The organism is Cupriavidus malaysiensis (assembly GCF_001854325.1).
Taxonomy (GTDB): domain Bacteria; phylum Pseudomonadota; class Gammaproteobacteria; order Burkholderiales; family Burkholderiaceae; genus Cupriavidus; species Cupriavidus malaysiensis.
In genome coordinates, this window is sequence record NZ_CP017755.1 from 2,944,577 (window position 1) to 2,999,319 (window position 54,743).

A 54,743-nucleotide genomic window follows, 5' to 3' on the forward strand; every position below is an offset into this window, starting at 1 on the left:
CCTGCTGGCGCGCGACGCTGGCGGAGACTTCATGGCCGGTCCGCTCAGCCTCGAACTGGGCCTGATCGCGCTGCAGCGTCTGTCGCCGGCACGCGAGGCCGAGCCCGAGGTGATCGAGCTGGCCGGCGCCACCGGCCTGAGCGTGGCGATGGCCGTGCTCGGGCCGCTGGGCCCGACCGTGGTGCGGCTGGAGGAGGCCGCGCGGCCGCAGCACGTCAGCCTGCGCGTGGGCACTGTGATGTCGCTGGTCAATACCGCGATCGGCCGTGTCTGGGCGGCCTGGCTGCCGCCCGAGGCGCTGGCCGCGCGGCTCGGCCAGGACAGCCTGCGCATGGCCGGCGGCACGCCGCCGGCCGACTACCCGCAGCGCCTCGCGCGTATCCGGGCCGGCCACATCGACAACGCCCAGGGCCGGCCCGTGCCCGGCATCGATACGCTGGCCGCGCCGGTGTTCGACCATACCGGCAGCCTGGCGCTGGTGATCGCCGTGATGGGCAGCACCGGCAGCTTCGACAGCGATACCGGCAGCGCTACCGCGGACCTGCTGCGGCAGGCCGCGCGGCGGCTCTCCTGGCGCTTCGGTGCGCCGGCCGAGGCGAGCGGGACCGCCGGCGGCACCTGAAGCTCACCGTCCCCGTCCCGTCACCGGCCATCCGCGCGAGCGGCGCTACGCTCCGTGCGCCGTCCGGCCAGGCTCAAGCCGTGCCCTGCGCATCCGACGCGGACCGCTCGTACAGGGGCCCATCCCAGCCATCGAGGTACTTCGGCAGGGCGTCTTCCACCTCGATGACGCGCTCGCGATAGAACAGGTGCATGGCCGGCTGCAGCGCCGGCGGCAGCCCGCCGCCGGCGGCGCGTGCCAGCAGCGCGTTGGGCAGCACGCGCATGCCCAGGCGGTTGGTGCCGTACAGCGTCTCGCCGCAGGCCGCGCAGAAGGCCCGCGACAGCCGCTTGTGCGGATGCGCGAAGTGCGCCAGCGCGCCGCGCACCAGGCTGACATCGTCGGCCTGCCAGGCCGTGGCCGCCAGCATCGGCGTCCCGTAGAAGTCGCGGCAGGTGCCGCAATGGCAGTTCGCGCGCGCGGCCGGCTGGCCGTCCAGGCGCAGTTCGACGGCACCGCACAGGCAGGCAAGCGATCGGGGAATCGGCATGGACAAGCGTCTCCTTCTTGGGAAATCCGGATGAGTGGGCCGGTCCGCGCATGGACCCGCCGCGGCCCCGGTCCTGACACAAAGTGTCGAGATGCTACACGCTGTCGCCCGGTCGCGCCGGGGCGTGAGTCCGGCATCGCTGGAGCGGCGTCCGCGCGCCGAGCGGGTCACGACCGGGGCGGCCGATCATCCTGGCTTCCGCTCCGTCTTGTCCTCCCTATCCGCGCGCATCTGGCGCGGCAGGCCATGCCAGGCGCATCGGTGAGCCTGGCCGCCGAGTTCCGATGCGAGCGCCGGGAGTGCCATGGCAAGCAGGACCAGCAATCTGTTCAGCGCCTGCCTCCCGGATGCCTCAGTGCCCGTCGACATCGAGCACCGCCTGCGCAAACGCCGCGGGGGCTTCCTGCGGAAGGTTGTGGCCGATCCCGCCGCGCAGGTCCCGATGTTCGTACCATCCGGCGAACTTGCTGGCGTAGGCACTGGGCACGGGGTGCGGCGCGCCATTGGCGTCGCCTTCCATGGTGATGGTGGGCACACCGATGACGGGCGCGCTGGCGAGCCGCTTTTCGATCTCGTCGAACCTGGCTTCCCCGCTGACCAGCCCCTGCCGCCAGCGGTAGTTGTGCACGGTGATGTCCACGTGGTCGGGATTGTCGAAGGCGGCCGCGCTGCGCTCGAACGTGGCATCGTCGAACTTCCATGCCGGCGACGCCAGTTGCCAGATCAGCCTGGCGAACTGGTGCGTGTACTTCTGGTAGCCGGCGCGGCCGCGCTCCGTGGCGAAGTAGAACTGGTACCACCACTGGAGCTCGGCTTCGGGCGGCAGCGGCTGCTTGCCGGCGGCCTGGCTGCCGATCAGGTAGCCGCTCACGGAGACCAGCCCCCTGCAGCGCTCCGGCCACAAGGCGGCCATGATGTCGGCGGTGCGCGCGCCCCAGTCGAAGCCGGCCACCACGGCATCCTGGATATGGAGCGCGTCCATCAGCGCAATCATGTCCGCGGCGATGGCCGATGGCTGGCCGTTGCGCATGGTGTCGGCGGACAGGAAGGTCGTCGATCCATAGCCGCGCAGGTAGGGAACGATCACTCGATAGCCGCGCGCCGCCAAGCGGGGCGCGACCTCGGCAAAGCTGTGGATGTCATAGGGCCAGCCGTGCAGCAGCAGCGCCACGGGCCCGTCGGCCGGGCCGGCCTCGGCATAGCCGACGTTGAGCACCCCGGCGTGGATATGCTTGATCGGTGCGAAGGCCGCCTGGGCGGCCGGCGCGACCGAGGGCAGGGCCCTTGCTTGCGCCGGACCGCCCTGGGCCCGGGCAGCCTGCGACAGGCCAAGCTGTGCCGCGGCCAGCGCCGCCGCCGCTGCGCCCAGAAAGCCCCGGCGAGGCATATTGACGTTCTCGGACATATTTCGCTCCTGTGTGTGTGATCAACCTGGGCACGAGTCTAGGAGGCCATCGCAAGCGCCATGTGTCGGGCCCCGGGGGGATTTGTATCGCCCGATGGATACGCGCGGCTGCCATACACGCAGATACAAAGCGGCGCGGCCAGGCCGGGCCGTGCGGCAATCATCGCCAAGCGTGACGAAGGCGGCGCAAGGCATCCGCGTTGCCGGAATGCCGGTGTCCTGCGTATCCATCAACGGGAAGCTAGCGCGCCGTCCCGGCCTTGCCCGCCGCCAGCAGCTTCTGGATCGCGGCTTCCGTTTCCTGGTACCGTCCCTCGCCATCGTGCCGATAGACGATGCGGCCGCTGGCATCGATCAGGTAGGTGGCGGGCCAGTACTGGTTGCGGTATGCCGACCAGGTCCCGTACCGATTGTCCTGCGCCACCGGATAGCGGATATCGAAGCGCTTGAGCGCGGCCTGCACATTGGCCGTCGATTTCTCGAACGGGAACTCGGGCGTGTGCACGCCCACCACCACCAGGCCCTGGTCCTTGTACTTCTCGTACCACTGCTTCACGTGCGGCAAGGTGTTGACGCAGTTGACGCACGCGTACGTCCAGAACTCGACCAGCACCACCTTGCCGCGCAGCTGCTGCATCGTCAGCGGCGCGGAGTTCAGCCAGTGCTCGATGTTCGCGAATTCCGGTGCCTGGGCCTGCTCGGCCAGCGTGGGGCTCTCAGCGGCGGCACCTGTGCCGAAGGTATAGATGGCGGCAATGCCGGAAGCCGCCAGAAGAGCGCGGATGAGAAGGCGCATGGTTCAGGACTCAGCAGAAAATGCAGAAAATGGCGTCGGAGGGAATGCCCCTGGTCCGGCATGCCGGACCAGGGGACAGGGATCAGACCAGCACGGTCTCGATGTGGATGTTGCCGTGCAGCGCCTTCGAGTACGGACAGGTGCGGTGCGCGGAGTCCACCAGCGCCCGGGCCACTTCGCGCTCGATGCCGGGGAGGTGTACGCGCAGCCGTGCCTGCAGGAGGTACTCGATACCTGCCGTGCCCAGGTCCACTTCCGCATCCACCGACAGGTCTTCCGGCAGCTTGATCTTCTGCTTGCCTGCAGCCAGTCCGATGGCACCGATGAAGCAGGCGGACCAGCCGGCGGCCAGCAGCTGTTCCGGGTTGGTGCCGTGCCCCTTGCTGCCAGGCGAAGACAGCGCGATGTCGAGCCTGCCGTCGTCGCTGCGCGCCGAGCCGTCGCGGCCGCCGGAAGTGATGTGGACCTTGCCGGTATAGAGGACTTTTTCAATGCGGGTCATGGTGTTTTCCTTCTTGCGTTCAACAGGTATTCAGCGTCGGATTGCCGAGAGTTGAGAGACGTCCCGTGCTCAGGCGTAGGCGCCATCGAGATAGGGGTCGGCCGCGCGGGCCGGTTCGGCCGATACCCCGGTGCGGTCCATGCCCGCCACGGTGCGCGCGCCGTCGCCGTAGGCATTCACGTTGCGCGCGCCGTCGACGTACGGGCTGCGCTGGTCCTGCACGGCACGGGCACCCTCGCTGAACACGTCGCGGGAATCCTGGGCGGCGCGGGCGCCATCCGCGTACGGGTTGCGGGCACCGAGGACGGATGCCTGTGCGCCGGCGGCGGCAGTGGCGGCGGCGGTGGCGGCGACGACGAGGGAGGCAGCGAGAACGAGGCGCTTGGCGAAGTTGTTGGACATGATGGTTTTCCTTTGCATTGAATGCGGTTGCGTGGTTCGTGGCCTGGATTGCCGGCAGGTAAGCCGAAGCAGCGTTTTCGCTTTGTCCCTTGTGCGTTGCGCTGCCACGGAACGTATTTAAGGCGCCCCACGTATCGCGCCCGTAGCAGGATCGGGGCCCTTGTGTCTGGCCACGTATCGGTGCGACGCCTCGATACAAAGGCATACAAAAAGGCGGGGAGAAGCGGCGCGGCGTCAGGAGAACCGGGGAAGACGGCGGAGCGCCGTGTGCGCGGGAGGAGCGCTGAAACGACATGGCCGCGCCAGAAATCGGCGCGGCCATGGGAGGCGCGGCGAGGACGGGACCGCGCCGGCCGGAGGGGGAGGGGCGGGCGGTCAGCCGATGCGGATCTCGGCCACCAGGCCACCGCCCTCGCGATTGCGCAGCTTCAGCGAGCCGCCCATGGCCAAGGCCAGCTGGTGAGCGATGGCCAGGCCCAGCCCTGTGCCGCCGGTTTCGCGATTGCGCGACGCCTCCAGCCTGACAAAGGGCTGCAGTACGGCCTCCAGCTTGTCTTCGGGGATGCCGCCGCCACGGTCCATCACCGCGATGATCACGACGTCCCGATCGCGGCGCACGCTCAGCTCGGCGGCTCCGCCGCCGTACTTGATGGCGTTGTCGACCAGGTTGGTCAGCACGCGCCGCAGCGTATTGGGCCGCGTCACGAGCGCTCCGCCGGCGTTCTCCACGAGTGACACGGCCTTGCCGGTGTCCTGGTAGTCGTAGACCAGGCTCTCGACCAGGGAGCCGAGGTCGATCCGCGACGCCTTCTCGCCCTCGCCGCCCGCGGTGCGCGCGTACGCCAGCCCTTCCTGAACCAGTGTCTGGATCTCGCCCAGGTCGCTCATCATCTTGCGCCGCTCCTCGGAATCCTCGGCCATCTCGGCGCGCAGCTTCATCCGCGTGATGGGTGTCTGCAAATCGTGGGAGATGGCCGCCAGGATCTGCACGCGCTCGGCGACGAATTGCGCGATACGGTCGCTCAGGGCATTGAAGGCCCGCGCCGCGCGCGCCAGCTCGATCGGTCCGTTTTCGTCGAGCGGCGGCGATTTCGCATTCGGGTTGAGCGTGTCGGCGGCATCGGCCAGGGCCACCAGCGGGCGGATGGCCAGCCGCACGGCGAACCAGCAGCACACGATCAGCAGCAGTAACTGCAGTACCAGCACATAGGGCAGCCACTGTGCGATCGGCGTCATGCGCGGATGCACGTCGATGGTCAGCGGGCTGCCATCGCTCAGGGTCAGGTGGGCCTGCACGCGCTTGCCGTCGCCGGGAATCGATTGCACGGTCACGGGAAACCGGCCGCCGCTGGCATCCATGATGCGCTGTGCGATGTCCTTGCCGCGCTGGGTCATTTCGGGTACGCCCGGCAAGCCCGGCCCCAGGATGTACTGGTAGTTGCCGCGATTCACGCGCGGCAGCCATTGCGGCCGCTCCGCCGCGGGCAAGCGGTCGAGGATGGCCACCGATGTGGCCACGTCTGTTTCCAGCGTGCCCAGCATCACCTGTCGCGCCGAAATATAGCGTTCCGCGAACAGTACCGCGAACGACAGCAGATGGGCGACGATGATGCCCGCCAGCAGGACCAGGAACAGCCGTGCTCCCAGCGTGCGTGGCCAGCGCCAGCGGCGCGTGTTCACTGGCGCGCCTCCTTGATCTCCACCGGCATCGAGAATACGTAACCCTCGCTGCGCACGGTCTTGATATAGGCCGGCTCGCGCGCATCGTCGTTCAGGCGTTGGCGCAGGCGGCTGACCAGCAGGTCGACCGAGCGCTCGAAGATGTCCGCTTCGCGGCCTTGTGTCAGGTTGAGCAACTGGTCGCGGTTGAGTACGCGTTGCGGATGATCGACGAACACGCGCAGCAGCCGGTATTCCGCTCCGCTCAGCGAGGCGATGGTGCCTTCGCGGTCGATCAGGTGGCGCGCGGTGGTGTCCAGCTGCCAGTCGCCGAAGGCCAGGAGCTGGCCCGCCTCGGTGATCTGCAGGTTGGGCGGCAGCATGCGCGTGCGGCGCAGCACGGCCTTGATGCGCGCCAGCAGCTCGCGCGCGGCGAAAGGCTTGGTCAGGTAGTCGTCGGCGCCCATTTCCAGGCCGACGATACGATCGGTCTCGTCATCGCGCGCGGTCAGCATCAGGATGGGCGTGGCCTTGTGCTTGCCGGCGCGCAGTTCGCGGCACAGTACCAGGCCGTCGTCGCCGGGCATCATGATGTCCAGCACGATCAGGTCCACGGTGCTGGCCTCCAGGAACTGGCGCATATGGCGTCCGTCGGGCGCCATGGTCACACGCAGGCCATTCTTGGTCAGGTAGGTCGAGACAAGCTCGCGGATCTCCCGGTCGTCATCGACGATCAGGACGTGGTCTACATGCGTATCCATCGGTTTCACCCCTGGAGAATGATCTGGAATGGTCTCGGCCGGGAAAGTGGACGATCCGTCTGTTGGCGAGTCTGTTGGCGAGTCTGTTGGCGAGATTGTATGGGCGTCGGAGTGCTGCCGTGTATCGCAATGTATCTGGCCGCACCAGGCCCACAAAGCGGTACAACTTCCCGGGCTTGACGACACATTGATGGTAGATGCGGGGCGCCCAATCGGAGGCATGCCAGAACCCTGGCCAGCCTGTTGACGAAAGGAACCCGATCATGATCCTGCCGATCCTCGCCTACCTGGGCGGCGCACTCACTATCCTGAGTCCCTGCATTCTGCCCGTGCTTCCCTTCGTGCTCAGCCGCAGCGGCCAGCCATTCCTGCGCGGCCCGCTGCCGATGCTGGCCGGCATGGCGCTCACCTTTGCCGCCGTGGCCACGCTGGCATCGGTTGGCGGCGCGTGGGCCGTGCGCGCCAATGCGTATGGCCGCTACGGCGCGCTGGCGCTGCTGGCGCTGCTCGGCCTGTCGCTGCTGGTGCCGAGACTGGCCGATGTGCTGACGCGCCCGGTGGTGGCGCTGGGCAACCGCCTGGCCGGCGACGGCAGCCGCGCGGCGTCCTCGCCCTGGGCGTCGCTGCTGCTGGGTGCGGCCACGGGCATGCTGTGGGCGCCGTGCGCAGGCCCGATCCTCGGCATCGTGCTGACCACCGCCGCGCTGCAAGGCGCCAGCGTGCAGAGCTCCCTGCTGCTGGTCGCTTATGCGGCGGGCGCGGCGACATCGCTGGCAGCGGCGCTGGGCATCGGCGCCTATGTGTTCACGGCGATGAAGCGCTCGATCGGCGCCGGCGCATGGCTGCGCCGCGGGCTGGGCGTGAGCGTGCTGGGCGGCGTGGCAGCCATCGCCGCCGGCGCGGACGCTGGACTGCTGGCCCGCGTGTCCACGGGCAGCCCGGCGCGGCTGGAACAGGCGCTGGTCGATCGGCTGCACGAACCGAAGCCCGCCATGCGCGCCGCCGGCGCTGCCCGGTCCGCCACCGCGCCGATGATGCCGGCGGCCGCCAGGCAGCGCACGGCGGCCGCATCGCCCCCTTGACTTTCATTTAACCAATAAGTTAAATGAGAACATGCCTTCTCCCGATGACACCCTCTCGATCGTCTTCGCCGCCCTGGCCGATCCCACGCGGCGCGCCATCCTGGCGCGCCTGGCCGAAGGCGGGGCGCCCGTGACCGAGCTGGCGCGGCCGTTCGCAATGTCCGCGCCGGCCGTCTCCAAGCACCTGCGCGTGCTGGCCGAGGCCGGCCTGATCGAGCGGGAAGTGAACGCGCGCTGGCGCATCTGCCACCTGCGCGCGGAGGCGCTGCGCGGCGTGCATGACTGGCTCGACAGCTACCGCCGCCACTGGGAAGGCAATCTCGACCGGCTCGTCGAGTATGTCGAAGGAACCAGCGCGGCGGGCTCCGCCACAGGCGGCCGCGCGACCGCCAACAAGACGCGAGGAAACAAGCCATGACCCAAGCCGCCACGTTTTCCCTGGAAATGGAGCGCTTCATCCGCGCCCCCCGCGAGAGAGTCTTCGATGCCTTCACCGACCAGGACGCCCTGGCCGCCTGGCACTGCCCGCGCGGCCTGCGCGTGCTGGAGGCGAGCGCCGACGCGCGCGTGGGCGGGCGCTACCGCATCGTGATGGGCGAGCGCGACGGCGCGCGGCACACGGTCGCCGGCGAGTACCAGGCGGTCGACCGTGCCGACTTCCTGGCCTACACCTGGACCTGGGAGGACGGACCGCTGCCGGCCGGCGTGAAGACGCTGATCGAGGTGACGCTGACCAGCGCCGAGGGCGGCACGCACCTGCGTATGCGGCACAGCGGCTTCCCCGAGCAGGGCGAGCGCGATTCGCATGCGAGCGGCTGGCGCTCCGTGTTCAACCGGCTCAGCGACTACCTGGACCCCGCCGGCAGCGCCGGCACGGTCACCGTGCTGGGCGACCCGCGCAGCAGCTTCTGCCGCACGGTACGCATGGCACTGGCCGAAAAAGGCGTCGCCTACACCCTGCAGCCGGTGCCACCGCAAACGCCCGAGATCCTGGCGCACAACCCCTTCGGCCGCATCCCGGTGTTCCTTGACGGCCCCATCTCGCTCTACGAGACGCGCGCCATCCTGGGCTACATCGAGGAAGCGTTCGAGGGCCCGAGCCTGCAGGCCCACGGCGTCACCGCGCGGGCACGGGACGAGCAATGGGTCAGCGTGATCGCCTGCCACGCCTACGACGCCATGGTGCGCCGCTACGTGCTGCAGTACGTCTTCCCCAAGGGCGCCGGCGGACAGCCGGACCGCGGTGTGATCGAAGCCGCGCTGCCCGACATCGACCGGCACCTGGCCGCGCTGGAGCAGGCCTATGGCGCAGGCCTCTACCTGGGCGGCAGCCGCGCGGCGATGGCCGACCTGTACCTGGCGCCCATCGTGGCCTGCCTGGGCATGTTCGCGGAAGGCGCGGCGCTGCTGGAGAAGTACCCGGCGGTGCGGCGCGGGCACGGCGCGATGCGCGAGCGACCCAGTTTCGCCGCCACCGAACCGAAGCTTGCATAAGGTTGCATAAGGCATCCGCCGGCGCCACGGGGCGGCGCCTCGGCGATCCGAAGCCGCGCGACTTGCGCGGCGTGAAACGCAGTGACTAGCGCGGCGTGAAACCGCTGTCGTCCAGCAGCACGCCGCCCAGGTCGACCCCGGCGAGGTTGCGCGCGGTCTTGCGCACGCCCTCGCGCAGCTCCGCCAGCGCCACCGGGTTGCCGGCCTGCGCCAGTTCGCGCTGCGCGGCCACCGCCACCATGGCCAGGTAGCCCAGGGTCTCGGCCACGGTCTGCTTGTCGGCATCCGGCAGCGCGCGCATGCGGGCGTTGGCGGCGAAGGCCTGCCGCACCGCATCGCGCACGGCCTGCACGCCGTCCGCTGCCTGCATGGCGTCCGCGGCGTTGACCACCTCCCAGGACAACACGAGGTAGGCCGTGAAGACGTCGGCCAGATTGCGGCTGTCGTAGCCCTGCTGGCGCAGCAGCGCGTCGAACTGGCCGAGCGGATCCGCCTGGTCCAGCCGGTGCGCGATCAGCGGCCGCCGGGCGGCGTCGCCCTGGGTGAAGAAGCCGGTCAGGCGCGCCACCACACGCTCGTGCACGCCGGTGTCCGGCCGGTAGCTGAGCTGGGCCACGGCGGCGGCCGGAGCCGGGGCGGCAGCGGCACGCGCCGGCTTCGCGCTGCCGGCCACGGCGTCGGCGGCGGCCCGGATACCGCTTACCGGTACGCCGAGGTAGGTGTCATCGCCGCCCGCGCCATCGCCCATCGACGGATGGGCCACGGCGCATGCGGCCACGCCGAGCCACGCGGCGATGGTTGCCGCCATCCTGCACCTGCTCATTTTCCCTCCCTGGGAACGGATGCCCGTATGAGTGCCCGTATGGGTGCCCGTAGGCTGCCCGCATGGGTACCTGTATCGATCCCTGGAGCCCTGCCATGCCGGCCGGGCAGCCCGGCGGCGTCAGCCGCCCGACGGCGGGCCGGCGAACACGCCATCCTCGAGATCGCGGCGCCAGCGTGCCAGCCAGCCGGGATCGAAGCCGATCGGGTATTCGCGCCGGAACCCGGTGGAGCGGCGCATGACCACGGCGAAGCCGCGCTGGCCTTCGATCTCGTCTCCCTTGGGATCGGTGGTATCGGCGCACTCCAGCACAAAATCCGATTCAGGCAGGCCATGGCGCCGCAGCAACTCGATGAAGATCCGGCGCTCGGCCGTCTCGATCAGTTCCATGTTCGCCTCCTGCGCAGCGCCGCGCGGACCTGCGCCACGCGGGCAGGCGCCGGCGCGCGCGGCCGCCGCCTGCCCATCCATAGTAGGCGGCAAACAAGACGGCGCCAGCTTCATTGCATATGGCGGAACACCAAGGTCCGCCGCGCCGGCCGCCTGCGGCATGGCGTCAGTCCATCGCCGCGTGCGCGGTGGAGGCGTCCTGCGCCGCATGGCGCGTCGGCCGGATCAGCAGGATCAGCGGCGCCACCAGCAGCGTGGCCACCAGCATCACCTTGAAGTCGTCGAGGTAGGCGATCATCGCGGCCTGCTGGTTCACCACCTGGTTGAGCACGGCCAGCTCGCGCGCGCCGCCACCGCCAGCCAGCATCGATTGCGCGGCGGGGTTGAAGACGCTGACGTGCGCGGCCAGGTCGGCGTGGGCCACCTGGGTATTGCGCGTCAGCAGGGTCTGGATCAGCGAGATGCCGATACTGCTGCCGATGTTGCGCATCAGGCTGTAGGTGGCGGTACCGTCGGCGCGCAGGGCCGGGGCCAGCGTGGAGAAGGTCAGCGCGCTCAGCGGCACGAACACCAGCCCCAGGCCGAAGCCCTGGACGATGCCGGGCCAGACGATGTCGGCCGGCGACAGCACGATGGTGTACTGCATCATCTGCCACAGCGCGAAAGCCGAGATGGCGAAACCCGCGGCCAGCAGCGCGCGCGCGTCGATCCAGCGCAGCAGGCGCCCGGCCAGCAGCATGGCGACCATGGTGCCGGCGCCGCTCGGCGCGGTGACCAGCCCGGTGGTGGCCACGGGATAGCCCATCAGGTTCTGCAGCATCGGCGGCAGCAGCGCGCGCGTCGCGTACATCACCGCGCCGATGACGAAGATGAAGCAGGCGCCGGTGGTGAAGTTGCGGTCCTTCAGCAGTTCGTAGCGGAAGAAGGAACGCGGGCCGGCGGTGGCCGTGTGCACCAGGAAGTAGGCGAAGCTGAGCGCGGCGATCAGCGCCTCGACGCGGATCTCCAGCGAGCCGAACCAGTCGAGCTGCTCGCCGCGGTCGAGCATGGCCTGGAAGGCGCCGATGGCCAGGCTCAGCGTGACGAAGCCGAAGGCATCGAAGCGCATGCTGCGGGTCGGATCGCGCCGCGGCAGGTAGGTCATCACGCCGAACATGGCGAAGGCACCGATCGGCACGTTGATGAAGAACACCCAGCGCCAGTTGTAGCTGTCGGTCAGCCAGCCGCCCAGCGTCGGCCCGAGGATGGGGCCGACCATCACGCCCATGCCCCACACCGCCATGGCCTGGCCCTGGCGCTCGCGCGGGTTGATGTCGAGCAGGATCGACTGCGACAGCGGCACCAGCGAGGCGCCGAAGATGCCCTGCAGCAACCGCGAGGCGACGATCTGCGTGAGCGTCTCGGACAGGCCGCACAGCGCCGAGGCCACCGTGAAGCCGGCGATGGCGATGCCCAGCAGGCGCTTGACGCCGAGCCGGTCCGACAGCCAGCCGGTCAGCGGCGTGGCGATCGCCGCCGCCACGATATAGGAGGTCAGCACCCAGGTGATCTCGTCCTGCGAGGCCGACAAGGTCCCCTGCATGTGCGGCAGCGCCACGTTGGCGATGGTGCTGTCCAGCGTCTGGATCAGCGTGGCCAGCATGATCGACAGCGTGATCATGCGGCGGTTGAGCGGCGCCTCGGGATGCGCCGCCGTGGCCGTGGAAGACATGGGGGGTGTCCGGCGGGAAGGTGAAGGTGCAGGCCTTAATAATAAGCAGGCTTATTATACGCGCAAGCCGGGACCGGACAAGGCAGGCCCCCCCCGGGCCGGCGATCGGGCCCGCCCTGCCCGCCCTCCCTATAATCACGCGATGGAAACGAAACTCGAAAAGCGCTTTGGCTTCCTCGTCGCCGACGTCGGCCGGCTGTCCGGGCGGCGCTTCGACCAGCTGGCGCGCGCCTCGCTCGACCTGACGCGGGCCCAGTGCCGCGTGCTGGCCTACCTGTCGCACTACGGCGAAGTCAACCAGGCCCGCCTGGCCGACCTGCTCGAGGTCGCGCCAATCTCGGCGGCCCGCCTGCTCGACCGCATGGAGGAAGGCGGCTGGATCGAACGCCGCCACAATCCCGCCGACCGCCGCGAGCGCGTGCTGCGCATGACGCACAAGGCCGAGCTGTCGCTGGACAGTGCGCGGCGCCTTGGCGACGCCGTCACCGACGAGGCCCTGGCCGGCTTCAGCCACGCCGAGCGCGAGCAGCTGATGGGCCTGCTGCAGCGCGTGCGCGCCAACCTGTGCGGGGCGGACGAGCCCTGACCCCCGCCCGCCTTTCCCCTGTCTTGCGCACCGCCAGCCGGCGCACCGGCCTCAGTGCAGGTAGCCCAGCACGCGCCACCACAGGTAATCCAGCGGCAGCAGCACCAGCACCGTGATGCCCGCCAGCGCCAGGCACAGGCGCGTACCATGGCGCAGGCCGACGCCGCCCAGTTGCATGGCGATCATGATCGGCGGCGACTGGTAGGGCAGGATCACCGTCGAGAACACCGGCACCTGCAGCATCAGCACCGTCTCCAGCGACAGCCCGCTGGCGGCGGCCAGCTCGCGCGCCAGCGGCGTCATCACCGCCGGCAGGCCCGGCAGCGTGGTCATCAGGCCCAGGCCCGCGCCCACCGCGCCGATGGCCGCCGCATTGGCGGCGTCGTGGCCCGGCGCCAGCGGCAGCCAGCGCAGCAGCGCCGCGCTCACGGCGCTGCCCAGGCCGCTCGACTCGACCACGGCGCCCAGGCCGAGAAAGCCCGCCACGTACAGCAGCGGCGGCAGGTGCACCTGCTCGGCCAGTGCGCGCGGCGACACCAGTCCCACGCCTGGCAGCAGGCAGACGATGCAGGCCGCCAGCGAGATCCAGGCCGGCGAGATGCCGTGCAGCGCATCGGTGGCGAAACCGGCCACGGCCAGCGCCAGCACGATGGCCAGCCGGGTCTCCGCGCGGCTCATCGGCGTGCGCGCGCCTTCCGACTGCGCCAGCAGCGAGCCCTGGTGCGGAAACAGCCGACACACCAGCCACACCAGCACCACCGTCTTGAGCAAACCCAGCACGGGAAAATGCAGCAGCAGGTAGGCGCCGTAGCTGAGGTTGATGCCGTACAGCGAACTGGCCGCGCCCAGCAGCACGCTGTTGGGGATGTTGGCGGGCAGGATGGTGGTCGGCGGCATGTAGCTGGCCGCGGCCACCGTCAGCACCATGCCGATGCGGCCGTTGGAGCCGGGCGCGAAGCCGAGGCGGTCGGCCACCGCCAGCACGATGGGCATCAGCAGCAGCACGCGCCCGGTGGTCGACGGCATCAGGAAGGCAAGCCCGACCGCGCTCACCGCGATGGTGGCGATCAACTGGCGGTAGCCGGCCAGGCGCCGGCCGAACACCACATCCGCCAGCCGCTGCGCCAGGCCGGTGCCGCGCAGCGCCACGCCGGTGGCGGCGCCGCCGAACATCAGCCACCACGCCGGCGAGGCGAAGCCGGAGAACACCACCTGGGCCGGCGCCACGTGGAACAGGATGGCGCACAGGAAGAACAGCAGGGTCGCGGTCGGCTCCGGCAGCACGCCGAGCGCCCAGCAGCAGACGGTGGAGAGCACCAGCGCGGCCGCCCAGACCAGGGGCGCGGCGGCGCCGGCCAGGCTGCCGCCGGCCCAGGCGATGGCCACGCACAGGCCGATCACGCCGGCCGCGCGCAGCGTGTCGGCCGCGCCGCCGCCGGCCGGTGGCGGGCGCAGCGGAGCCGAGGGAGCCGGGTGAGCGGAGGGAGCGGTGGGTGTTGCGGAAGGCGACGCGGCGGTCGCGTCGATCGGGGTGGCCATGGTCGGATCTCCTGTACGGCCCCGGCCGTCCTGCCCGCGCCCCGCTGGCGGCGGCTTCCCGACGGCGGGTGCCAAGCTGATGCACGTGATCCTAGAGCCGCGCGCGATGGCCGGGTTACACTTACCGGGCAATTTCTTACGAATTCATGCCATCCCCCGCCACCCCCTCGCCAGCGGCCGCGCGCAAGCCGCGCCCCGGCTACGCACCGACCTCGCGCGAGCATCCCAGCGCCGCGCAACCGGTGGTCGCCTACCTGCGCGAGCCGCCGCCCAATGCGGTGATCCAGCGGCACCGCCACCCCTGGGCCCAGGTCTCCTTCCCGCTGCACGGCAGCCTGCGCGTGCAGGCCGCGCACTGCGCCTGGGTGGTGCCGCCGATGCGGGCGGTGTGGATCCCGCCCGGCGTGGAGCATGAGGTGACGGTGCTGGGCGACGTGGATTTCTATGCCTGCTATATCGCGCCGCAGGCCTGTACCTTGCCGGCTGGCGCCTGCGCCGTACTGGAAGTGTCGCCGCTGCTGCGGGAACTGGTACGGGCACTGGCCCGGGACGGGCACCTGGCGGGGCGCCGCGGCGAACTGGCCGCTACGCTGCTGCTGGAAGAACTGGCCGCCGCACCGACCCTCTCGCTGGGCCTGGCCCTGCCCGCCGACCGCCGCCTGAAGGCGCTGTGCGATGCCTTGATGGAAGACCCGGGCTCGGCGCTCAGCCTGGCGCAATGGGCCACCCGCACGGGTGCCAGCGAGCGCACGCTGGCGCGGCTGTTCCGGGAGGAACTGCACACCAGCTTCGGCGCCTGGCGCCAGCAGCTGCGGCTGGCGCACGCGATCGACCTGATGAGCCGCGGCAGGCCGCTCGGCCGCGTTGCGGCCGAGACCGGCTACGCCAACGCCAGCGCCTTCTCCACCATGTTCCGGCGCGCGCTGGGCCAGGCGCCGCGCGACTTCATGGCAAGCCGGCAGGCCGACGACACCGGTGGGGCCGGTGGGACCGCCGAGGCCGCCGAGGCCGGGCCAGGCGCGTAGCCCGGCGGCCGCGCGCCGGGCCGGCCGGGGCTCAGCCGCCGATGCCCAGCAGCTCGACCTCGAAGTTCAGCGTGGCATTGGGCGGGATGGTGCCCGGCACACCGCGCGCGCCATAGGCGGTGGCCGGCGGGCAGACCAGCTTGGCCTTGCCGCCTACCTGCATCTTCTGCACGCCTTCGGTCCAGCACGGGATCACGCGGTTCAGCGGGAAGGAAATCGGCTGGCCGCGCTTGTAGGAGCTGTCGAACTCGGTGCCGTCCGGCAGCGTGCCGCGGTAGTGCACCTTGACCGAGTCGGTGGCCTTGGGGGAAGCCCCGCTGCCCTTGACCAGGGTCTGGATGGTCACGCCCGAAGGCAGGGTCTCGACCGGCGCGGCAGGCGTGGCGGCCTGTGCGGCGAAGGCCAGGGAGGCGGTGCAGATCAGCAGCGAAAGACGTTTCATGGAGATTCGGCGTTGTGGATGGAACGGCAGCCGGTGCGCGGCATGCGGATGCAGCACCCGGCGTACAGCGCGGGCAGCGCCGGCCGGCTGGCCTGCCGGCAGTGTACTCGACCGCGCGCGGCGCTTTGCCCGGCGCCCTGCACATGGAAGAATGAGCGCGGATGACAAAGCCCGCCCCGACCTCTCCCCACCAGCTTGCCCTGCCACGCATGCCGAGCGCGCCGGATGATCCCGCCCAGGCCGCCCAGGCCGCCCGCCTGCGCGCCCTGCTGCTGGCCGATGCGCGGCGCCTGGCACTGCTGCGCGCCGCGGCCGCGCTGGCGCTGCCCGACTGCTGGATCGCCGCCGGCTTCGTGCGCAACGCGGTCTGGGACCACCTCGCCGGGCGCGCGCCGGCCCCGCCCGACACGGACATCGACGTCATCTGGTTCGACCGCCCGGCGGCCGGGCCGGCGCACCCCGGCCTTGATCTCGCCCTGGCGCAGCGCTTGCGCGCGCTCGAACCCGCCGCCGACTGGTCGGTCAAGCACCAGGGCCGCATGCACCGGCGCAACGGCGACCCGCCCTATGCCGACGCCACCGACGCCATGCGCCACTGGCCCGAGACCGCGACCGCGACAGGCGTGCGGCTGGGCCCCAGCGGCGATCTGGAGATCGCCGCGCCCTACGGACTGGACGACCTGTTCGCCGGCATCGTGCGGCCGACCCCTGGCTTCCGCACGCGCAAGCGCGACATCTTCGACGCCCGCCTGGCCGCCAAGGGCTGGCTGGCGCGCTGGCCGATGCTGCGCCTGGCAGTGGACTAGGGTCCCGCGTCGCAAGGGCGTCGGCCCGGGCTACCAGGCGGCCACCGGCGGTGCCGGCAAGATCCGGTCACAACTCATACAAAGGCGCATTGGGGTCCACCTCCGCCATGCCTTATGCTGGATAAGACGCCCGCGCCGCCGCGCGGGCGCCGGCTTTCCGCCGCCGGCGGCCGGTTTCCGGCACGCCATGCGGAACAGGCTCTCCGAGGAGGACAACGCATGCGCAAGAACCGACTCGCCCCGGCCGCGCTGGCCGGCCTGGCCGGCCTCGCTGCACTGCTGGCGCAGCCCGGCACCGCCAGCGCCCAGGTGCTCGCCTATACCAACGGCCCGGTGATGATCTATGCCGGCCCCTCGGCCGGCTACCCCGCCGTGGCCCAGCTGGCCCCCGGCACCGCCGTCACCGTGATGGGCTGCGTGAGCGGCTACAGCTGGTGCGACATCGGCGTGTCCAGCCTGCGCGGCTGGGTCTACGGCGGCAGCCTGACCTATCCCTACCAGGGCCGCAGCGTGCCGCTGCTGGGCTATGGCGCCATGATCGGCCTGCCGATCCTGTCCTTCTCGCTGGGCGCCTACTGGGGCGACTACTACCGCGGCCGTCCCTGGTACGGCGACCGCGACCGCTGGTCACGCTACCGGCCGCCCGGCGGCTACGGCCCGCCGCCGCACCCGGGACCGCGCCCGCCGGCCTACGTGCGCCCGCCCGGCCTGCCTCCCGGCCACGCCGGCCCGCTGCCCGGGAGGCCGCCGGGCGGCCATGCCGGCGGGCGACCGCCCGGCCCGGGCCCCGGCGGCTGGCATGGTGGGCCCGGCGGCGGGCACGGTGGCCCGGGCGGCTGGCAAGGCGGAGGTCCGCACGGTGGGGGCGGCCACGGTGGTGGCGGTGGCCCTGGCGGCGGTGGCCCTGGCGGTGGTGGACACGGCGGTGGAGGCGGTGGCCATGGCGGTGGTGGGCACGGTGGCGGCCATGGCGGTGGCGGTGGCGGTGGCGGTGGCGGTGGCGGTGGCGGACACGGTGGCGGCGGTGGTCATGGAGGCGGCGGACACGGTGGCGGGCATGACCGGCGCTGACGCGCGGCCGGCGCGCGGCGCCTTCGGCCAGGCACGCCAGCCGGCCACGCCCGCGCGTGCCGACTCCGAGCGCCTCGGGGCAGCCCGCACCCGGGCGGAGTCGATCCCGGCTATCCAGGCACTGCGGACGACCTAAGCTGCCTGCGCCGCCTCGCGCGGCTCGCAGCGCGTGACGAAGGCATCGCTGTGGAAGCGCGCCGGCGGCAGTCCGTGATCCTGGCAGTAGACGGTGCGCGCCGCGTCCACCATCAGCGGATTGCCGCAGGCATAGACTTCGTGGCCCGCCAGGTCCGGGATATCGGCCACCACGGCCTCGTGCACGAAGCCGGTACGCCCGTGCCAGCCGGGCGCCGGGTCCGACAGCACCGGCACGAAGCGGCAGCCGGGATGGCGCTGCGCCCAGTGCTCGGCCTCCTCGCGTGCATAGAGGTCCTCCAGCCGGCGCCCGCCCCAGTACAGCACGGCGCCGCGCCGCGCCAGCGCGTCGGCCTGGCTGCGCAGCATGGCGGCGATGGGCGCGAAGCCGGTGCCGGAGGCCAGCAGCACGACCGGTGCCTCGCTCTCGGCAAGCCCGAAGGCGCCGAACGGCCCCTCCACGCGCAACAGGTCGCGCGGTTTCAGCCGTTCGTACACATGCGGCGAGAAGCGGCCGCCGGGCATGGCGCGCACATGCCACTCGATCAGCCCGTCCGCGTTAGGTGGATTGGCCATCGAATAGCTGCGCCGGCTGCCATCGCGCAGAATCACGTCGGCATACTGTCCCGCCTTGAACTGGAAGCCGGCGGATGCCGGCAGCTGCAGGCGCACCACCGCCACGTCGTGGCAGACCCGCTCCACCTCCAGCACGCGTGCGCTGGCCTGCACCACGCGGCGGCCGGGCTCGGCCAGCACCTCGGGCGCACGGATCGCCACGTCGGAACGCGGCACGGCCTGGCAGCTCAGGCACTCGTCCGCCGCCAGCGCCGCCGCGCCATCCGGCCGGCGCCCGGGCGCATAGCCGACCTCGCCCGACAGCAGCTGCACGCGGCAGGCGCCGCACTCGCCGCGGCGGCAACTATGGTGCGGGAAATAGCCCTGCGCCAGCGCGGCGTCGAGCAGGCTCTGCCCGGCATCGCACTCGATCTCCACGCCCGCGGGCTCGATCCTGATCCTGTACTTCACGAATGCTCCTTACGGCTTGGTCCTCGCGGCGCGCGCCGGGGCCGGGACCTGCCCGCCGCGGCACGCGCCGTTGCATCATCGCGGCCGGATCACCGACACGCAGTCCGAATACAGCCGCGCCAGGTCGTCGGCGCGGCGCGCCAGCACGGCGCGCTGGTTGATATAGCCCTTGTCGGTGATCTCGCCCTCCTCGATCGACGGCGGCGCCGACAGCAGCACCGCGCGCACGGGCCGCTGCGCCGAGCCCGCGCCCCGGCACAGTTCGGCCAGCACGGCCGCCAGCGCCTCCTGCACGGCCGGATGGCTGCCGAGCGACTTGCCGCACAGCGCGCCGGCCGCGTCGCCGGCGAGCTGCCGCAGCGGCGCCGCGGGGAAGATCATCAGGCCGATCTCGTCGCGGTCGTGGCCGGCCACCACCACGTCCATGGCGTAGGGCGACAGCGCCGACACGGCGCGCACGCGCAGGGTGCCGACCGAGACCCAGGTGCCGGTGGTCAGCTTGAAGTCCTCCGAGACGCGGCCGTCGAAGATGACGCCGCCGTCCGGATCGCCCGGATCGGCCAGCAGGCCGGCGTCGCCCATCTTGTAGAAGCCCTCCTCGTCGAAGGCCTCGCGCGTCTTCGCTTCGTCGCCCAGGTAGCCGGGGAAGATCGACGGGCCGCGCACGCGCAACTCGTACTTCTGCTGGCAGGGCGCGAACTTCAGTTCCAGGCCCGGCACCGGCACGCCGATATTGCGCGTGTCGGTGGTGGCGAAGTGGGCGCTGGTGATCACCGGGGAGGTCTCGGTCGAGCCCCACTCCGTGGTGAAGAACAGCGGCGCCTGGCGCGCGCGCCGCGCCACCGCGCGCAGGCGCTCGGCGATCGGCTGCGGCAGCGCCGCGGCGGCGAAGAACAGCATGTCGAGCCGGCCGAACAGCGCCTCGGCCAGCGCCGGGTCCGCTTCCAGGTAGGGCAGCAGCACGTCGTAGCCGCGCGGCACGTTGAAGAACAGCGTGGGCCGCACCTCGCGGATGCCCTGCATGGTCTGCTCGATGGCGCCGGGCGCCGGGCGGCCGGCGTCGATGTACAGGGTGCCGCCGTTGCGCAGCACCAGGTTGAAGTTGTGGTTGGCGCCGAAGGTATGGCTCCACGGCAGCCAGTCCAGCACCACCGGGCGGGCGCGGTCGACGAAGGGCCAGCACTGCGCGATCATCTGCTGGTTGGCGCACAGCATGGCATGCGTGTTGGGCACCAGCTTGGGCGCCCCGGTGGAGCCCGAGGTCAGCAGCACGCGCGCCACCGTGGCACCGTCGACCGCGGCAAAGGCGGCGTCCACCTCCGGCCCGGGGCGCGCGGCCAGCAGGTCGTCGAAGCTGAGCGCGCAGACGATGCCGCTGCCCGCCGCGCCGCCGCCGAAGGCGACCGGGCAGGCCGGACGCCAGCCGGCGATGGCGCCGCCGTACTGCGCGCCGTCCTCGGCGTAGAGCAGGCCCGGCCCGAGCCGGTCGAGGATGGCATGGAGCTTGGCATGGTCGCGCGCCAGGCGCGTATAGGCCGACGACACCACCGCGATGCGGCGCCCCACGTGCATGGCCGCGAGCGACAGCAGCGCCAGGTTCACGCTGTTGTCGGACAGGGCCACCACCGGCGCCTCGGGCGCCACGCCCAGGTCGAGCAGCGACTGTGCCAGCGCGCGCACCGCCGCCAGCGCCTCGCCGTAGCCGACGCGGCGCCAGCCCGCGCCGCCCGGCGCGCGCTCGGCCAGGAAGGGCTGGTCGGGAGCCACGCGCGCCCAGTGTTCGAGCCAGTCGCCGATGCAGCGGTCGTAGGGCTGCAGCGGCTCGGCCGAACGCAGCACGAAGCTGCCGTCGGCGCGGTCCTCGCGCAGGATGCGGGGCCGTGCCAGCGCCACCGGCATGTCCGGCACCAGCCCTGCGCCGCCGTGCGTGGCAGCGGCGGCAGGAGCCGCAGGGATCGCGGCCCGCAGTGCGGTCTGTGCGGTCTGTGCGGTCATGGCTGCAGCCTCCAGCCACCGTCCTGTACCTTGACCAGCACGCGGCCGCGCGTGTCGTAGGCGGAATGGTCGCTCTTGCCGACGGTGATCACGCCATGCGAGCCGGGCAGGTCGGCGGTGGCCTCGATGGCATCGCGCAGCGCCTGGCGGAATTCCGCGGTGCCGGGCTGGGCGCTCTTGCCTGCCGCCGCCACCGCGCGCTCCAGCACCAGGTAGGCGTCATAGGCGTAGCCGGCGAACAGGTCGCGCGAGCCGGCGCCGTAGCGGGCCTCGTAGCGCCTGACGAAGTCGCTCGCCACCGCCTTGCTGGGATGCGCGGCCGGCAGCTGCTCGGCCACCAGCAGCGCGCCGGCGGGCAGCACCACGCCATCGGCGCTCTTGCCGCCCACGCGCAGGAAATCGTTGTTGGCCACGCCGTGGGTCTGGTAGATCGGTCCCTGGTAGCCACGCTCGCGCAGGGTTCGCATCGGCAGCGCCGCCGGCGTGCCGCTGCCGGCCACCAGCACCGCGTCCGGGCGCGCCGCCAGCAGCTTGACCGCCTGCCCGGTGACGGCCTGGTCGGTGCGCGCATAGCGCTCGCTCGCCACCAGGCGGATGCCGGCCGCCTGCGCGCGCTGCGCCACGTCCTTGAGCCAGGACTCGCCATAGGAATCGCTGTAGCCGATGAAGCCCAGCGTCTTGACCTGGCGCGCGCGCATATCGTCGAACAGGGCCGCCGACATCACCGCCACCGACTGCGGCAGCGAGAAGGCCCACTGCAGCCATTCCGGCTTGGGCACGAAGGGGCACAGCCCGATCGAGGGCGTGCGGCTCTCGGCGGCGACGGCGGCCACCGCCAGGCAGGCCGGCGTGGTGGAGGAACCGACCACCGCGTCCACCTTGTCCTCCTCGATCAGCTTGCGCGCGTTGCGCGACGCCGCCGAGGGATCGGTCGCGTCATCCAGCACCACATAGCGCACCGGCTTGCCGCCCAGCGTCGCGGGCAGCATGCCGATGGCCTGCTTCTCCGGGATGCCGAGCGAGGCGCCCGGCCCGGTGGCCGACACGGTCACGCCGATCGTCACCGCCGCGCCCTTGGGCGCCTGCGCGTGCAGCGGCACGCACCAGGCGGCCAGCGCAAGGGAAAGGCCAAGGGCCAGGGCCGGGGCCAGCCCGGCACGGTGGCCCGCGCGGCGTGGCTGCATGGGGTTCTTCCTGTGTTCAACTCGCATTGCGGTCTCCTCTGGCCCGTTCTGGCGACGGGCGCTTGCGTCCATCGATCAATCGGCCCGGCACTGCACCTTCCCCAGGCCGTCCACCTCCAAGTGCAAGGCATCGCCGCGCGCCAGCGCGAACATCGGTCCCAGCGCGCCCGACAGCACCACGTCGCCCGCGCGCAGCGGCTCGCCCAGCGCAAGCAGCGTGCGCGCCAGCCACCAGGCGGCGTGCAGCGGGTGGCCCAGGCAGGCCGCGCCGCTGCCCTCGGAGGCGGGTTCGCCGTTGCGCGTGAAGCGCATCGCGCAGTCCGCCAGCGCCAGGTCGGTGATGCGGCGCGGGTCCGTGCCCAGCACGTAGAGCCCGCAGGAGGCGTTGTCGGCGACCGTGTCGACCAGCGTGATGCGCCAGTCGGCGATCGCGCTGTCGACGATCTCGATGGCGGGCAACGCGTACTCGACCGCGCGCAGGAAGCGGCCCCAGGTGGGCGCTTCGTCAAGGTCGCGCCCGATCACGAAGGCGATCTCGCCCTCCGCCTTGGGCTGGATCAGCGCGCTGGCCGGGATCTCGGCCCCGCTGACGTACTCCATGTCGGCAAACAGCACGCCGAAGTCCGGCTGGTCGACGCCGAGCTGCTGCTGCACGGCGCGCGAGGTCAGGCCGATCTTCTTGCCGCTGAGCACGCGGCCTTCGGCCAGCGCGCGGCGGGTGTTGGCGGCGGCGACCGCGTAGGCGGCCTCCAGGCCGGCGATGCCGAAGGTCTCGGACACCCGTGCGATGGGCGTGCGGGTGCGGCGGGCCTCATGGAGGGCATCGGCCGCTAGTTGGATGGGCTTGGCTGTCATGCTGTGTCTACCTCTTGGGTTCTGTAGCCGGTCCGGATGCCGGCGCAGTTGCCGGTGCGCATACCGGGACGAATGCGCAGGCGGAAACGGATGCGGAAACGGATGCGGATGCCGTGGCGGGACCCGCGCGGGGGATCGCCCGCGCCACCCGCCGCTCAGGCGGCGAGGCGGGGCCCGGCGGCCCGGGCGTGGCGCTCCAGCAGCGCCGGCAAAGCGCGTGCCTCCTGCCGCAGGCAGTCCGCATAGCCGTCCGCCAGCTCATCGACCACCTGCCGCACCGGCGCCACCGCGCGCACGGCGCCGACGCCGTGCCCGGCCGACCAGACGTGTTTCCAGGCCTTGGGCGCGGCGGCGATATCGCCGGAGAAATCGATCCTGCCCGGCTGCCGCAGCTGCTCCTCGCTGAAGCCGGCGGCCTCCAGCGTGGGGCGCAGCCAGTTGGCGGGCACGCCGGAGACGGCCGAGGACAGCACCAGGTCGTCCATCTCGCTGGCCACCAGCAGGTCGCGGTAGGCCGGCGCGGCCAGGCTCTCGGGCGTGGCGATCAGGCGCGTGCCCACCACCACGAAGTCGGCGCCGAGCAGTTGCGCCGCGCGGATCTGCGCGCCGCTGGAGATGGCGCCGGCCAGGCCGAGCGGGCCGTCCCAGAAGCGGCGCACCGCCTCCAGGAAGGCAAAGGGGTGGTACTGGCCGGTGTGGCCGCCCGCGCCGCTGCTGACCAGCACCAGGCCGTCCACGCCGGCATCGATGGCCTTGCGCGCCAGCGCGGGCGTGATCACATCGGCCATCACCAGGCCGCCGTAGCCGTGCACGCGCTCGAGCACGCGGCGCGGACTGCCCAGCGCGGTGGTCACGATGCCGGGACGGTAGCGCTCGACCAGCGCCATCTCGGCGTCGAAGCGGTCGTAGCTGCTGTGCACGATCATATTGAGCGCCCAGGGCGGGCCGTCGGCCGCCGCGGCATGCGCGGCGATCCGCGCCAGCGCGGTCTCCAGCGCGCCGATATCGCGCGCGTTGGGCGCCGCGTAGGTGCCGACGATGCCGGCGTCGCGGCTGGCGCAGACCAGTTCCGGACTGGACACCAGGAACATGGGCGCGGCCATCACCGGCAGGCGCGCGGCGCCGAAGGCGGCGCGCAGCGCGGCCTGCGCGGCGGTGCCACTGGCGGGCGGGGATTGGGGGGCGGTCATCGTTGTCTCTTTGTCGTTGTCTTCGGTGAGTCTTCGGTGAGTCTTCGGTGATTCGTCGGGCTGCCGGCGGCGGCCTCAGGACTGCGGCTTGCGCCCCGGCCTGCCGCGCACCTCCCAGCCGCCGTCGCTCTGCAGGATGGCGGCGGTGGTGGCCGGCGAATTGCTGCGCGAGGCCAGCAGCACGTAGTGCCCGGCGTGGTCCTCCGGCTGGGCGATGAAGCCGAGCGGCATGGCGTTGGCCACCGCCTCCGAGAAACCCGGGATCTCCGACAGCCGGGCGTCCTGCTTGCCGAGCGCCTCGGGCCCCTTGAGCGGGGTCACGGTGCCGCCGGGCGCCACGCCGTTGACGCGCACCTCGGGCGCCAGCTCGTAGGCGAGCTGGCGGATCAGGCCCACGCCCGCATGCTTGGAGGCGACGTAGGCCGCGCCGCCGCCGCCGGCGTAGAAGGCCGCGTTGGACAGCGTGAAGATCATGCTGCCGCGGCTCTCGCGCAGCGCCGGCGCCGCCGCATAAGCGGCCAGCAGATAGCCCAGCACATTGACGTCGAACACCTCGCGGTAGGTGCGCGCGAGCTGCTCGCCGTCGCTGAACTTGCGCAGCGGTGCGAAGTAGTCCCACACGCCCGCGTTGCCCACCAGCGTATCGAGCTTGCCGAAGGCGGCCACGGTGGCGGCCACCGCCGCTTCGTTGGCCTGCGGCGAGCGCACGTCGCCCACCGTCACCGCCACGCGCGCGCCGAACTCGGCGCGCAGCGCATCGGCCGCCGCGGCATTGCGCACCAGCGCGCCCACGCCCGCGGCGCCCTCGGCGAGGAAGCGCCGCAGCACCGCCAGGCCGATGCCCGAGCCGGCGCCGGTCACCAGCGCCACGTCCTTGTCTAGCCAGCCCATGTCGGTGTCAGAGGAAAGTGTTGAGGTTCTTGGACAGGAACAGCGACTGCGTGATGACGATCTTGCGCCGGGCGATGCGGAACTCGCCCGCCTCCGGCTCGCCGTGCACGCGCAGCAGGTCCTCGCGCCGGCCCAGCAGCAGGTCGTTGTCGGCCTCGCCGCGGCTGCGGTAGTTGACGAAGACCGAGTGCACCAGGTACTCGCCGGCGGCCGCGCCGTGCAGCGCCTCCACATTGCTGATCACGTGCACGTGGCGGGTGGGCGGGTCCTCGGCCCAGGCCGACGGCTGCTGGAAGCGCGCCACGCGGCGCGACAGGTCCAGCAGGTTGTCGTCGAAGTAGGCGCCGCGCCCCGGCGCATAGGCACCCAGCTTGTCCGCGCGCCGGCGGTTCTCGATGGCGGGCATCCAGTAGTGGATGTCCTCGCTCATCAGCGCCAGCCAGTCCTGCCAGCGCTCGGCGTCGAGCAGGCGTGCCTCGCGGTAGAGGAATTGCGTGATGCGATGGGCGGTGGGCAGGTCGACCGGAGCGGCCGCGTCGATGCCGGCTTCCTTGGGCAGCGCGCTCATGCGGCCTCCTTGGCCTGCTGGCCGTAAGTGAAGGCGCTGTCGGGCAGGGCCGGCTTGTCGCGCTCCGGCACCTCGTGCCAGGCGCGCGCCTGCATCAGGTCCAGCCAGCGCTGGTAGAAGGCACGGTGGTTGGCCTCGTTGACCTGGTTGCGGTAGACGTTGCCCGGCAGGCCGCTGCCGTCCAGGCGCGTGCCGCGCCCCAGGCCCATGTACAGGTCCTGCTGGCGGGTGACGAAGCCGGCGTTGGTGCGGGTTGAGAACTCGAAGTTCTCGCCATCGTCCATCTCGAACACGCCGGAAGGCGAGAACGTCATCATGGTGCCCTTCAGCCAGCGGTCCTTGATGTCCTGCGGCGCGCTCTTGTTGACGATGGTCCAGGTGTGCAGTTCGATCTTGCCGGGACCGCGCGGATGCCACACGCGGAAGGTGTTCTGCCCCGGCAGGAAGGACAGGTTGGGGAACACGCTGACCGAGGAGATCGAGCCGATCATCTTGGAGCGGAACTCGCCCAGGCGCTGCGCCACCTTGGGCTGGATGCCGTACAGGTACTTGCGGATCTCCTTGTCGCCCAGCGTGGCGGCGTTGCCGACCACGTCGAGGTTGAACTCCCAGCCATGGCCGTTGACGTTGACGTGGTAGGAATCGGGATCCTTGTACACCTCGGCCACCGGGCCGCCCAGCATGGCGCGCGCGGCCGAGTCGTGGGTCCACAGCGCGTGGTAGATGTCGCCGATGAAGTTCTCCACCGGCACCTTCCAGTTGCAGCGGATCTCCGACTTGACGCAGCCGCCGATGAACTCGGTGCCCTCGCCATCCATGTCCAGCATCACGTCCAGGTAGTAGCGGAAATCGCCCAGGAATTCCTCCAGCGAGGGCGCGTCCGGGTCCATGTTGCCGAACACCAGGCCCTTGTAGCTGGCCACCTGCGCCACCGGGTGCAGGCCGTGCTCGGCACGGTCCATGCCGCTGGCCTCGAACAGCTCCTGCCCCGCCATGCCGCGCAGCGCGCCGTCGATGCCGAAGCTCCAGCCGTGGTAGTTGCAGATGAAGCCGCGCGCATTGCCGGCGTCGGTGAAGTTGAGCTTGTTGCCGCGGTGCGGGCAGGTGTTGAGGAAGGCCTTGATCGAGCCGTCCTTCTGGCGCACCACGATGACGTTGTCCTCGGCCATGTAGGTGGTGACGTAGTCGCCGGCCTTTGGAATCTGCGATTCGTGCGCGAGGAACAGCCAGCTGCGCGCGAAGATCTTCTCCAGCTCCTGCTCGTAGACGCGCTGGTCCCAGTAGACGCGGCGCGACAGGCGGCCGCTGTCCAGGTCGATCAGGCGCTCCAGCCCCGGCAGCGGCTCGCTGGCGGGATCCTTGCGCAGGCGTTCGCAGTTGCCGGTGCAGTCGTGCGCCGGCGTGCCGGGGGATGCGGTCGATGCGGTCGATGCGGTCATGTCGTCCTCCTCAAATGGCCGAAGCGGCTGCCTCGGACTCCTGCTCGAGGTCGGCGTAGATGGCGTCGCCCTCCTCGATCACCTTGTAGGTGCGCAGGTCGACCGTGCAGGGAAAGCCCATGGCCTGCCCGGTGGGGATATGGAACTGCCCGTCGTGCAGCGGGCAGGCGATCAGGTCGCCGTCGACGATCTCGCCCGCCGACAGCGAGGCGGTCGCGTGCGTGCACACATCGCTGGTGGCGTAGAAGGTGCCGTCGACGTTGTAGACGGCGAGCGGGCAGCCCGGCGTCTCCACCTTGCGCACCTCGCCAGGCTGCAGCGCATCGCGCTGGATCAGGAAAATCTTCTTGCTCATCTTTGCTATCCGGTTACCCTGCCGGCCCGCATCGCGGCGGCCTCACTGCAGGTGCAGTTGGACGAAACCCAGGCCGGTGACCCACTCGGGCACCGCCTCGTAGGCGATCACCTCGCCGCGCGCGCCTTCCAGCGCGCCCATGGCACAGGCCCAGTTGCGGATCTCCATGCCGCCATTGCCGCCGTGGGCCAGGATGTAGTCGTCGCGCAGCGCGGCCAGCGCCGCCAGGTCGCCGCGCACGGCGTAGTCGAGGATCTCGCGGTCGAAGGCCTCGTTGACGCGGCCCATCTCCGCGGTGCCGACCCAGTGGCTGATGCCGCCGCTGCCGATCACCGCGACCCGCTCGCCGGCATCGAACGATGCGACCGCGTCGCGGATCTGCCGGCCCACCTCGATGGCGCGGCCGATACGGATATAGGGATCGACACCGGCGGCCAGGTAGACCGGGATGGTGCCGACCGCGTGGCCGGCTTCGCGCAGCGGCTGCACGATCAACTGGTTGGGAATGGCGATGGCGTGGTCCACCGTCAGCGCGCGCGCCACCGCCCAGTCGAAGCCGCGCGCATGGCCGTCGGCGGCGATGTGGGTGGCCAGCGCCTCGCTGTTGGGAATCACGCCGCGCTTGAGGCCCGGCATGGCATCGAGCGGCCCGTCGACATCGCCGGTGCCGATCAGGTAGCTCGGCAGGCAGGCGGTGCCGAACAGCATGTAGTGGTCGGCACCGACGATCACCACGCTGGTGGGCGCCAGCTCCGCCAGGCGCCGCGCGCACTGGCCGAAGGCACCCCACATGCGCTCCTGCACCGCGGCCGCGGGAGCCTGCGGCGCGACGAACATCACGGGATCATGCGGCACCAGGAAGCCGCCTACGATCTGTCCCATCTTCTTCCTCTATCCTCGTCCGGGTGGCGCGGCGGGTGTCCCCGCCCGCCACCGATGGCCTGCTGTGGCCGGCTATGGCTTGAGCGCCGCGCTGTGCACCGGTTCGTGCGCACCGAGCGGGCGCAGCTTGCGCATGTAGGCACGCATGTCGCGCTCGGGCGACAGCTCCTGCCAGAAACCCATGGTCAGCATCGGGTTGACGCCGGCCTGCTGCAGGCCGAGCACGTCGAAGCCGGTCAGCATGGCGCGCTCGGCCTCGCTCAGCGCGAAGCGCTGCAGGTAGGCAGCGGCGTCCTCGCGGAAACGCTGCTTGGCGGCGCGGTCCACGGTGAGCTGGTGCAGCACGCGCTCGAGTACGTTGCGGCTCATGGCGTGCGTCCTCAGGCGCAGAAGTCGGCGACCAGCTTGAGGAAGGTGTCGCGCCGCTCGGTCTGCACCCAGTGGCCGCAGCGCCCGAACAGGTGCAGGTCGGCGTTGGGGATGGCACGCGCCAGCAACTGGCCGCAGGCCGGCGGCACCACGCGGTCTTCGCGGCCGTGCAGCACCAGCGTGGGCGCCTCGATCTTGGCCACCACATGCTCGGGGAAGCCCTTGACGACGGTGGGGCCGTCGGCATTGGGGCGGGGAATCAGCTTGCGCAGCGCGTCCTGCGCGCCCGGACGGGCGCTGGCTTCGTAGCGCGACTGCACCATCTCCGGCGTGATGATCGACTGGTCGAAGGGGAACAGGCGCATGGTGCGCTCCATGTTCTCCGGCGAGGGCTCGTACTCCCAGGCCGAGCGCAGGCCCGGCGTCTGCTCGAACTCGCCGGCCGGCGTGCCCAGCAGCACCAGCTTGTCGACGCGCTTGGGATCGAACACGGCCAGGCCCAGCGACAGCGCGCCGCCGAAGGAGTTGCCGACGAAGGAGGCCTTCTCGATCTCGAGCGCGTCCAGGATGCCGACCAGGTGGCGCACCCACAACTTGATGTCGTACTTGGCGTCGTCCTTGAACTCGGTGAAGCCGAAGCCGGCGATATCGGGAACGATCACGCGGAACGACTGCGCCAGCTCGTTCATCACGCCCTTCCAGTTGGTCCAGCCCGACACGCCGGGGCCGGAGCCGTGCAGCAGGAACAGGGGCTTGCCCTGGCCCAGGTCGAAGTAGTTGGTCTGGTGCTCGGCGGCCAGCAGCGTCTTGCCCACGCCCTCAAACTTGCCCATCGGTTTCTCCATACACATACGTATGTGTATGGTATGGAGGCAATCGGCGATGGTCAAGGCGATATCCTTCGTAATTCCTAGGTGTTAACGCGCATTGCGATGACAACCATACAATACATTACCGTATGGAACAGGGACGGTAGAATGCAGGGCAGTCCTTGCCCGCCGCCCTGAAGTCTGGAGTCCACATGCCGAGAAGTCCCGCCGAGCCCTCCCCGCAGCCGCGCAGCCAGCTGACGCCGGAAGACTGGATCCGGGCCGCCCGCAACCTGCTGGTCAGCCGCAGTGTCGACGCCGTGCGCGTCGAAGTGCTGGCCAAGGAGATGTCGGTCACGCGCGGCAGTTTCTACTGGCACTTCAAGGACCGCGACGACCTGCTGCACCGCATGCTGATGGCCTGGCGCGACGAGGCCACCGAGCAGATCATCTACCGTTTCGAGCGGCGCGGCCTGCCGCCGCGCGAGCTGATCCGCGACCTGCTGTCGCTGCCCTTCCGCGGCGAGGCGGCGCAGGAAGCGGCCTCCACCGAACTCGCCATCCGCGCCTGGGCACGCCGCGACGAGCGCGTGCGCCAGATCCTCGACGAGGTCGACGCCAAGCGCCTGTCCTATATCGCCCAGTGCTTCAGCGCGCTCGGCTTCGGCATCGCCGAGGCGCGCGGGCGCGCCTTCGCGCTATACAGCTATGAATTGTCGGAGTCACTGCTGGCCAACCAGGGCACGGCCGCGCAGAAGGAAGAACGCAAGGCGCTGATGGAGCGCCTGCTGCTGGCGCCTGCGTAGTTTGACGCGCACCTGGTCCATTGCGTCAGAGAATTTCGCGGACTAAGTCCGCCCTAAGCCTGTCACTGAGCCGCACGACGCGTCGTCACGAATGCTCGCAAGGCTCCAGCCTTGCGGCGCTTCGTTCCTGACCTCGCACGTCTTCTCGACAGGCTTGGCTCTTCCGCGAATTCAAGACTCAGGCACTAGACGGAAGGGGAACCTGCTTTCGCGAGCTTGATCCATCGGTTGATCCGTACGCGCAGCCGGCCCTTCGCGGCGATGTCGAGTGGCATCTTGTCGACCATTGCGATCGCTTCATCTGCCTGGATGAAGCCATGCGCCAGTAGAGCCACGTCGAAGTCGCGGTCTTTGTCACGATTCGCTACGGCCTTGGCCATGAAGAGATCAATCGTGCCCAGGCAATAAGCGATACGACCATTTGTATTGTCGTTCTGGATCCGCTCCACGCGCCTTATCCAGCCTTCCGGCAGGACCGCCGTGTCCGGTCCGACGCCCTGTGCGTAGTACCCGTTCATTTCGTGGAAGCGCGAGCCCTCGCCGATCGCTCCGTCGATCTCATCCGCTTTCGCCGGGGCGTTCAGAGGGTAAATGTCCGCTTCGGCAGACGCAGTGAAGACAGCCGGCGGATAAGGATGCCCGCCCAGAAGCGACTGGCTGCCTACGATGACAAATTCGTACTCGCCGGTGATCTCGCGGACGCGCGGATGATGTGCTCCAGGTCCTCACGCCTCATCGCATTCCTTCTTCACCAGGCAACTCGTCGGCCGCATCCCCGATCAAGACCCCCTGCTTGAGTGCCTTGACCTGGGAGAACACTCCTTGCCTGATATCGTCCGGCAATACCGTCGGCAACGGTGAGGCCTGTCGAAGCTCCTGGGCACGCCTGGTCCTGCCCAGTGCTTTACGCCAGGTGCCGTGCGCGAGGATACTCTCCCATTCCGCCCAGAGACTATCGCTGCGGGATGGCCCTTTCGCCCGCCACTTCGCGAGCGTCTCGCGAGCGCGTTGCACAAGTTCGGGATTCGCACGTAACAAGCGCACCGCCTCTTCGTGAAGGGCGAGACTCTGCAAATCCTGCGCTTGGTGCCGATCTGAATCCGAGCGGACCAGAACCTGAACCTGCGGGCGGCCACGTCGCGTGTTCGCACCAGCCGATTGCGGCGGAGCGGGCTGGAACGTATCGGACACCAACATCGCGAGGTCACCGGCGACACCGAGGGCCGACATGACCCGGAGGTAGGTGCCGATTGATGGGGTCGGATCACCAGCTTCAACCGAACTGAGCGTGGTTCTCGAGATGCCGACCCGTTGGGCCATGTCGATGGTCGTCAGTCCCTGCGCCTTGCGCAAGCGCTTGATGCGATCGCCCAGTTGTAGAAGCAACTGTCGCTCAAGGACCGGAGTGATATCGGCGTAGGTCTTCATATGTCCACCATACTAGGCAATTTCACACAATTTGTCCAATATACTGAACAAATTAAGCATCATTCGAGATGCCGCCGAGGCTCTCGCACGCCACATCATCCAGCAACCTCGACCTGATGCGCGAGTCCTCGTCGGTAGCCCTCCGCTATCGCCCCCCCCTCCGATCCCGTTTGCCCCGACGGATTGCCCGATTGCTTGCGCCGGCGGAATAAGCGCGCCGCCCGCCCCGTTTACCGTACAGCGGGGCAGCACCCCTGCCGCCCCGCGGGTAAACCGGTGCGCCGCGCAAGACGGCCCGGCAAGGCAATCATGGCGCACGCGCCTGTGACGGCAGCGCGGGCGCCGGCATTCCGCGCTCGGGGTGGCAATCATGGGCAAGTATTGGACTGGGCGCCTGGCGGACCTGGCCGCGCGTGCCAGGCGTCCGGCGATCCTCGCGGCGGCCTTGGCGGCGGCCGCCTTCGGCACCGCGGCTAGCGGCCAGGACATGGATGGCACCCCCTGCCAGGAGATGACCGGCCAGGTCGTGGTGGACGGGGTCCTGCAGCAGGTCACGGGGCTGGCGTGCCTGCAGCCTGACGGCACCTGGCAGATGGTCGACGCCAGCGGCGGCATGGTCAGCTATGGCGAGCCGCCCTACTATGCCGATCCCTGGTACTGGGCACCGTTCGGTGCCGCTGTCGGCGGCGTGATCTTCATCGACCGCTTCCATCACTTCCACCGTATCAACCACGTCTTCCTGCACGCACCCGGCATGCGCTTCCACGGTGGCATGGGCGGTTTCCACGGCAACCCCGGTGGCTTCCACGGCGGCGGCGGCTTCCACGGCGGCGGCCATCACCGCTAGGCCCTTGCGTCAGGGAAAGCGCCCCCGAGCGGCGGTGCATCCAGCGCTGTCGATCGGGGGGCCTTTCGAATGACGCAGAGGACCAGCGTCGGCGCCGGACGTGAAAAACCCCGCAGGCTACCGGCCTGCGGGGTCGTATCCTGCGCGCCGTGCGCGCGGGCTCAGCCCTTGGACAGCCGGATCGCCGACATGTCGGCGGTCAGGTAGCCCACGGCCGCGCCGAAGCGGTCCTTGTAGTTGGCGCGCACCAGCGGATCGAGCGTGGCCTGCACCTTGTCGTGCAACGGCGCTTCCCAGTCGCCCGGGTGCTGGAAGTTGCTCATGATGTAGGTCCAGCCATGGATCTCGTCGACCGCGTGCAGGCCGGTCGACTCCGCGCCGGCCGGGCAGGACAGCAGCCGGCTCAGGGTCTTGGTGTCGACGTTGTAGGCCCACAGGAAGTTGTTGACGTGGGTATTGCTGTCCTCGCCGATGAAGAGGGTGCGCAGCTTCTCGGAGAACTTCAGGTTGTCCGGCGTGGCGATCTTGTCCGGGTTGGCGAAGTTGCCCAGCGCGTCCTGCTGTTTCTTGGCGCCACCGCCGAGATCCTCGCTGACCAGTGCCGGCACCGCGGCCATGTCGACCGGCACCCACGCGCTGTCCATCGCCGCGCCGTCGCGGTCCTTCTGGCCGCCGCTCAGGTTCAACTCATAGACGGCGCCCGAGTACGGGCCCTCGACCTGGATGTCGCCGCCGTTGGCCGCGTTGCCCTTGAGCATGCTGCTCTCGATGCGCGAGATGGCCGAATAGGCCTTCTTGTCGCGGATGTTGACGGTGGTGCCTTCCATCTTGGTGAAGCCCAGGCTGCCGCCCACCAGCGCGGCATAGCGGTGCGTCTCGAGGAAGGCGGCCGCCTTCTCCTGGCCCGGCACCAGCTTGACCCAGTTGTCCTTGCCGTTGTACTTGATGCGGGTGTAGGCGGCATCCTGCGGATCGGCCGTCTTCACGTCCATGATGTCGCCCGACTTGATGCCGCCCTCGACCAGCGCGCGGATCTCGTCGCTGGCGGCGTGGCCCAGGCGGATCCAGCTCAGCGTGGCCGCACCCGGGCCGGTGCCCGAGGTCTGGTGCCACTTGGCCACGTAGAGCGTGCCGCTGGAGAGATCGCGCGGGCGATCGGCGATGAACAGGAACAGGCCGCCGTTGGTGGCATCGTCGCCCATCAGCACGGTGCGCTCGTCGGGCATCACCTGCACCAGTTCGTGCGAAATGCGGCCGACGTTGTAGTGCTTGCGGATGGTGCCCGTGCCGTCCGGGTGCACCGTCACTTCAGGCAGGTGGCCGTAGTGGTAGGGGCTGGCCTTGCCGGCGTCGCCGTACAGGTTCTGGCTGAAGCCGCGCAGCTGCGGGTCGGTCGCCGCCTTGGTGGCATCCGGCTCGTACTCTTCGCTCGACAGGTGCGTGTTCCACGGCGACAGGCTGGCGCCGCAGGTGATCCACAGCCCGTTGACGCCCGAGGTATCGACGTTGTGGTACTTGACCAGGCGCAGGCTGCCGGTGCGGGGATCCTGGTCCAGCGTCAGCACGGCGATCGGCGACGGCAGCAGGCCGTACATGCTGCCGCCCTTCTGGTCGCGCGTGGTGTACTCGAACTGCACCACGGCGAACACCGGGTTGCCCTTGACGCCCGGCACCTTGCCCCTGGCCGCCTTGCCCAGCGACAGCAGCGAGGTGCCGTCCGGGCTGTCCGAGAAGAACTGGCGCTCCTTGCCGGCCACCGAGTTGTCGAGGATCGGCTGGTTGGCGATGTTGTAGTAGCCACCGGCCAGGACCTTGCCGCCCTTGCCGTCCGGCACCAGGTCGCCGGTGGTGAAGAAGGGATGGTAGGCCAGCTTGTAGCTGCGGCGGCTGCCGTCGGCGAACGACACGGTCAGGCCGGAGCCCACGGTGGTGGTCGCCATGGCGGCCGCGTCGGCCAGCGTCGGCGCCGCCATGCCCTCGAAGGCGGCCCCGCTGAAGGCCGCCTTGGGCGCGGCGGCTTCGGCGGCGCCCGAGCCGGCCAGCAGGGCGGCGGCGGTGGTGGCGCCGAGCGGCAGCATCGGGGCAGCGGCCAGGAACTTCAGGGCCTTGCGGCGGGACACGTCGGGTTGGTCGGACATGGTGTTCGGATCTTGGCGTGGGGAATGCGGGAAGGGAGGAAAGGGCGCCATGGACTGCGCAGGCCGAGCCGGCCGGGCCGGCCGCGCAGTCAGCGGCCGGCGCCGGCTGCAGCGCGCCCCATGCGATGCATCCTATGCAGTATTGATGACATTCTGGTGACAAGGCGATGACAGCCATGCCGCGTTCCCCTCGGCAAGCCTCCCGCCTGATGCCGCGCGCTCAGCTATGCCCGCCGGCGACCGCCTCCCTGCCTTCGGCCGGCGGCGCCACCGTTGCGCACAGCGCCTCGCCCTCCGCGCTCAGCGCGGCGAAGCCGCGCCCCGCCTCGTCGAGCTCGAAATCGGCCAGGCCGGCCGCCTGCAGCAGGGTCAGGGTGCGCCGCAGCACGCTCATCGGCAGGCCCGCCCGCTTGGCCAGCTTGGCCAGGGACCAGGGGCGGCCCGGGCTCTCGCGGCGCGCCGCCCACAGGTGCTCGAGCACCAGCGCCACGCCGGCATCGACGCCCTCGGCACCCTTGGCGCTATCCATGCCATCGGCGGCATCGCTGCTCCCGCCGCTCTCCGTGGCCGGCCGTCCTGCTTCCATGCCTGTTCTCTCCGCGCCTTGTCGTCACGGGCCGATTCTAGCCCCGGCGCGCCGCACAGGCATACAGTCCGGCCACCAGCGCGGCCGCCGGCGCAACTGTACTCTTCCACGCCGTCGTCAAGTGTGCGTTCCGCCTGCGCGCCAGACCCTTACGCTTGCGGTCATCCAATCCAGCGCGTGGACCGTCCCGCCCCCGGGACAGCGCGGCGCGCCGTCAACGTGGAGTCCAGTACATGGATAGCAACAGGGAACCGAAGGGCAAGATCGAGCCCTACCACCATCCGGCCGCGGGCTGGGGCGCCCTCAAGTACGTGGCGATCAACCTGGTCAAGGAACGGGTCACCGGCGGCAACTACCGCATGTTGTTCAAGCAGAACCAGCCCGACGGCTTCGACTGCCCGGGCTGCGCGTGGCCGGACCGCCAGCACGCCTCGACCTTCGAGTTCTGCGAGAACGGCGTCAAGGCGGTCGCCGCCGAGGCCACCACCAAGCGCGTGACGCCGGCCTTCTTCGCCGAGCACACCGTCGCCGAGCTGATGAAGCAGACCGACTACGAACTCGAGCAGCACGGCCGCCTGACCGAGCCGATGGTGTACGACGCGCGGACCGACCGCTACCGCCCGATCGCCTGGGCCGACGCCTTCGCGCTGGTCGCGCGGCACCTGAACGGCCTCGCCTCGCCCCACCAGGCGGCCTTCTATACCTCGGGCCGGGCCAGCAACGAGGCCGCCTTCCTCTACCAGCTGTTCGTGCGCATGTTCGGCACCAACAACTTTCCCGACTGCTCGAACATGTGCCACGAGGCGACCAGCCGCGGCCTGCCGGACGCGGTCGGCATCGGCAAGGGCACGGTCACGCTGGACGACTTCGAGCTGGCCGACACCCTGATCATCTTCGGCCAGAACCCGGCCACCAACCATCCGCGCATGCTCGGCGAACTGCGCGAGGCCTCGCGCCGGGGCGCCACCATCGTCTCCGTCAATCCGCTGCGCGAGCGCGGCCTCGAGCGCTTCGCCAGCCCGCAGCATCCGCTCGAGATGCTGACCCTGGGCAGCACGCCGATCGCCTCGACCTTCATCCAGCCCCGCCTGGGCGGCGATTTCGCACTGATCAAGGGCGTGGCCAAGCACCTGCTCGAACTCGACGACAAGGCCGTCGCCGATGGCACCGAGCGGCTGCTCGACCTCGACTTCATCGCCGAACACACGCTCGGCTTCGAGGCCTTCGCCGCCGACCTGCGCCAGGAAAGCTGGCCGCTGCTGGAATCGGAGTCCGGCGTGGCGCGCGAGGACATCGAAGCGCTGGGCCGCCTGTACGCGCGCGGCAAGCGCGTCATCGCCACCTGGGGCATGGGCATCACGCAGCACAAGCATTCGGTGCAGACCGTCCAGATGCTGGCCAGCCTGCTGATGATGCGCGGCAACATCGGCCGCCCCGGCGCCGGCCTGTGCCCGGTGCGCGGCCACTCCAACGTGCAGGGCAACCGCACCGTCGGCATCGAGGAGAAGCCTTCGGCCGCCTTCCTCGACCGCCTCGGCACGGTGTTCGGCTTCGACGCGCCGCGCCAGCACGGCCTCGACGTGGTCGAGACCATCGAGCAGATGATCGAAGGCCACGTCAAGGTCTTCCTGGGCCTGGGCGGCAATTTCGCCATGGCCACGCCCGACACCTACCGCACCTTCGACGCGCTGCGCTCCTGCGACCTCACCGTCCACATCGCCACCAAGCTCAACCGCAGCCATCTCGTGCACGGCGCCGACGCGCTGATCCTGCCCACCCTCGGACGCACCGAGATCGACGTGCAGGACGGCGTCGCGCAGGGCGTCACGGTGGAGGACTCGATGAGCATGGTCCATGTCTCCTACGGCATGAACAAACCCGCCTCGCCCCACCTGATGTCGGAGACCGCCATCATCGCCAACCTCGCGCACGCCACGCTCGGCAGCGCGAAGGTCGACTGGCTGGCCATGGCAGGCGACTACGCCAGGATCCGCGACGCCATCGAGCAGGTGCTGGACGGCTTCGAGCAGTACAACGAACGCATCCGGCAGCCGGGTGGCTTCCACCTGCGCGTGGCCTCGCGCGAGCGCGACTGGCAGACCCCCACCGGCAAGGCCAACTTCATCGTCCACCCGGTCCAGCAGGACACGCCCATCGTGCGCGCGCGCCGCCAGCACGGCGAGCGCCTGATGACGCTGATGACGACCCGCTCGCACGACCAGTACAACACCACCATCTACGCGATGGACGACCGCTACCGCGGCGTGTTCGGCATGCGCCGCGTGGTCTTCATCCACCCGGCGGACATCGCCATGCTCGGTTTCCGCAACGGCGACTGGGTCGACATCACCACCGTGTGGGACGACGGCATCGAGCGGCGCGCCAACTATTTCCGCCTGGTCGAGTACGACATCCCGCGCGGCTGCATCGGCGCCTACTATCCGGAGACCAATCCGCTGGTGCCGCTGGACAGCGTGGGCGACGTCTGCAACACGCCGACCTCCAAGTCCATCCCGGTGCTGCTGCACCGCTCGGCGCAGCCCGCGGAACTGCCGGCATTCTGAGCGGCACCACCAGGTGCCGGCGTGGGCGGCAAACCCCCCACGCCACCCTCCACGCAGCCGCGCCCGCCACCGGCGGACGCGGCCGCCCTCCCTCATCCTCGCGGTAGTCCCCCATGACCATCGAAGCCCTAGACCTCGCGCGCGGCCAGTTCGCCATGACCGCGGTCTTCCACATACTCTGGCCGATCCTGACGATCAGCCTGTCCGCCTTCCTCCTCGTCGTCGAGATCCTCTGGGTGCGCACCAGCGACGTCGCCTGGTACCGCCACGCGCGCTTCTGGAGCAAGCTGCTGCTGCTGAACTTCGCCGTTGGCGTGGTCAGCGGCATCCCCATGGAATTCCAGTTCGGCACCAACTGGGGCCCGTTCTCCGAGTACACCGGCCAGTTCTTCGGCAATATCCTCGGCTTCGAGGGGGCCATGGCCTTCATGCTGGAGGCCGGCTTCGTCGGCATCATGATGCTCGGCTGGGAACGCGTGCCGAAGGGCGTCCACCTGTTCGCCACCGCGATGGTCGCGCTCGGCTCCTCGCTCTCCGCCTTCTGGATCATGGTGGCCAACTCCTGGCTGCAGACGCCGGGCGGCATCGCGCTGGTCGACGGCAAGCTGGTGGTGACCGACTATGTGCACGCCATCTTCAACCCCGACATGGCCTGGGGCGTCTCGCACATGTGGTTCGCCGCGCTCGAGACCGGGCTGGTGGTGATCGCGGGTATCTCGGCCTACTACCTGCTCAAGCGCCGCCATGCCGAGTTCTTCGCGCGCTCGTTCAAGCTGGCGCTGCTGCTGCTCGCCTTCGTCGCCCCGCTGCAGGTCTGGCTCGGCGACGCCAGCGGCGTCGACGTGTTCGAGACCCAGCCGGCCAAGGGCGCCGCGATCGAGGGCCATTGGGAAACCAATGCCCCCGGCACCGGCGCCAGCTGGTCGCTGCTGGCCTGGCCCGACGCCGCGCAACAGCGCAACGACTGGTCGCTCGAGGTGCCGGGCATGCTCAGCATCCTGGGCACGCACAGCCTGCACGGACAGGTCAAGGGCCTGAAGGACATCCCGGTGGCCGACCAGCCACCCATGATCCCGCTGCTGTACTACACCTTCCGCACCATGGCGGGCATCGGCTTCCTGTTCCTGGTGCTGGCGCTGTGGACCGTGGTCGCCCTGCGCAAGACACGCGGCCGCGTCGACGCGCTGCTGGCCCGGCGCCGCCTGCTGCTGGCCTGGGTGCTGGCGATCCCGCTGCCCTATATCGCGGTGGAATGCGGCTGGATCGTGCGCGAGGTCGGCCGCCAGCCCTGGGTGGTGTATGGGCTGCTGCGTACCGACCATGCCGCCTCGGCCATCCCGGCCGCCACCATCAGCGGCAGCATGCTGATGTTCAGCGCCTTCTTCGTGGCGCTGCTGGCGGCCTTCTTCGTCTTCGCGCGCCGCTGGCTGCGCAAGGGCCCCGACCTGACCCTGATGCCACCGCGCGTGCCGGCCCGCGTGGCGGCAGCGCACGCCGTGGACTACTGATCCGTACCCCATTTCCATACGGCGGCGCCACCTCGGCGCCACCTCGCCCCTTCTTCGCAGGAACCTTCCATGACACCCCTTTCCACCCAGGCCCTGCTGAGCCAGGCCTGGTTCGGCCTGATCGGCCTCATGCTCGTCTTCTACGTCGTCACCGACGGCTTCGACCTCGGTGTCGGCATGCTGACGCTGCTGCGCGGGCGCGCCAGCGAGCGCGACGTCATGATCCAGTCCATCGGACACGTGTGGGACGCCAACGAAACCTGGCTGGTCGCGCTGGGCGGCGCCCTGTTCGGCGCCTTCCCCAAGGCCTACGCGACCATCCTCTCCGAGCTCTACGTACCGGTGATGCTGCTGATCGCCAGCCTGATCATGCGCGGCGCCGCCATCGAGTTCCGCCACGCCGCCCAGCGCAGCAGGACCGCCTGGGACCGCGTCTTCGGCGCCGGCAGCCTGCTCGCCGCGATCGCGCAGGGCATCGTGCTGGGCAAGGTCCTGACCGGCTTCGTGCCGGGCGCCGCCAGCATCGGCTTCGTGATCATCACCGCCATCGGCGTGGTGTCCGGCTACGCCTTGCTGGGCGCCACCTGGCTGGTCAAGAAGACCACCGGCGCCATGGAAAGCGCGGCCCGGCGCTACACCGTGATGGCGCTGGCCACCACGGTCGCGGCGGCGCTGGCGGTGTCGTACGCGACCCTGCGCTTCAGCCAGGTCGGCGCCACGCGCTGGCAGGACGCGGGGGTGTTCCACGTGCTGGCGGCATTCGCGGTGGTCGCCGCCCTGGCCTGCGCCTACGTGCTCTACGCGGTGGCGGTGCGGGGCGAGCACGGCCCCTTCGCGGGCGCGACGGTGCTCTTCATCACCTCTTTCGCGGGCCTGGCGCTGAGCCTGTTCCCCTACCTGGTGCCGGGCCGGCTGAGCGTGGCGGCCGCCGCCTCGGACAGCCCGACGCTGGCCTTCATGCTGTGCGGCATCGGCCTCGTGTTCCCGGTCATGATCGGCTACAACCTCTACCAGTACCACCTGTTCCGCGGCAAGGTGGTGCCGGCGCAGCATTGAATCGGCCATCGAATCGATGCCTGCCGGCGCGAGACCATGTACAACGCCCTGATCCAAGCCTTCCACGACGCGCAGGAACAATCGGCGCGCGCCTTCCGCGCCGTGATGGTGCTGGAAAGCCAGCTCGGCCTGCGCATGGAGGCCTCGGCCGTGCCACCGCTGCCCGATGCCGCCGCCGAGCGCAAGCGCTTCTGCCGGCGCATCGCCGCGCGCATGATCCGGCGCGCGGCCGAGCGCTTCGGCGCCAACGGCCTGCCGGTGCGCGTCGACGAGACGCGCATCGCGGTGGACGGCCACGCCAATATCTGGGAAGCGATCGAGACCGGCCGCCTGCCCGACCTCGACCGCTTCTGGGCCGCGCTGCGCGCGGCCTGCGAGACACGCACCGCCGAACCTCCGCGCGCTGCCATGGTGCAGGCGCTGGCCCGCTCGCTGGGCCTCGGGCAGCCGGCCGCGGTACGCTGGCACGCCAGCACCGCGCGCCTGCGGCTGGATGCGCCATCGGAGCCGGTGCCGGGCGGGCCCTGCCGCCGGCTGGCGGCGCCGGCGCAGGAAACGGTGCGCCAGTCCCTGCTGGCCCTGGCCGCCTTCGCCCAGGAGGCCGGGGCGGGCGCGCTGGCCGGCTGCCTGCGCCAGTTCGACCACCGCGCGCCCTTCCGTTCGCCGCAGCGGCGCACCTTTCCCGCCCTCGATATCACCCAGTACAACGCCTATTGGGAAGTGCGGCTGGAGCGCACGCTGGCCGAGGCGCTGCTGCGCTTCGTCGCGCGGCAGGGGGGAATCCCGCTGCCGCCGTGCGCTGCGTGAGCGCCTCAGCCGGCCATGCCGCGCGCTGGCGCGGCATGGCCCGCCGGAACGCTCAGGCCGCCGCCGCGCGCCGCACGCGCACGGGAATCGACTTGTAGGAGGGCGTGCCGCTCTCCTTGTCGATATAGTCGAGCGGCACCAGCACGTTGGCTTCCGGGTAGTAGGCCGCCACCGAGCCCTGCGCGATACCGTAGGCGATCGCGGTCAGGCCCGCCAGCCGCAGCGGCCGGCCCGGCACCAGCGTTTCCAGCTCGACCAGGTCGCCGTGCTCCAGGCCCTGCGCGGCCATGTCGGCTTCGTTCATGAACAGCACGTCGCGCCGCCCGAACACGCCGCGGTAGCGGTCGTCCATCGCGTAGATGGTGGTGTTGTACTGGTCGTGGCTGCGGATCGTGATCAGGCGCAGCACGTTCTCGCCACCCAGCACCTCGGCATCCTCGTGCACGCCGCCGTAGACCGAGAACTCGGCCTTGCCCGACGGTGTATGCCACTGGCGCTCGGTCGGCGGCAGCGGCAGGCGGAAACCGCCGGGCTGCCGGATGCGTTCATTGAACGCCTCGAAGCCGGGAACGGTCTTGTCGATCAGGTCGCGGATGCGGTCGTAGTCGGCCACCAGTTCCTGCCAGGGCACCTTGCTGGCCGGCAGCGTGGCGCGCGCGATGCCGGCGACGATGGCCGGCTCGGAGCGCAGGTGCTCGGAGGCGGGCGCCAGCTTGCCGGCCGAGGCATGCACCATCGACATCGAGTCCTCCACCGTCACCGACTGGGGGCCGGTCTCCTGCACGTCGAGTTCGGTCCGGCCCAGGCAGGGGAACAGGAAGGTCTCCTTGGCCACCAGCAGGTGCGTGCGGTTGAGCTTGGTGCCGATGTGCACGCTCAGGTCCAGCCTGCCCATGGCCGGGAAGGCCTGGCCGGGATCGGGCAGCGCCACGGCGAAGTTGCCGCCCAGGCAGATCAGCGCCTTGGCGCGGCCGTCGACCATCGCCTGCATGGCCTGCACGGCATCGTGCCCGTGCTGGCGCGGCAGTTGCAGGCCGAAGGTCTCGTCCATCTGCTTGAGGAAGGCCTCGGACGGCTTCTCCGTGATGCCCACCGTGCGGTTGCCCTGCACGTTGGAGTGGCCGCGCAGGGGGCAGATGCCCGCGCCCGGCTTGCCGAAGTTGCCGCGCAAGAGCAGCAGGTCGGCGATCAGGCGCACATTGGCCGTGCCCTTGTTATGCTGGGTGATGCCCATGCCATAGGTCACGATGGTCGCCTTCGCCTTGGCGTAGGCGATGGCGACCTGCTCCAGGTCGGCCCGCTTCAGCCCGCTGGCTTTCTCGATGTCCTCCCAGGTGGTCGCGTCCAGGTCGGCCGCGAAGGCTTCGAAGCCGGTCGTATGGGCGGCGATGAAATCGCGGTCGAGCACGCCGCCCTGGTCGGCCTCCATCGCCAGCAGGGCCTTCATGATGCCCTTGAGCGCCGCCGCGTCGCCGCCGGCATTGACCTGGAAGTAGGTGGAAGCGATGCGCGTCGAACCGTAGGTGGCCATCTCCACCCAGTTCTGCGGGTCGGCGAAGCGCTCCAGCGCGCGCTCGCGCAGCGGATTGAAGACGATGATCGGCACATTGCGGCGCGAGGCCTCGTGCAGCGTGCCCATCATGCGCGGATGGTTGGTGCCCGGATTGTGGCCGATCGACAGGATCAGGTCGCAGGCGTCGAAGTCCTCCAGCGATACCGTGCCCTTGCCGATGCCGATCGATTGCGGCAGCCCGACGCTGGTCGGCTCATGGCACATGTTCGAGCAGTCCGGGAAGTTGTTGGTGCCGTACTCCCGGGCGAACAGCTGGTACAGGTAGGCGGCCTCGTTCGAGGCGCGACCCGAAGTGTAGAACTCCACCTGCTCCGGCGCCAGGCCTTGCAGGATCTCGCCGATGCGGCGGAACGCGGCATCCCACTCGACCGCGCGGAAGGTGTCGGTGGCGCGGTCGTAGACCAGCGGATGCGTCAGGCGGCCCTGGTCTTCCAGCTCGAAGTCGGAACGCTGCAGCAGCGAGGTCACCGTGTTGGCGGCGAAGAACTCCGGCGTCACGCGCTTGGTGGTGGCCTCCCAGGTGACCGCCTTGGCGCCGTTCTCGCAGAACTGGAAGGTGGAGCGGTGCTCCTTGTCGGGCCAGGCACAGCCGGGGCAGTCGAAGCCGTCGGGCTGGTTGGTCCGCATCAGCGTGATCGGGGCCTTGATGGTCTCCATCTGCAGGCGGATCGCCTGGGCCGTGGCGCGCAGCGCGCCCCAGCCGCCGGCCGGACCTTCGTACTCCCGGATGCCGGGCACTTCGCGTCGATTACTCATTGGATGCACTCCATGGACTGGCCCGTAAGAACGGGCGGTTTCGCTGAGGTCTGGCCATGCGGCGCGGCGGGCCGGCGGATACGATGGCCGGCCGCGCCGCATGTGGGTCGATATGTGTGGCGGTATATGGGTCGCTTTGCAGGTCCGTATGCAGGTCCGTATGCAGGTCCGTATGCAGGTCGATCAGTAGGTCGGTGCTGCAGCCCTCCTATCCAGGCTGCCCGGGGCGGTCGCCGTTCGCGCGCGCCGCCCGCTTGGCAGGCTTGGCCGCCGGGGGCCGCGCCGCCTTGTGCGCGGCCGGCGCGCCCGCGCCGTCGGCTCCGGACGCCGGCGCCGGCGCCGGCCCGGCGGCGGAGGCGGGTCCGGAGGCCGCGCCGGCAGCCGCAGCCAGCTTGTCGAAACGCACTTCGCCGCTGTCCTGGTCGAAATCGATGCGCACGCTGTCGCCCGACTGCAGCGCATCGCCCAGGATCTGCTTGGCGAGCCGCGTCTCGATGACCTGGCGGATCTGCCGCTTCAGTTCGCGCGCGCCGAACTCGGGCTGGTAGCCGAGCTCGACCAGGTGCGCGACCAGCCCCTCGCCGAACTCCAGCCGGATGTCCTGGGCGGCCGCGGTGCGCGCGATGCGGTCGAGCTGGATCTGCACGATGGCGCGGATGTTCGCCTCGGACAAGGCGTGGAACACGATGATCTCGTCGATCCGGTTGAGGAACTCGGGACGGAAATGCCCCTTGAGCACGCCCATCAGGGCCTCGCGGATGGCCTTGTCGGACTGGCGCGAGGCCTCGGGCCGCGCCAGGTTCTCCATGATGATCGAGGCACCGAGGTTGCTGGTGGCGATCAGGATGGTGTGGGTGAAGTCCACCACCCGTCCCTTGCCGTCGGTGAGGCGGCCATCGTCGAACACCTGCAGCAGCACGTTGTAGACATCGGGGTGCGCCTTCTCGATCTCGTCGAGCAGGATCACGCTGTAGGGACGCCGCCGCACGCGCTCGGTGAGCTGGCCGCCCTCTTCGTAGCCGACGTAGCCCGGCGGCGCACCGATCAGCCGCGCCACCGCGTGGCGCTCCATGTACTCGGACATGTCGATGCGGATGATGGCCTGCTCGTCGCCGAACACGGTCTCGGCCAGGGCCTTGGCCAGTTCGGTCTTGCCGACGCCGGTCGGGCCGAGGAACAGCAGGGTCGCGATCGGCCGGTTGGCATGCCCGAGCCCGGCGCGCGACAGCCGCACCGCATCGCTGACCGCGACCACGGCATCGTCCTGGCCGATCACCCGTTCGCGCAGCGTGGCTTCCATGGCCAGCAGCTTCTGCCGCTCTTCCTGGGTCAGCTCGGCGACCGGGATGCCGGTCAGGCGCGACACCACCTCCGCCACCACGGCCACCGTCACTTCCAGCGTCTCCGAGCCGGTCTTGCGCTGCCACGCCTCGACCTGCTCGTCCAGCTCCTTGCGCCTGGCGCCGATGCGCTCTTCGAATCCCTTCGCCTCGTCGAAGCGCTTGCGCGAGGCCGCATAGTCCTGCTCGCGCTTGAGCTGGGCCACCTCCGCCTCCAGCTCCTGGATCGCCGCAGGGCGCGAGGTCGCGCCGATGCGCACGCGCGCGGCGGCCTGGTCGATCAGGTCGATGGCCTTGTCCGGCAGGAAACGCGAGGTGACGTAGCGATCGGCCAGCTCCGCGGCCGCGACGAAGGCCTCGTCCGAGAAGGTCACCTGGTGATGGGCTTCGAGCTTGTCGCGCAGGCCGCGCAGGATCACGATGGTCTGCTCCACCGTGGGCTCCGGCACCAGCACAGGCTGGAAGCGGCGCTCCAGGGCCGCGTCCTTCTCGATGTACTTCTGGTACTCGTTCAGCGTGGTGGCGCCGATCAGGCTCAGCTCGCCGCGCGCCAGCGCCGGCTTCAACACGTTGGCGATGTCCAGGCCGCCTTCGCCGCCGCCCTGCCCCGCGCCGACAATGGTGTGCAGCTCATCGACGAACAGGATCAGCTCGTCCTGCCTGGCGGTGACTTCGTCGATCAGCTGCTTGGCGCGCTCCTCGAACTCGCCACGGTACTTCGCCCCGGCGACCATCGCGTTGATGTTCACCTCCACCAGCCGCTTGTCGCGCAGGACCTCCGGCACATCGCCGTTGACGATCCGCTGCGCGAGGCCTTCGACGATCGCCGTCTTGCCGACGCCGGGCTCGCCGATCAGCACCGGATTGTTCTTCTTGCGCCGCGCCAGCACCTCGATCGTGCTTTCGATCTCCTGCGAGCGGCCCAGCACCGGGTCGAGCTTGCCCTGCCGCGCCATCGCGGTGAGATCGCGCCCGACCTTGTCGAGATGCGGGGTGCCCGTGCCTTGCTCGATCCGACCATCCTCCGCGCCCTTGCCGACCACCTTGACCACCTTCTGGCGCAATGCCTCCGGTGTCACGCCGTACTTCCTGAGCAGGGCGCCGGCGATGCTGTCCGGCACCGCGGCCAGCCCGATCAGAAGGTGCTCCGGGCCGACGTAGGAGTGGCCGAGCTCGTGCGAGGCCTGGAAGGCGAACTGGAGCGCCTTCTTCAGGCGCGGCGACACCGTCATGCGTTCGAGCGGCATGCCGGGATCCGCCCGACCGGTGTGCGCATGCTCATCGATATAGGCACGGATATCGGCGGCGGACAGCTTCAATTCCTTGAGCAGGGCGGCGGCGATATCGTTGTCGGCCAGCACGTAGAGGAGATGCTCGCTGTCGAGTTCGCCGCGGCGCAGTTCGTGCGCCTTCTCCGCGGCACGCTGCAGCAGCTCCAGCGTCTGCTCGCTGAAGGCATCGGTGGGATCGACCGACTCGCGCGGCACCTCGGCGGCGAGCGATGCGCCGTATCCCGCCTCGCCCGCCTCGCCCGCCTCGCCGAGCCAGCGGGACAGCCCGCTGCCCGCGCCGAGCAGGGAATCGAATGGATTGAGCATCTCCTGGTGCCGCAGCAACTGCCGGTAGTGGTAGTCGCAGATCGAGAGCGTGCGGCGCGCGCCGTCCTCCGTCACCGAGACGCGGGCAACGGCGGGGCGGGCATGGCAGAGATCGCAGAGGGCTGGCATGGTGTGATGTCCCTGGAGAATGAAGCGTTCACATGATTCGCCGTCGATGTGGGCAGCCTGTCGCAACGGCTCCGGCGCCGCACCCGGCGGGCCGGGTGTGCGGGCAATTTCCTGTAGGCAACATAGGCCATCGCCGTCCGGCCGGAAAGATACAGTTGGCGATGGCTGGCGATCGCTGGCGATGGCCGGCGGCCCGCGTGGCGCCGGTGCATGGCATCGCAAGCCTCACCCTCCCAGCTCCTGGAAGGCATGGCCATTGGCCTCCAGTTCCCGCAGCAGGCCGGGCGGCAGCTCGTTCTCCCAGACCTGCCCGGCGAGTTGCCACTGATCCGCGTCCTCCAGGTCGGAGAGGCCGGCGCCCTTGCGCACATAGAGCCCCAGCGTCGGCTTTGCCGGCCGGATATAGAGATCGAATTGCTGCATGCTTGTCTCCCAGGCGAGTCGTGCCAGGGGCACGATGCCGAACGCTCCGCCAACGCCCCACCGGGCAGCGTGAGCGTGTCCATGTACCGACCGGCGGGTGAGGCAGCGGGACGCGCACCGGCCCGCTTCCCGCCCGCCGCGTCTCAGCGCGATATCTCAGTGCGATTTCATTCCCGCGGCCTGCATCGCCAGCCGGATCAGTTCGGCCACCAGCGCCACCGAAACGACACCGCCCGCCCACAGCCCGACCATCCAGGCCGCCTGGCGCCAGCGGCGGCGCCACGTTTCCCTGCGTGCCGCCCTCTCGTCCATGTCCATGCTCCTCGCCATGCCTCATCCCCCCCGCGGCCGCCGCCTGCAACGGCTAGGTGTACTGGTACGGCCGCACCGGCGCAACCTCCTCCGGCAACTCGCGGCCGCACAAATCGAGGATAGACCGCTCGATATTGCGCGACATGGTGTCGAGCGCCAGCGCGTTCGGCGCCAGCCCGAAGGGCTCGGCAACCTCGCTGGCGATCGCTTCCAGCGCGATCAGCGTGTAGGAGATGAAGACGCACAGCAGCGGCGTGAAGAACTCGGTGGCGTCGACCAGGCCGAACGGCAGCAGCATGCAGTAGCCGTACACGGTCCGGTGCAGCAGCACGTTGTAGGCGAACGGGATCGGCGTGGAGGCGATGCGCTCGCATCCGCCCAGGGACTTCTCCAGTTCGTTGAGCTGGGCATCGAAGATCCAGCGCGTGGTGCCGGCGGCTCCCGGCCCTGCATGGCGCTCCAGGCCGTGGCGGATCTCGTTCAATACGGCCGCGGGCCGGTAAGCCTTGGCGCGCAGTGCCTCTGCCGACGCAGGCCCCAGCAGGCGGCGCAGGTCGTCGCCGGGATCGGTCTTGCGCAGCTGGTGCTTGAGCGCATAGGTGAAGGCGATCAGGGTATCGGCCAGCCGTCGGCGTTCGGCCGCCGCCAGGGCATCCGGCAGGTAGCACAGCATCTGCGACGTCAGCGTGCGCGAGGCGATCAGCATATTGCCCCACAGGTGCCGCGCCTCGTTGTAGCGGTCGTAGCTGGCGTTGTTGCGGAAGGCGAGGAAGATCGCCAGCGCCAGGCCGAACAGCGTGAACAGCGCGGTGTTGAGCGGGATCTTCTCGCCGAACACGCGCCCGTGCGTGAACACCGCCAGGCTGCTGACGGCGCCCATGAAGACGAGCTGGGGAATGATGGACTGCAGCACCGAGCCGTTCCACACGAACAGCATCAGGAACCAGTTCTGTCTTGGCCTTACGATCATCTGGCTTGGTCTTGTCGGGCGATCCTTGCGGGCGGCGAGGGCGGCGCGGGCGCATGCCGCGCCGCCCGCAAGGATCGGGAGTCAATTCAGGAAAGCATGCCGTCCGGGCGCACGGGGCCCCGGCGGCGGCGTCAGTGGTAGCCGGCGTCGCCTTCACGCACCTTGCCGTGGAACACGCGGTACTGCAGCGCGTTGTAGACCAGGATGATCGGCAGCACGATCACGGTGCCGACCAGCGCGAACAACTGGCTGGAAGGACTGGACGAGGCCTGCCAGATCGTCAGCGACGGCGGCACGATGTTCGGCCAGATGCTGATGACCAGCCCCGTATACCCGAGGAAGCACAGCGCCAGGGTCAGCAGGAAGGGCATGGCCTCGTGCCGCAGCCGTACCGAGCGGAAGATGCCCCACACGCAGGCCAGCACCAGGATGGGCACCGGCAGGAACCAGCCCAGGTTGCCGCTGCCGAACCAGCGCTGCGCCACCGCCGGCAGGCCCATCACGGTCCACAGGCTGACCAGCGCCATGGCGCCCAGCAGCGCGCAGGCCAGGGGCCGCATCAGCAGCCGCATGCGGCGCTGCAGGTCGGCGTCCGTCTTCAGGATGAGCCAGCCGCAGCCGAGCGTCGCATAGGTGATCAGCACGCCGAAGCCGCAGAACACGCTGAAGGGCGACAGCCAGTCGAAGGGGCCGCCGGCAAAGCGGCCGTCCACGATCCGGATGCCCTGCAGCAGCGACCCCAGCACGATGCCCTGGCAGAACGTCGCCAGCGCGGAACCGCCGATGAAGGCCAGGTCCCACAGGTGCTGGGTGCGCCGGGCCTTGGCGCGCAGCTCGAAAGCGGCACCGCGGAAGATCAGGCCGATCACCATCAGTATCAGCGGCAGGTAGTTCGCCGGCAGCAGCGTCGAGTAGACCACCGGGAAGGCGCCGTACAGTCCGGCCCCGCCGAGCACGAGGAAGGTCTCGTTGCCGTCCCAGACCGGCGCGACGGTATTGAGCATCACATCGCGATCCGCCTTGGCGTCGAAGAAGGGAAACAGCAGGCCGATGCCGAGGTCGAAGCCGTCGAGCATCACATAGAGAAACACGCCGAGGCCGATGATGGCGGCCCAGATCACGGGCAGGTCGATGGTCATGGCATCACTCTCCTTCCAAGGCGTCCGACGGCGCGGCCAGCGCGCGGTTGCGCAGCCCGGGGTGCTTGAGCGCGGCGGCCGCATGCGAGTTCAGCTCCGGCCCGCGTTTCATCAGTTTCCACATGTAGTAGATCCCCATGCCGAACACCATGAAGTAGACGATCACGAACAGCAGCAGCGATACGCCCGCCTGCTGCGCGGAAATGGGCGATACGGAATCTTCCGTGCGCAGCACGCCGTAGACGGTCCACGGCTGCCGGCCTACCTCGGTGGTGATCCAGCCGGCCAGCAGGGCCACCACACCCGACGGCCCCATGCACAGCACCAGCCACTGGAACCAGCGCGCCTCGTAGAGCCGGCCGCCCCGGCGCAGCGCCAGCCCCAGCAGCGCGGTCAGCAGCATCAGCATGCCGAGCCCGGCCATCACGCGGAAGGTCCAGAACACGATCGGCGAATAGGGACGGTCGCGCGGCGCGAACTCCTTCAGGCCGCGGATCTCGCCATTCCAGCTATGGGTCAGGATCAGGCTGCCGAGGTGCGGCACCTGCAGCGCGTAGCGGGTCTGCTCCGCTTCCATGTCGGGCAGGCCGAACAGGTTCAGCGCCGTGCCGCCCTTCTCGGTTTCCCACAGTCCTTCGATCGCCGCGATCTTGGCCGGCTGGTACTCGCGCGTGTTGAGGCCGTGCGCGTCGCCGACGGCGATCTGCACCGGCGCCAGCACCAGCAGCATCCACAGCGCCATCGAGAAGCTGCGCCTGACCGGCGCGTCGCGCCGCCCCCGCAGCAGGTGCCAGGCGCCGCAGGCGGCCACGATGAAGGCAGCCACGATGAAGGCGGCGATCGTCATGTGCACCAGGCGGTAGGGGAAGGAGGGATTGAAGATCACCTGGAACCAGTCGACCGGGACGATGCGCCCGGCCTCGACGGCAAAGCCCTGCGGCGTCTGCATGAAGCTGTTCGACGACAGGATCCAGAAGGTGGAGATCAGCGTGCCCACCGCCACCATCAGCGTGGCGAAGAAATGGGCGCCGGCGCCGACCCGCTGCCAGCCGAACAGCATCACGCCGAGGAAGCCGGCCTCCAGGAAGAAGGCGGTCAGCACCTCGTAGGTCAGCAGGGGCCCGGTGATATTGCCGGCCACCTGGGAAAATCCGCTCCAGTTGGTGCCGAACTCATAGGCCATCACCACGCCGGACACCACGCCCATGCCGAAGCTGACCGCGAACACCTTGGACCAGAACAGGAACATGTCCTTGTAGCTGCTGTCGCCGGTGGCGAGCCAGCGCCACTCCAGCACGGCCAGGAAGCTCGCCATGCCGATGCTGATCGCGGGGAAGACGATGTGGACGGAAACCGTGAAGGCGAACTGCAGCCTGGCAAGGTGTAGGGCGTCGAAGATTTCCATGATTCGCACCGGCACAGTGAGTGGGGGACGGACGCCGTGCCGCGGCGCACAATGCGCCGCCGCCAGGCCGGACCGGCTGCGCGCGCCGTGGCGGCGGTGCCAGGTCTGCGCTCGACGATAGTGCAGGCTTGCGCGTGCTGGCAATCGAATCCCGGCGCGCGCGAACTGTACTTCTCCCTGCCGCGCGCAGGTGTACCCGGAATCGGCGCCGGCGCCCCGCTACCATGCGCACTGTGCTCTCGCGGCCATGCGCGGGCGGCCGCGCGCGACGCGCTCCGTCGTCGCCGCGCCAGCCGCCGCGGGCGCGAGCGCCTCACTACAAAAGGAGTCCCCCAATGCCGGAAGCCCTGTCCACCGCCGACCAGCGCGGCCATATCGAGCTCGACGTGCTGCGCCACCAGCACGGCGCCGCGCGCGCGGCGCGCGACCGCGTCGCCGAGGAAATTCCCGTCGCGCTGGTGTTCAACGGCATCTCGCATGCGGTGATGATGGCCACGCCGCTCGACCTCGAAGCGTTCGGGCTGGGCTTCGCACTCAGCGAAGGCATCGTCGAGCGGGCTTCCGACGTGTTCGACATCGAGGTCTCCTGCTGTGCCGCCAGCGCCGCCAGCGCCGCCAGCGCCGAAGTCCAGCTGACGGTGGCCCAGGAGGCGTTCGCCGCCCTCAAGGGCCGGCGCCGGGCCCTGGCGGGGCGTTCTGGCTGCGGGGTCTGCGGCGTCGAAAGCCTGTCGCTGCTGGACCTGCAGCCGGCGCGCATCGCGCACGCCGGCGCGGCGGCGGACATCGCCGCCGAGGCGGTCCACCGCGCCGTGCGCGAGCTGCCCGGGCAGCAGGCGCTGATGCGCGAAACCGGCGGCGTGCATGCGGCGGCGTGGTGCGGCCGCGACGGCGCCGTGCTGGAGGTGTGCGAGGATGTCGGCCGCCACAATGCGCTCGACAAGCTGATCGGCCGGCTGGCCCGGCGCCGGGTGGACACGCGCGACGGCTTCGTGCTGATGTCCAGCCGCGCCAGCTACGAGCTGGTGCGCAAGGCCGCGCGCCTGCACATCCCGATGCTCGCCACCGTCTCGGCGCCCAGTTCGCTGGCGATCGACATCGCCGCCCAGGCCGGCATCCGCCTGCTGTGCTTCTGCCGCGGCGATGGCTTCGTCGAATACCCCGCGCCGATCTCCGCGGAGGCCGGGCCCACGGCTCTCCGCGAGCCGAGGTGACCAGCGATGCCGCACGCCCTTGCCTTCGCCGACGCACAGCAGCGCTTCGTTTCCGCCTTTCCCGCCCCCGCGCTGTCGATGCGCATAGCGCTGGCCCACGCGCGCGGCCGCGTGCTGGCGGTCCCGCTGCGTGCCGCCTTCGACCAGCCGCCGGCCGACCAGAGCGCGATGGACGGCTATGCGGTGCGCCACGCCGATCTCGGCGCCGGCCGCCCGCTGCGCATCCAGCAGCGCTGCTATGCCGGCGAGGTGCCGCTGCCGCTGGGCGAGGGCTGCGCCACCCGCCTCTTCACCGGCAGCCTGCTGCCGGCCGCCGCCGACACGGTGATCATGCAGGAGCAGGCGCGCGAGGCTGACGGCCATGTCGTGTTCGACGCGGGCGTGCGGCCCGGCCTGCATATCCGCCGCCAGGGCGAGGAGTTCCGCGCGGGGCAGTTGCTGATCGCGGCCGGTACCTGCCTGGGCCCGCTGCACGTCGGCCTGGCCGCCGCCCAGGGCATCGACGCGCTCAACGTCTTCCCGGCGCTGCGCGTCGGCATCCTCACCAGCGGCGATGAACTCGTGCCACCGGGACGGATCCGCATGCGCCACCAGATCTACGACAGCAATGCGCCGATGCTGGCCGGCCTGGTGGAGAACATGGGCGGCGTGGTCACGCAGGCGCTGCACGCGCCGGACACGGAGCAGGCGATCCGGCAGGCCCTGAGCGAACTGCGCGCCCGCTCCGACCTCGTGCTGAGCGTGGGCGGCGCCTCGGTCGGCGAGAAGGACCGGGTGCGGCCGGCGCTGGCGTCGCTCGGCGCCCAGGTCCTGCTGTCCGGCGTCGCCATGAAGCCGGGCAAGCCGGTCTCGCTGGCGCGCCTCGACGGCGCTCCCGTGGTGGTGCTGCCCGGCAATCCGGGCGCGGCGCTGGCGGTTTTCGCACTGCTGGTCGGCCCGCTGATGCGGCGGCTGCAGGGTCGCGCCGAGCCCTTGCCTGCCGCCCTGCCGCTGCCGCTCGGCTTTGCGCCCGGCGTCGACGCGGCGCGCGAGCGCTTTTTCCGCGTCCGCTGCGCCACCGGCCCGGACGGACGGCCGTGCCTGGAACGCTTGCCCGAGCAGGGTGCCGGCGCGGTGCTCGGGCTGGCCCGGGCCGACGGCCTCGCGCGCATCGCCGCGGGCGCCAGCCTCGCCCCGGGCGACAGCGCGCCCTATCACGACTTCGCGCACTGGCTGGCCTGAGCGTTCGTGCCGGGCGCGGCGTGTGCCGCGTCCGGCGCCAACTGTACCCCGGACAATGCCGCCGAACTGTGCACGCTGCACCGGCGCGCGGCCGCCTATTCTGGCTGGGGATCACCACCCTTTGGCAGGCCGGCCGCGCAAGTCTCCCACCCGGGAGACGCGGTGCGGCGGCCTGCGCCTTTTCGGCCCTGCCGACCGCATGTCACCGGATCGATCGTGAGAGCCTTCGCCCCAGACCTCGCCGCCCGCCTGCCGGGCTTTGCTCCCCGCCTCCTTCCCCCTGCCGGCTCGCCTGCGGGCCCGGCCAGGCCGACCGCCGCGGCCGACGAAGACGCCGCCCGCGGCACCGTCGTCGACCGCCGCGGCCGCCCGCTGCGCGACCTGCGCCTGTCGGTGATCGACCGCTGCAATTTCCGCTGTACCTACTGCATGCCGCGCGAGGCTTTCCCCGCGGACTATGCCTTCATGCCGCCGGCCGAGCGGCTGTCGTTCGCGCAGTTGCTGAAGATCGCGCGCGCCTTCACCCAGCTCGGCGTCGAGAAGATCCGCATCACCGGCGGCGAACCCCTGCTGCGGCGCGGCCTGGAGAACCTGGTGGAGCAACTGGCGCAGTTGACCACGCTGGCGGGCAAGCCGGTGGAGATCGCGCTGACGACCAATGGCGCCCTGCTGGCAGCCAAGGCGCGCTCGCTCAAGGACGCCGGCCTGCAGCGCGTGACGGTCAGCCTCGACGCGCTCGACGACGCCGTGTTCCGCCGCATGAGCGATACCGACCTGCCGGTCGCGCGCATCCTCGACGGCATCGAGGCGGCGCGCGCGGCCGGGCTGGCGCCGCTCAAGGTCAACACCGTGGTCCAGCGCGGCGTCAACGACGACCAGATCCTGCCGCTGGTGCGCCATTTCAAGGGCAGCGGCGTCAGCGTGCGCTTCATCGAGTACATGGACGTCGGCGGCGCGGACCGCTGGTCCGACGGCGACGTGCTGACGGCCGCGCAGGCGCGCGACCTGGTGGCGGCAGCCTTCCCGCTGGTCCCGCTCGACCAGGTCCGCGGCGCCGACACCGCGATCCGCTACCGCCACGCCGACGGCGGCGGCGAAGTGGGCTTCATCGCCAGCGTCTCGCAGCCGTTCTGCGGCGCCTGCACACGCGCGCGCGTCGCCGCCGACGGCACGCTCTACACCTGCCTGTTCGCCACCCGGGGCCTGAGCCTGCGGCCGTGGCTGGACGACCATACCTGCGCCACGCAACTGGCGCAGGCCGTGCGCCAGCGCTGGACGCAGCGCGACGACCGCTATTCCGAACTGCGCGCCTCGCCCCGCCCCCGGCCGGGCAAGGTCTATCCCACCGTCCGCATGTCGCTGGTCGGCGGCTGACGCCGCGCCGGCGCGCGCGGCGGGCCACCAACGGAGCAACGCTATGACATCGCCACTCCCTTCGCGCTTCCCCTTCTCCGAACCCGGCGGCACGCCCGCCGCGGCCGCCACGGCCGCCGATGACGATGGAGCCGCCGAACTCGCCGGCTTCACGCGGCGCGCCATCGAGGCCGGCTTCGAGGTGCGCGTGCAGCACGAGCCGATCGCGC

Annotated in this window: 53 protein-coding genes and 1 pseudogene (2 of these 54 running past the window's edge); 19 read left to right on the forward strand and 35 right to left on the reverse strand. The window is 70.3% G+C overall.

Going from position 1 to position 54,743, the window contains the following annotated elements; genetic code table 11:
- Positions 1 to 622, forward strand: partial view of an IclR family transcriptional regulator gene (locus BKK80_RS32425; RefSeq protein WP_084545844.1) — the 3' portion only. 245 nt of this gene lie to the left of the window's left edge; the window shows 622 of its 867 coding nt (coding positions 246–867); its start codon lies off the left edge, out of view; it ends in the stop codon at positions 620 to 622.
- A gap of 73 nt (positions 623 to 695) precedes the next feature.
- On the opposite strand, the gene BKK80_RS32430 is transcribed toward BKK80_RS32425, so the two are convergent.
- The 7 genes from BKK80_RS32430 to BKK80_RS32465 all read right to left on the reverse strand — a co-directional run bounded on the left by BKK80_RS32430 (position 696) and on the right by BKK80_RS32465 (position 6,676).
- The gene (locus tag BKK80_RS32430; RefSeq protein WP_071072796.1) at positions 696 to 1,151 is read right to left on the reverse strand and encodes a GFA family protein; all 456 of its coding nucleotides are present in this window, start codon (positions 1,149 to 1,151) and stop codon (positions 696 to 698) included.
- A gap of 352 nt (positions 1,152 to 1,503) precedes the next feature.
- On the reverse strand, positions 1,504 to 2,556 hold the full coding sequence (locus tag BKK80_RS32440; RefSeq protein WP_071072798.1) for an alpha/beta fold hydrolase: 1,053 nt from the start codon (positions 2,554 to 2,556) through the stop codon (positions 1,504 to 1,506).
- 241 nt (positions 2,557 to 2,797) lie between these two features.
- Positions 2,798 to 3,352 carry a thioredoxin family protein gene (locus BKK80_RS32445; protein WP_071038939.1) on the reverse strand — a complete coding sequence of 185 codons (555 nt, stop codon included), beginning with the start codon at positions 3,350 to 3,352 and terminating at the stop codon, positions 2,798 to 2,800.
- A gap of 82 nt (positions 3,353 to 3,434) precedes the next feature.
- Positions 3,435 to 3,854: an organic hydroperoxide resistance protein gene (locus BKK80_RS32450; RefSeq protein WP_071018246.1), complete on the reverse strand. Its 420-nt coding sequence runs from the start codon at positions 3,852 to 3,854 to the stop codon at positions 3,435 to 3,437.
- A 69-nt stretch (positions 3,855 to 3,923) separates the two neighbouring features.
- Positions 3,924 to 4,256, reverse strand: a complete 333-nt coding sequence (locus BKK80_RS32455) for a hydroxyquinol 1,2-dioxygenase (RefSeq protein WP_071072800.1) — start codon at positions 4,254 to 4,256, stop codon at positions 3,924 to 3,926.
- 375 nt (positions 4,257 to 4,631) lie between these two features.
- Positions 4,632 to 5,936, reverse strand: a complete 1,305-nt coding sequence (locus tag BKK80_RS32460; RefSeq protein WP_071038942.1) for an ATP-binding protein — start codon at positions 5,934 to 5,936, stop codon at positions 4,632 to 4,634.
- Positions 5,933 to 6,676 carry a response regulator gene (locus tag BKK80_RS32465; protein WP_071018241.1) on the reverse strand — a complete coding sequence of 248 codons (744 nt, stop codon included), beginning with the start codon at positions 6,674 to 6,676 and terminating at the stop codon, positions 5,933 to 5,935. The genes BKK80_RS32460 and BKK80_RS32465 overlap by 4 nt, the downstream gene beginning before the upstream one ends.
- Positions 6,677 to 6,939: 263 nt before the next feature.
- On the opposite strand from BKK80_RS32465, the pseudogene BKK80_RS32470 reads away from it, so the two are divergent.
- From BKK80_RS32470 to BKK80_RS32480, 3 genes and pseudogenes are all read left to right on the forward strand, one after another.
- Positions 6,940 to 7,725 (forward strand): annotated as a pseudogene (locus tag BKK80_RS32470) (cytochrome c biogenesis CcdA family protein); the annotation flags it as partial.
- Positions 7,726 to 7,789: 64 nt separating this feature from the next.
- The gene (locus tag BKK80_RS32475; RefSeq protein ID WP_071038943.1) at positions 7,790 to 8,176 is read left to right on the forward strand and encodes an ArsR/SmtB family transcription factor; all 387 of its coding nucleotides are present in this window, start codon (positions 7,790 to 7,792) and stop codon (positions 8,174 to 8,176) included.
- Entirely contained in the window at positions 8,173 to 9,252 is a 1,080-nt protein-coding gene (locus BKK80_RS32480; protein WP_071038945.1) for an SRPBCC domain-containing protein, read from the forward strand. The genes BKK80_RS32475 and BKK80_RS32480 overlap by 4 nt, the downstream gene beginning before the upstream one ends.
- Positions 9,253 to 9,337: 85 nt before the next feature.
- On the opposite strand, the gene BKK80_RS35985 is transcribed toward BKK80_RS32480, so the two are convergent.
- The 3 genes from BKK80_RS35985 to BKK80_RS32495 form a co-directional block, all read right to left on the reverse strand.
- Positions 9,338 to 10,060, reverse strand: a complete 723-nt coding sequence (locus BKK80_RS35985) for a DUF6683 family protein (RefSeq protein WP_083384391.1) — start codon at positions 10,058 to 10,060, stop codon at positions 9,338 to 9,340.
- 135 nt (positions 10,061 to 10,195) lie between these two features.
- Positions 10,196 to 10,465, reverse strand: a complete 270-nt coding sequence (locus BKK80_RS32490) for a hypothetical protein (protein ID WP_071040322.1) — start codon at positions 10,463 to 10,465, stop codon at positions 10,196 to 10,198.
- A gap of 166 nt (positions 10,466 to 10,631) precedes the next feature.
- Positions 10,632 to 12,176, reverse strand: a complete 1,545-nt coding sequence (locus tag BKK80_RS32495) for a DHA2 family efflux MFS transporter permease subunit (RefSeq protein WP_071038947.1) — start codon at positions 12,174 to 12,176, stop codon at positions 10,632 to 10,634.
- Between the two features lie 142 nt (positions 12,177 to 12,318).
- Here BKK80_RS32495 and BKK80_RS32500 point away from each other — a divergent pair, with 142 nt between their 5' ends.
- Entirely contained in the window at positions 12,319 to 12,762 is a 444-nt protein-coding gene (locus BKK80_RS32500; protein WP_071018233.1) for a MarR family winged helix-turn-helix transcriptional regulator, read from the forward strand.
- A 51-nt stretch (positions 12,763 to 12,813) separates the two neighbouring features.
- Here the strand turns inward: BKK80_RS32500 and BKK80_RS32505 are convergent, their stop codons facing one another.
- Entirely contained in the window at positions 12,814 to 14,301 is a 1,488-nt protein-coding gene (locus BKK80_RS32505) for an SLC13 family permease (protein ID WP_071072802.1), read from the reverse strand.
- Between the two features lie 146 nt (positions 14,302 to 14,447).
- On the opposite strand from BKK80_RS32505, the gene BKK80_RS32510 reads away from it, so the two are divergent.
- The gene (locus BKK80_RS32510; protein ID WP_084545845.1) at positions 14,448 to 15,326 is read left to right on the forward strand and encodes an AraC family transcriptional regulator; all 879 of its coding nucleotides are present in this window, start codon (positions 14,448 to 14,450) and stop codon (positions 15,324 to 15,326) included.
- 31 nt (positions 15,327 to 15,357) lie between these two features.
- Here the strand turns inward: BKK80_RS32510 and BKK80_RS32515 are convergent, their stop codons facing one another.
- Positions 15,358 to 15,768 (reverse strand): FKBP-type peptidyl-prolyl cis-trans isomerase, encoded by a 411-nt coding sequence (locus BKK80_RS32515; protein WP_071038951.1) that lies wholly within the window; start codon positions 15,766 to 15,768, stop codon positions 15,358 to 15,360.
- Between the two features lie 161 nt (positions 15,769 to 15,929).
- Here BKK80_RS32515 and BKK80_RS32520 point away from each other — a divergent pair, with 161 nt between their 5' ends.
- The 3 genes from BKK80_RS32520 to BKK80_RS36845 all read left to right on the forward strand — a co-directional run bounded on the left by BKK80_RS32520 (position 15,930) and on the right by BKK80_RS36845 (position 17,781).
- Positions 15,930 to 16,574, forward strand: coding sequence for a nucleotidyltransferase family protein (locus BKK80_RS32520; RefSeq protein ID WP_236903863.1), 645 nt, complete (start codon positions 15,930 to 15,932; stop codon positions 16,572 to 16,574).
- Between the two features lie 219 nt (positions 16,575 to 16,793).
- Positions 16,794 to 17,645: an SH3 domain-containing protein gene (locus tag BKK80_RS32525; protein ID WP_071072806.1), complete on the forward strand. Its 852-nt coding sequence runs from the start codon at positions 16,794 to 16,796 to the stop codon at positions 17,643 to 17,645.
- Positions 17,632 to 17,781, forward strand: a complete 150-nt coding sequence (locus tag BKK80_RS36845) for a hypothetical protein (protein WP_157128507.1) — start codon at positions 17,632 to 17,634, stop codon at positions 17,779 to 17,781. Before BKK80_RS32525 ends, BKK80_RS36845 begins: the two co-directional genes overlap by 14 nt.
- Here BKK80_RS36845 and BKK80_RS32530 read toward each other — a convergent pair.
- From BKK80_RS32530 to BKK80_RS32585, 12 genes are all read right to left on the reverse strand, one after another.
- Positions 17,778 to 18,806, reverse strand: coding sequence for an FAD-binding oxidoreductase (locus BKK80_RS32530; RefSeq protein ID WP_071018226.1), 1,029 nt, complete (start codon positions 18,804 to 18,806; stop codon positions 17,778 to 17,780). The two genes, BKK80_RS36845 and BKK80_RS32530, sit on opposite strands and share 4 nt — an antisense overlap.
- Positions 18,807 to 18,881: 75 nt before the next feature.
- Entirely contained in the window at positions 18,882 to 20,801 is a 1,920-nt protein-coding gene (locus BKK80_RS32535; RefSeq protein ID WP_335582969.1) for a feruloyl-CoA synthase, read from the reverse strand.
- On the reverse strand, positions 20,798 to 21,985 hold the full coding sequence (locus BKK80_RS32540) for an ABC transporter substrate-binding protein (RefSeq protein WP_071072809.1): 1,188 nt from the start codon (positions 21,983 to 21,985) through the stop codon (positions 20,798 to 20,800). Before BKK80_RS32540 ends, BKK80_RS32535 begins: the two co-directional genes overlap by 4 nt.
- 75 nt (positions 21,986 to 22,060) lie before the next feature.
- Entirely contained in the window at positions 22,061 to 22,840 is a 780-nt protein-coding gene (locus BKK80_RS32545) for a 2-keto-4-pentenoate hydratase (RefSeq protein WP_071018223.1), read from the reverse strand.
- Between the two features lie 155 nt (positions 22,841 to 22,995).
- On the reverse strand, positions 22,996 to 24,030 hold the full coding sequence (locus tag BKK80_RS32550; protein WP_083384388.1) for an NAD(P)H-dependent flavin oxidoreductase: 1,035 nt from the start codon (positions 24,028 to 24,030) through the stop codon (positions 22,996 to 22,998).
- Positions 24,031 to 24,105: 75 nt separating this feature from the next.
- Entirely contained in the window at positions 24,106 to 24,921 is an 816-nt protein-coding gene (gene hcaB, locus BKK80_RS32555) for a 3-(cis-5,6-dihydroxycyclohexa-1,3-dien-1-yl)propanoate dehydrogenase (protein ID WP_071018221.1), read from the reverse strand.
- A gap of 7 nt (positions 24,922 to 24,928) precedes the next feature.
- Positions 24,929 to 25,489, reverse strand: coding sequence for a 3-phenylpropionate/cinnamic acid dioxygenase subunit beta (locus BKK80_RS32560; protein ID WP_083384387.1), 561 nt, complete (start codon positions 25,487 to 25,489; stop codon positions 24,929 to 24,931).
- A complete protein-coding gene (locus BKK80_RS32565; protein ID WP_084545846.1) occupies positions 25,486 to 26,928 on the reverse strand; it encodes an aromatic ring-hydroxylating dioxygenase subunit alpha in 1,443 nt (480 codons plus the stop codon). The genes BKK80_RS32560 and BKK80_RS32565 overlap by 4 nt, the downstream gene beginning before the upstream one ends.
- Positions 26,929 to 26,938: 10 nt before the next feature.
- Complete coding sequence (locus tag BKK80_RS32570) at positions 26,939 to 27,283, reverse strand: non-heme iron oxygenase ferredoxin subunit (RefSeq protein WP_071022142.1); 345 nt, start codon at positions 27,281 to 27,283, stop codon at positions 26,939 to 26,941.
- A 42-nt stretch (positions 27,284 to 27,325) separates the two neighbouring features.
- The gene (locus BKK80_RS32575; protein WP_071038958.1) at positions 27,326 to 28,165 is read right to left on the reverse strand and encodes a DODA-type extradiol aromatic ring-opening family dioxygenase; all 840 of its coding nucleotides are present in this window, start codon (positions 28,163 to 28,165) and stop codon (positions 27,326 to 27,328) included.
- A gap of 72 nt (positions 28,166 to 28,237) precedes the next feature.
- A complete protein-coding gene (locus tag BKK80_RS32580; protein ID WP_071018218.1) occupies positions 28,238 to 28,534 on the reverse strand; it encodes an extradiol ring-cleavage dioxygenase in 297 nt (98 codons plus the stop codon).
- A gap of 11 nt (positions 28,535 to 28,545) precedes the next feature.
- Positions 28,546 to 29,367, reverse strand: coding sequence for an alpha/beta fold hydrolase (locus BKK80_RS32585; RefSeq protein WP_071018216.1), 822 nt, complete (start codon positions 29,365 to 29,367; stop codon positions 28,546 to 28,548).
- Between the two features lie 188 nt (positions 29,368 to 29,555).
- Here BKK80_RS32585 and BKK80_RS32590 point away from each other — a divergent pair, with 188 nt between their 5' ends.
- Complete coding sequence (locus tag BKK80_RS32590; RefSeq protein WP_071018214.1) at positions 29,556 to 30,149, forward strand: TetR/AcrR family transcriptional regulator; 594 nt, start codon at positions 29,556 to 29,558, stop codon at positions 30,147 to 30,149.
- A gap of 185 nt (positions 30,150 to 30,334) precedes the next feature.
- Here the strand turns inward: BKK80_RS32590 and BKK80_RS32595 are convergent, their stop codons facing one another.
- Both BKK80_RS32595 and BKK80_RS32600 read right to left on the reverse strand, forming a co-directional pair.
- Positions 30,335 to 30,841, reverse strand: coding sequence for a DUF6036 family nucleotidyltransferase (locus BKK80_RS32595; protein ID WP_335582981.1), 507 nt, complete (start codon positions 30,839 to 30,841; stop codon positions 30,335 to 30,337).
- Between the two features lie 40 nt (positions 30,842 to 30,881).
- Positions 30,882 to 31,577 (reverse strand): helix-turn-helix transcriptional regulator, encoded by a 696-nt coding sequence (locus BKK80_RS32600; protein ID WP_071072812.1) that lies wholly within the window; start codon positions 31,575 to 31,577, stop codon positions 30,882 to 30,884.
- Positions 31,578 to 31,947: 370 nt separating this feature from the next.
- Here BKK80_RS32600 and BKK80_RS32605 point away from each other — a divergent pair, with 370 nt between their 5' ends.
- Positions 31,948 to 32,424 (forward strand): hypothetical protein, encoded by a 477-nt coding sequence (locus tag BKK80_RS32605; RefSeq protein WP_236903865.1) that lies wholly within the window; start codon positions 31,948 to 31,950, stop codon positions 32,422 to 32,424.
- 161 nt (positions 32,425 to 32,585) lie between these two features.
- Here the strand turns inward: BKK80_RS32605 and BKK80_RS32610 are convergent, their stop codons facing one another.
- Positions 32,586 to 34,562 carry a PhoX family protein gene (locus BKK80_RS32610; protein ID WP_071018212.1) on the reverse strand — a complete coding sequence of 659 codons (1,977 nt, stop codon included), beginning with the start codon at positions 34,560 to 34,562 and terminating at the stop codon, positions 32,586 to 32,588.
- A gap of 220 nt (positions 34,563 to 34,782) precedes the next feature.
- On the reverse strand, positions 34,783 to 35,148 hold the full coding sequence (locus BKK80_RS32615; RefSeq protein WP_335582938.1) for an ArsR family transcriptional regulator: 366 nt from the start codon (positions 35,146 to 35,148) through the stop codon (positions 34,783 to 34,785).
- Positions 35,149 to 35,381: 233 nt separating this feature from the next.
- On the opposite strand from BKK80_RS32615, the gene BKK80_RS32620 reads away from it, so the two are divergent.
- The 4 genes from BKK80_RS32620 to BKK80_RS32635 all read left to right on the forward strand — a co-directional run bounded on the left by BKK80_RS32620 (position 35,382) and on the right by BKK80_RS32635 (position 41,083).
- Positions 35,382 to 37,712, forward strand: coding sequence for an FdhF/YdeP family oxidoreductase (locus BKK80_RS32620; protein WP_071072814.1), 2,331 nt, complete (start codon positions 35,382 to 35,384; stop codon positions 37,710 to 37,712).
- Between the two features lie 113 nt (positions 37,713 to 37,825).
- Positions 37,826 to 39,220, forward strand: coding sequence for a cytochrome ubiquinol oxidase subunit I (locus tag BKK80_RS32625; RefSeq protein WP_071072816.1), 1,395 nt, complete (start codon positions 37,826 to 37,828; stop codon positions 39,218 to 39,220).
- A 69-nt stretch (positions 39,221 to 39,289) separates the two neighbouring features.
- Positions 39,290 to 40,276 (forward strand): cytochrome d ubiquinol oxidase subunit II, encoded by a 987-nt coding sequence (gene cydB, locus BKK80_RS32630; protein WP_071072819.1) that lies wholly within the window; start codon positions 39,290 to 39,292, stop codon positions 40,274 to 40,276.
- A gap of 36 nt (positions 40,277 to 40,312) precedes the next feature.
- Positions 40,313 to 41,083, forward strand: coding sequence for a hypothetical protein (locus tag BKK80_RS32635; RefSeq protein WP_071072822.1), 771 nt, complete (start codon positions 40,313 to 40,315; stop codon positions 41,081 to 41,083).
- A gap of 52 nt (positions 41,084 to 41,135) precedes the next feature.
- Here the strand turns inward: BKK80_RS32635 and BKK80_RS32640 are convergent, their stop codons facing one another.
- The 7 genes from BKK80_RS32640 to BKK80_RS32665 all read right to left on the reverse strand — a co-directional run bounded on the left by BKK80_RS32640 (position 41,136) and on the right by BKK80_RS32665 (position 50,728).
- Positions 41,136 to 43,412 (reverse strand): FdhF/YdeP family oxidoreductase, encoded by a 2,277-nt coding sequence (locus BKK80_RS32640; RefSeq protein WP_071018203.1) that lies wholly within the window; start codon positions 43,410 to 43,412, stop codon positions 41,136 to 41,138.
- 208 nt (positions 43,413 to 43,620) lie between these two features.
- A complete protein-coding gene (locus BKK80_RS32645) occupies positions 43,621 to 46,479 on the reverse strand; it encodes an ATP-dependent Clp protease ATP-binding subunit (RefSeq protein WP_071072824.1) in 2,859 nt (952 codons plus the stop codon).
- Positions 46,480 to 46,704: 225 nt separating this feature from the next.
- Positions 46,705 to 46,902 carry a hypothetical protein gene (locus BKK80_RS32650; protein WP_071038976.1) on the reverse strand — a complete coding sequence of 66 codons (198 nt, stop codon included), beginning with the start codon at positions 46,900 to 46,902 and terminating at the stop codon, positions 46,705 to 46,707.
- Positions 46,903 to 47,058: 156 nt separating this feature from the next.
- Positions 47,059 to 47,214 (reverse strand): DUF2474 domain-containing protein, encoded by a 156-nt coding sequence (locus BKK80_RS35990; protein WP_083384385.1) that lies wholly within the window; start codon positions 47,212 to 47,214, stop codon positions 47,059 to 47,061.
- Positions 47,215 to 47,266: 52 nt separating this feature from the next.
- On the reverse strand, positions 47,267 to 48,184 hold the full coding sequence (locus BKK80_RS32655) for a bestrophin family protein (RefSeq protein ID WP_071038978.1): 918 nt from the start codon (positions 48,182 to 48,184) through the stop codon (positions 47,267 to 47,269).
- Positions 48,185 to 48,315: 131 nt separating this feature from the next.
- Positions 48,316 to 49,323, reverse strand: coding sequence for a cytochrome d ubiquinol oxidase subunit II (gene cydB, locus BKK80_RS32660; RefSeq protein ID WP_071018196.1), 1,008 nt, complete (start codon positions 49,321 to 49,323; stop codon positions 48,316 to 48,318).
- A 4-nt stretch (positions 49,324 to 49,327) separates the two neighbouring features.
- Complete coding sequence (locus BKK80_RS32665) at positions 49,328 to 50,728, reverse strand: cytochrome ubiquinol oxidase subunit I (RefSeq protein WP_071018194.1); 1,401 nt, start codon at positions 50,726 to 50,728, stop codon at positions 49,328 to 49,330.
- A 335-nt stretch (positions 50,729 to 51,063) separates the two neighbouring features.
- Between BKK80_RS32665 and fdhD the strand changes: the two genes are divergently transcribed.
- The 4 genes from fdhD to BKK80_RS32685 all read left to right on the forward strand — a co-directional run.
- On the forward strand, positions 51,064 to 51,939 hold the full coding sequence (gene fdhD, locus BKK80_RS32670; protein ID WP_071038980.1) for a formate dehydrogenase accessory sulfurtransferase FdhD: 876 nt from the start codon (positions 51,064 to 51,066) through the stop codon (positions 51,937 to 51,939).
- 6 nt (positions 51,940 to 51,945) lie between these two features.
- Complete coding sequence (locus BKK80_RS32675; RefSeq protein ID WP_071018190.1) at positions 51,946 to 53,160, forward strand: molybdopterin molybdotransferase MoeA; 1,215 nt, start codon at positions 51,946 to 51,948, stop codon at positions 53,158 to 53,160.
- A 249-nt stretch (positions 53,161 to 53,409) separates the two neighbouring features.
- Positions 53,410 to 54,534: a GTP 3',8-cyclase MoaA gene (gene moaA / locus BKK80_RS32680; RefSeq protein ID WP_071073503.1), complete on the forward strand. Its 1,125-nt coding sequence runs from the start codon at positions 53,410 to 53,412 to the stop codon at positions 54,532 to 54,534.
- A 43-nt stretch (positions 54,535 to 54,577) separates the two neighbouring features.
- On the forward strand, positions 54,578 to 54,743 hold the beginning of the coding sequence (locus tag BKK80_RS32685; protein WP_071018188.1) for a molybdenum cofactor biosynthesis protein MoaE. The gene runs 416 nt beyond the window's last position; the window shows 166 of its 582 coding nt (coding positions 1–166); its start codon is at positions 54,578 to 54,580; its stop codon lies off the right edge, out of view.

Bases quoted from the DNA above. Each gene is read 5' to 3' on its own strand.
- BKK80_RS32430 (WP_071072796.1), bottom strand. From the start codon at position 1,151: ATGCCGATTCCCCGATCGCTTGCCTGCCTGTGCGGTGCCGTCGAACTG.
- BKK80_RS32440 (WP_071072798.1), bottom strand. From the start codon at position 2,556: ATGTCCGAGAACGTCAATATGCCTCGCCGGGGCTTTCTGGGCGCAGCG.
- BKK80_RS32445 (WP_071038939.1), bottom strand. From the start codon at position 3,352: ATGCGCCTTCTCATCCGCGCTCTTCTGGCGGCTTCCGGCATTGCCGCC.
- BKK80_RS32450 (WP_071018246.1), bottom strand. From the start codon at position 3,854: ATGACCCGCATTGAAAAAGTCCTCTATACCGGCAAGGTCCACATCACT.
- BKK80_RS32455 (WP_071072800.1), bottom strand. From the start codon at position 4,256: ATGTCCAACAACTTCGCCAAGCGCCTCGTTCTCGCTGCCTCCCTCGTC.
- BKK80_RS32465 (WP_071018241.1), bottom strand. From the start codon at position 6,676: ATGGATACGCATGTAGACCACGTCCTGATCGTCGATGACGACCGGGAG.
- BKK80_RS32475 (WP_071038943.1), top strand. From the start codon at position 7,790: ATGCCTTCTCCCGATGACACCCTCTCGATCGTCTTCGCCGCCCTGGCC.
- BKK80_RS32480 (WP_071038945.1), top strand. From the start codon at position 8,173: ATGACCCAAGCCGCCACGTTTTCCCTGGAAATGGAGCGCTTCATCCGC.
- BKK80_RS35985 (WP_083384391.1), bottom strand. From the start codon at position 10,060: ATGGCGGCAACCATCGCCGCGTGGCTCGGCGTGGCCGCATGCGCCGTG.
- BKK80_RS32490 (WP_071040322.1), bottom strand. From the start codon at position 10,465: ATGGAACTGATCGAGACGGCCGAGCGCCGGATCTTCATCGAGTTGCTG.
- BKK80_RS32495 (WP_071038947.1), bottom strand. From the start codon at position 12,176: ATGTCTTCCACGGCCACGGCGGCGCATCCCGAGGCGCCGCTCAACCGC.
- BKK80_RS32500 (WP_071018233.1), top strand. From the start codon at position 12,319: ATGGAAACGAAACTCGAAAAGCGCTTTGGCTTCCTCGTCGCCGACGTC.
- BKK80_RS32505 (WP_071072802.1), bottom strand. From the start codon at position 14,301: ATGGCCACCCCGATCGACGCGACCGCCGCGTCGCCTTCCGCAACACCC.
- BKK80_RS32510 (WP_084545845.1), top strand. From the start codon at position 14,448: ATGCCATCCCCCGCCACCCCCTCGCCAGCGGCCGCGCGCAAGCCGCGC.
- BKK80_RS32515 (WP_071038951.1), bottom strand. From the start codon at position 15,768: ATGAAACGTCTTTCGCTGCTGATCTGCACCGCCTCCCTGGCCTTCGCC.
- BKK80_RS32520 (WP_236903863.1), top strand. From the start codon at position 15,930: ATGACAAAGCCCGCCCCGACCTCTCCCCACCAGCTTGCCCTGCCACGC.
- BKK80_RS32525 (WP_071072806.1), top strand. From the start codon at position 16,794: ATGCGCAAGAACCGACTCGCCCCGGCCGCGCTGGCCGGCCTGGCCGGC.
- BKK80_RS36845 (WP_157128507.1), top strand. From the start codon at position 17,632: ATGACCGGCGCTGACGCGCGGCCGGCGCGCGGCGCCTTCGGCCAGGCA.
- BKK80_RS32535 (WP_335582969.1), bottom strand. From the start codon at position 20,801: ATGACCGCACAGACCGCACAGACCGCACTGCGGGCCGCGATCCCTGCG.
- BKK80_RS32540 (WP_071072809.1), bottom strand. From the start codon at position 21,985: ATGCAGCCACGCCGCGCGGGCCACCGTGCCGGGCTGGCCCCGGCCCTG.
- BKK80_RS32545 (WP_071018223.1), bottom strand. From the start codon at position 22,840: ATGACAGCCAAGCCCATCCAACTAGCGGCCGATGCCCTCCATGAGGCC.
- BKK80_RS32550 (WP_083384388.1), bottom strand. From the start codon at position 24,030: ATGACCGCCCCCCAATCCCCGCCCGCCAGTGGCACCGCCGCGCAGGCC.
- hcaB (WP_071018221.1), bottom strand. From the start codon at position 24,921: ATGGGCTGGCTAGACAAGGACGTGGCGCTGGTGACCGGCGCCGGCTCG.
- BKK80_RS32560 (WP_083384387.1), bottom strand. From the start codon at position 25,489: ATGAGCGCGCTGCCCAAGGAAGCCGGCATCGACGCGGCCGCTCCGGTC.
- BKK80_RS32565 (WP_084545846.1), bottom strand. From the start codon at position 26,928: ATGACCGCATCGACCGCATCGACCGCATCCCCCGGCACGCCGGCGCAC.
- BKK80_RS32570 (WP_071022142.1), bottom strand. From the start codon at position 27,283: ATGAGCAAGAAGATTTTCCTGATCCAGCGCGATGCGCTGCAGCCTGGC.
- BKK80_RS32575 (WP_071038958.1), bottom strand. From the start codon at position 28,165: ATGGGACAGATCGTAGGCGGCTTCCTGGTGCCGCATGATCCCGTGATG.
- BKK80_RS32580 (WP_071018218.1), bottom strand. From the start codon at position 28,534: ATGAGCCGCAACGTACTCGAGCGCGTGCTGCACCAGCTCACCGTGGAC.
- BKK80_RS32585 (WP_071018216.1), bottom strand. From the start codon at position 29,367: ATGGGCAAGTTTGAGGGCGTGGGCAAGACGCTGCTGGCCGCCGAGCAC.
- BKK80_RS32590 (WP_071018214.1), top strand. From the start codon at position 29,556: ATGCCGAGAAGTCCCGCCGAGCCCTCCCCGCAGCCGCGCAGCCAGCTG.
- BKK80_RS32600 (WP_071072812.1), bottom strand. From the start codon at position 31,577: ATGAAGACCTACGCCGATATCACTCCGGTCCTTGAGCGACAGTTGCTT.
- BKK80_RS32605 (WP_236903865.1), top strand. From the start codon at position 31,948: ATGGGCAAGTATTGGACTGGGCGCCTGGCGGACCTGGCCGCGCGTGCC.
- BKK80_RS32610 (WP_071018212.1), bottom strand. From the start codon at position 34,562: ATGTCCGACCAACCCGACGTGTCCCGCCGCAAGGCCCTGAAGTTCCTG.
- BKK80_RS32615 (WP_335582938.1), bottom strand. From the start codon at position 35,148: ATGGAAGCAGGACGGCCGGCCACGGAGAGCGGCGGGAGCAGCGATGCC.
- BKK80_RS32620 (WP_071072814.1), top strand. From the start codon at position 35,382: ATGGATAGCAACAGGGAACCGAAGGGCAAGATCGAGCCCTACCACCAT.
- BKK80_RS32625 (WP_071072816.1), top strand. From the start codon at position 37,826: ATGACCATCGAAGCCCTAGACCTCGCGCGCGGCCAGTTCGCCATGACC.
- cydB (WP_071072819.1), top strand. From the start codon at position 39,290: ATGACACCCCTTTCCACCCAGGCCCTGCTGAGCCAGGCCTGGTTCGGC.
- BKK80_RS32635 (WP_071072822.1), top strand. From the start codon at position 40,313: ATGTACAACGCCCTGATCCAAGCCTTCCACGACGCGCAGGAACAATCG.
- BKK80_RS32640 (WP_071018203.1), bottom strand. From the start codon at position 43,412: ATGAGTAATCGACGCGAAGTGCCCGGCATCCGGGAGTACGAAGGTCCG.
- BKK80_RS32645 (WP_071072824.1), bottom strand. From the start codon at position 46,479: ATGCCAGCCCTCTGCGATCTCTGCCATGCCCGCCCCGCCGTTGCCCGC.
- BKK80_RS32650 (WP_071038976.1), bottom strand. From the start codon at position 46,902: ATGCAGCAATTCGATCTCTATATCCGGCCGGCAAAGCCGACGCTGGGG.
- BKK80_RS35990 (WP_083384385.1), bottom strand. From the start codon at position 47,214: ATGGACGAGAGGGCGGCACGCAGGGAAACGTGGCGCCGCCGCTGGCGC.
- BKK80_RS32655 (WP_071038978.1), bottom strand. From the start codon at position 48,184: ATGATCGTAAGGCCAAGACAGAACTGGTTCCTGATGCTGTTCGTGTGG.
- cydB (WP_071018196.1), bottom strand. From the start codon at position 49,323: ATGACCATCGACCTGCCCGTGATCTGGGCCGCCATCATCGGCCTCGGC.
- BKK80_RS32665 (WP_071018194.1), bottom strand. From the start codon at position 50,728: ATGGAAATCTTCGACGCCCTACACCTTGCCAGGCTGCAGTTCGCCTTC.
- fdhD (WP_071038980.1), top strand. From the start codon at position 51,064: ATGCCGGAAGCCCTGTCCACCGCCGACCAGCGCGGCCATATCGAGCTC.
- BKK80_RS32675 (WP_071018190.1), top strand. From the start codon at position 51,946: ATGCCGCACGCCCTTGCCTTCGCCGACGCACAGCAGCGCTTCGTTTCC.